This is a genomic window from Reichenbachiella sp. MALMAid0571 (assembly GCF_040151475.1).
In the GTDB taxonomy this organism is placed as follows: domain Bacteria; phylum Bacteroidota; class Bacteroidia; order Cytophagales; family Cyclobacteriaceae; genus CAXBNB01.
In genome coordinates this window covers 1-57,671 of record NZ_JBDKWG010000096.1, presented here as the reverse complement: position 1 = coordinate 57,671, position 57,671 = coordinate 1, and the positions used below count along the sequence as shown (strand labels likewise).

The window sequence follows — 57,671 nt, the reverse complement described above, 5'->3', positions numbered from 1 at the left end:
ACCTTATAGGTCTGAAAAAGGAAAATAAAAGGTTTAGAGAAATTTGAATCCGAAACCTACTACCACATCGTGAACCATGCGGTAGGAAGCGAAAATCTGTTTCGTGCCGAAGACAATTACCTGTATTTTTTAAAACGGTACGCTCATTACATGCCTTCAGTTTGCAGTACTCTGGCATACTGCCTTATGCCCAATCATATCCATTTTCTTATAAAAACGCATGAAGAAGCGATACTGAAGAATCACCCGAAATTCAAAACTGATTTTCATAAACTCGTAATGCAGCAACTCAGTAACCTACTCAATTCATACGCTAAGGCATACAACAAAAAATATGAGAGAAAGGGTGCTTTGTGGATCGACTACACCAAAAGGTTTCAGGTTAGCTCGGATAACCATTTAACTACTGCCATAAACTACATTCATCAAAACCCTGTAAATCATGGATTCGCATCCAGAACAGAAGATTGGAAATTCAGTTCTTACCATTCTATGTTATCTGCTAAACAAACTCTGCTTTCCAGAAACGAAGTAATTGATTGGTTTTGGGGTTATGAAGCCTATGTTTCTTTTCATTCAACTAATGTAGCCGAACTTTTAGAAGAGATTGAATATTAGAAATATTCTGAGATAGAAGCCTGCAAGTTTATATGTTGTGTTTCCCGAATTAGTATTGAAAGTCCGTATGACTCTCAATGCGGGGGGATTGTTATTGTGAAGGAACATGTGAAACAGCTTTTTCGCTAACGGTAGTCTATTATATGTCTTTCAAACGGAGGCTTGAACTGACGAGTGGTTCCTCTTAAATAAGTAAGCAACAGCTTTAATGATATTCAGCCACAATAGCTGTAAATTTGGGTATTTGTATCCCACATCAGTTTCTTGGCAATCAGAGATCAGTAAAGCCCGTGTCTGGATACTATTCTTTACGCACTTGTTTGGGAGATAATGTAATTAAAAATGAAATCAAATGTTTAGGCATCAGGGTAAAAGCAGAACTTTGCAGCATAATCTGCGCATTGCTATTATTTTGTCTTTCGTTGCAGGCATTGTCAACGTAACCGGATTTTTGTCTATAAAACAACTGACCACAAATGTAACAGGGCATTTTGCTCTTTTTATTAATGACGTTTCCAATTTAGAGTTTTGGAAAGGCACCATTTACTTCCTTTACATATTTTCATTTTTATTAGGCTCTTTTTCATCCGGCTTTCTTATTGAAAAAATCAGAGAAACAAAAAGGCTTAATGTATTTGTTTTGCCCATATTAATAGAGTCATTAATTTTAATGGCAATCGCCGTTTTAAGTAATTTCAACTATCTGTATCCCGATCTAATAGCGTGTATGTTGCTGTTTGCGATGGGACTGCAAAATTCGTATGTCACTAAAATTTCGAATGCCATAGTGAGGACTACTCATTTAACCGGACTATTCACCGATTTGGGAATTGAATTGTCACAATTATTTTTCCCAAAATCACACCCAAATAGGGAGAAGATTAAGGCAACAATAAGACTTAGGGTTTATATTATTTCTTTTTTCTTTCTGGGTGGTTTAATTGGTGGATTCCTCTATTTAAGAATGGGCTTGCAATTGAATACGTTGATTTTAGGAGCTTTAATACTGTTAATAAGCCTGTTTTACGACGATTTAAGATTCAGGGTAATTCTCGCCAGAAGAAAATACGACCAGCAAAAGCAAAAGCGAACAGCAGAGTAGTAATAGTTGTGCCAGAGTAAAAGAGGCTTCAAAAAAACATTTTGAGGTATTCGTTTTTGTGTCAAGAAATCGAAGTTCTAGCTGTTGTTGTTGAACTTCAACCCTGCAAATTTTCAATACGTGCCTTTCAAGAAATTTAGATAACGATTGATTACCTTTGATACTATCATATGATAGTATCAAAGGTAATAGTGACATGAAACCACCTTACGAAGTAACAGGACGGGTTCTGAAATTGATAGCCTCAATATCAGAACAGATAGGGGAAATTAAAGCTGCCAAACTCATAAAACCACCTACAGAATTGAGGAAAAGAAATCGGATTAAGACGATTCAATCGTCACTTGAAATCGAGGGTAATACAATGAACATACAGCAGATAACGGATTTAATTAATGATAAAAGAGTTTTAGCACCTAAGAAAGACATACTGGAGGTGAAAAATGCACTTCAGGTTTATTCAATTTTAAATACTTTCGAGGTTTTTAAAACAGACTCCTTATGTGAAGCACATAAAATATTAATGAAAGGATTAATGGATCGCCCTGGGCAATTAAGAAAAACTTCAGTAGGCATTGTAAAAGATGAAGACCTGACTCACATTGCACCTCCCGGTGATATGGTTTACCCTCTATTGCAGAATTTGTTTGATTATTTAAAGAATGATGATGATTTATTGTTAATCAAAAGCTGTGTATTTCATTACGAGTTTAAATTTATACATCCATTTCTTGACGGTAATGGAAGGATGGGCAGATTATGGCAAACTCTGATTTTGAGACGATATTCTCCCGTATTTGAGTTTTTGCCTATTGAGACTTTAGTGAAAGAACGACAAAAAGATTATTATGGAGCTCTCAGCAAATCTGACAGCCAAGGTAGTTCTACAAGTTTTGTTGAATTTATGTTGGAAATATTGCATTTAGCACTTGAGGATTTGTTGCTTACACAAAACCTGACAGTGAAAGATATGGACAGGATTGATTTATTTAGATCCATAATTGGGAACAAAGAGTTTTCCAGACAGGAGTATCTAAGACATAATAAAGGAATATCACCACCTACGGCAAGCCGAGATTTGAAGAATGCTGTTGGTAGTGGAATTCTTTCAAAATTTGGTGACAAGAGGTTAACCAGATATAGGTTTAACCTACCGAAAAGCTGATTTCCTGTTACCAAAAAGCAGGTTTTATCAATTTTTATTTGCTCATAATAGAAAGGAAGGTATCTTCATGGCTTTCAAAATAAAACTTGTACCCAATGCTTCTCAAAATTAAATTTACCAGTGCATTACTACTCTTTACTCTATTTGTGTCAGGTGTACATGCACAGCAACGAATCATAAAAAAGCAGGGTAAACACCAATTCGAAATCGAGATTGACCGATCATCTGGCGCACCAATCACCATATTGCAGGTTACAGATTTGCATCTGGGAAGTCCGCATGAGGACAAGTGGAGGAGAGACCTTATCACCTGCCGGAGAATTAAAAAACTGGTGGAAACTCATGATCCGGATATGCTGGTGATTACCGGAGATTTGTTTGATGGCAATAAGCCTTTTGGTAATTTACTGGCAGCTTATGCGGTTAATTTATTTGATGGTTTTGAGCGTCCGTGGTTGTATGTGTTTGGAAATCATGATCCTGAGGGAGGTTTTGGAAGAGCAGACATTGAAGCTGTATTTGTACAGTCGGAGTGGGGCATTCTGGGTAAGCACGATGTAGATAGCCAGTGGAAGGAAAAATACGACTATGTGGTTGATGTTGCTTATAAGGGAGAGAAAGAGCCAAAGTGGCAATTGTTTGGGTTTGATTCCGGATCGGAAAAGGGGAATAAATCGATCAAGCAAGAGCAATTGGAATGGTACAAATCAGTTTCTGACAAATCATTGAAAAAGCACAAGGACACAATCAGAGCCATTTCATTCTTTCATATTCCATTGATAGAATTTCAGTATTTGCAGGACGACAAGTCTATAAAAAAAGAAGGCAAAAGCAAAGAAAAGGTCTATTATGAAGAAGACGATGGATCGGTATATAAAGCCTTTTTAGAGCAAGGCAATATGGAAGCAGTTTTATGTGGGCACGATCACTACAACAATTATTGGGGCACATACAAGGGAGGCATTATTCTGAGCTATGGGTATATCAGTGGTGAGGCAACCAACTATGCATGGCCTCCTGGTGGCAAATTAATAACCTTGCCTGTTGATGGCGGTGAAATCACAATGGAGAACGTGGTTCCAGATATGAAGTAATATCTTAAAGCGCAGGTTCCTGCTTATTGTATTTGTTTCTATACTCTATGGGTGTTAGTCCTGTTATTTTTTTAAATACCGTTCTGAATGCTTTGGTGTCCGTATAGCCTACATCAAACATTACGGAACTTATGTTCTTTTGGCTGCTTTCGAAACTACGCTTGGCAGCTTCTATTTTCACCCGTTGGACGTATTCTACTACAGTGTTATTGGTAGCGTTTTTGAACCTTCGTTCAAAACTTCTTCTGCCAATGGCAACTTTGTCTGCCAATTCTGCTATCGTAATTTTATCATGAAAGTTGGCTTCAATGAATAGCTGTGTTTTCAGGATTTCCGCATCCTCATGGTTTTTTTGTCCCTCAAACATCATAAATGCAGCCTGACTGTCTCTGTCGATATCTACAGCAAAATATTTTGAAGCAAGAATTGCGGTATCTCTGTCAGTATATTTCTCTACCAGATACAAAAGCAAGCTCCAGTAAGAATTGGCTCCACCACTTGAATAAATCCCGGATTCTTCAGTGATGATGCTCCCATCTACCAATTCCACTTCAGGAAACATATTTCTAAACTCGTTGGCTGAGTTCCAATGGGTAGAACATTTTTTGCCATTTAGCAGTCCGGTAGATGCGAGTAAAAAAGCACCAATGCAAAGTGAAGCTACTTCTGCACCATTTTTATATTGCTGCACGATCCAGGGAATAAAGTGCTTGTTCAATTCCAATGCTGTGTGCATATCGCCACTTAATGCAGGAATAAATATCAGATCGGTTTTCTCTACTTCTGTCACTAGCTTTTCTGCATGAACACTGTAAAGGCTGTTCTCAAGCTTCACCTCTTTGGTTAATCCCACCAGTTGCACATTGAATAACGGGCTTCTGTTTGACGCCACCAAAAACTGATTGACAGCTTTCAATATGTAATGGGGATCGGCTACTGCCTCTATCACTGCTGTTTCGGGAATAATAATAGATACATTTTTCATGAGGTAAATCTATGAAATAGAATTGTCATAATCAGCCCCTTATAATGTCGTTTTTACACTTTGAAGCTTGCTGAAATAATAGAATCTTTGTCATGCAAAATTATTATTAGAAACTAAATCAATTACAAATGGAAAATGCAAGCAAAGAAAAAGTAACAATCAGAGCTACTATCAAAACACCTGTAGAGAAGGTTTGGGAGTTTTGGAACAATCCTACCCATGTTACAAAATGGAATAGCCCGTCAGATGATTGGCATACGACTAAAGCAGAGAATGATATAGTGAAAGGAGGGAAGTTTCTTTTCAGGATGGAGGCTAAAGATGGCAGCTTTGGGTTTGATTTTAATGGCGTATATGATGAGGTGTTGGTTAACGAAAAAATTTCTTATACTCTGGGAGATGACCGGAAAGTAGAAATCACTTTTACAGAAACTGATAAAATCACGGAAATAGTCGAAATATTTGAAGCCGAAACAGAGAATCCTGTTGAAATGCAACGTGGGGGGTGGCAGGCTATTCTCAATAATTTTAAACAGTACGCCGAATCCAATTAAGTCTAAATTATTAGAAAGCCTGCGATTATGAAAAATGAAATTTATCCCTGCTTGTGGTTTGATGGCAAAGCCAAATCTGCGGCAGATTTTTATTGTTCTGTTTTCAAAAACTCAAAAATCACTACGGATAGTTCGGGCGTTGTAATCTTTGAGCTCAATGGGAAAAAGTTTATGGGTTTGAATGGAGGGCCTAAGTATCAATTTTCACCAGCTACCTCATTTGTTATTGAGTGTGAAACTCAGGAGGAAATAGATTTTTATTGGGAAAAGTTGGGTGAAGGAGGAGTTCACAATCAATGTGGATGGCTTGATGATAAATTTGGTGTGTCGTGGCAAATCGTCCCTGCAATTTTAGGTGAGCTTATGAGTGATCCGGATAAAGCTCCCAGAGTGATGCAGGCATTTATGCAGATGGGAAAATTTGATATTGAAAAATTACTGAACGCTTAAAATCAGGAGCATGCCTCAGATTAATTCATACCTGACATTCAGTGGCAATTGTAGGGAAGCCATGACTTTTTATCAGAAGTGTTTAGGTGGTGTACTTTATTTTCAGACCATAGGTGAGTCTCCCATTTCACAAAAAATGCCTCAACGCATGAAAGACTGCATTCTACATGCTACACTGACAAGAGACAACCTTGTTTTAATGGCCAGTGACATGGTTTCGGAGGATGGCTTAAAAAAAGGCAATGCAGTTTCTCTCATGCTGGCTTGCGATAGTGAAGAGGAAGTCAGAGCTTGTTTTGAAAAACTCTCCGTAGGAGGTTTAGCGACTCATCCCGTAGAACTGACTTTTTTTGATTCACTGCTGGGTAATCTTACTGACAAGTTTGGAAACAACTGGCTGCTGAACTACAGCAAAAAGTAATAAAGAGGAGTTTGACTTTGGTTGTGCAATGGCTACTTATGCCCTGTTCCCTGTTGAAGTAAAAGAAAGTTGAAGAATGAGCTCCTGTTGGTAACATTGTATCAATGTAATACGTTTTGCTTCGAATAATCGTTTCATTTCTTAAAAACACTGGATGAAGAAAGCATAAAGACACATAAGGCCAACCAATGGGAAAGAGATTAGATAAAATAAGTGAGGAATTAAAAGAGTTCATTACCAATCAAAAAATATTTTTTGTGGGAACTGCAGCCGCAGAGGGCAGGGTCAATGTTTCTCCCAAAGGAATAGATACTTTCAGAGTATTGGGTGAAAATAAAATTGTTTGGCTTAACCTGACAGGCAGTGGAAACGAAACTGCAGCTCATCTTCTCCGAAACAACAGAATGACAATTATGTTTTGCTCTTTTGAAGAAAAACCAATTATCCTAAGGTTATATGGAACCGCCAAAATTTTTCATGCCAGAGACACTGAATTTGATGAATATTTAAAACTCTTCCCTAAAGTAACCGGTTCCAGACAGATCATAGAAATGAATGTGGATTTAGTGCAAACCTCCTGTGGGTTTGCTGTGCCATTTATGGATTTTAAGGCAGAAAGAACGACATTGAACTCCTGGTCGGAAAAACAGGATGAGGATAGATTGACTGACTACAGGAAAGAAAAGAACTCACAAAGTATTGATGGTTTTGAAACAGGAATATTAGGATAATAACCAGATAAGTTTGCAATTTCAAATGTTGACGATTTATAAATATTTATTTTATTGGCATCAATTTTCATATTTTTTCAATGCTTTCATTGCCATTTTTGCAATAAAAAGAGTAATCAATGAACGTAGTGCTGTTTATTTGTATATTTAATGAAATGTTAACATTATTTAACATCCATAGCTTGTCAGTCTTCACAGCTTTGTTTAATCTTGCCGCAAGATGATTAAGGCATTAGCAAAATATCTTCTACTTCTTTGTGTTATCCTGCTGAGTGGCTATGGTCAGTTGTTTGCCCGTACCTCTAAGGAAAGTGTTATTCATGCCCAAACAAAATACGATAAGGAGTCAGAAAATGTCACTTCTGATAATGTACAAAAGGATAATGCCTGTATTATCACGTCTTCTACAAGATCAGATACCAAAAAAGAAAGACAGGAAATATGTGTTGCGAAAAATGAAGTTGAGGAAGATGAAGTAGATTCTTCCAAAAAGCATGTAGAACGCAATTATGTTTCCCTTTCTAATTTTTATGCTCTTTCTCAGGAGTGTTTTTTACTTTACATTAAAAACAGCTTAACTTTTTGTAAGCGTTTTTCTTATTTCACCTCTTATATGAGGTATATTATATTTCAGGTCATCAGAATATAGTATAACATTCAAGTCGGCAATTTGGAATTGCCAAACCACCCTTTCCATTTATTTACTGCCCGGGATCTAACAGCATTGAAATAAACAAGGAGAGGAAGCGTGTGGTACTGCATATGCCGCATTTCAAAAAAAAACATCAATAAACTTTACCAAAATTAAAATGAAGAGAATTCTCATGCTCATGAGCTTGTGTGCCATGTTATGCTACACAAGCTGTGAATCACACAAAGAACATCACGAAGAAGAAACCAAGTTTTTGGTTACTAGTCCATTAAGAAAAGACACTACGATTACTCAGGAATACGTGTGTCAAATTCGTTCAATTCAACATATCGAACTAAGAGCTCTGGAAAAAGGCTACTTAGAAAAGATTTTTGTGGACGAAGGACAGTTCGTGAAAAAAGGACAACTAATGTTTCAGGTTATGCCCAGGCTATATGAAGCTGAACTCCAAAAAGCCCAGGCGGAAGCCCATTTTGTGGAAATTGAATACCAGAACACGAAAAAACTTGCGGACAGCAATGTAGTAGCTCCTAATGAACTGGCTCTGGCCAGTGCCAAACTTGAAAAGGCAAGAGCAGAAGTGGCTTTAGCCCAGGTTCACCTGGGGTTCACGCAGATCAGAGCCCCTTTCGATGGTATTATGGACCGCTTTCATGTGAGGTTGGGAAGCCTCGTTGATGAAGGCGAATTGCTAACCGAAATTTCTGACAATAGTGAAATGTGGGTTTACTTCAATGTTCCGGAAGCGGAGTATCTGGATTATGAATCCAATGTAAAAGCAAAAGATAAAACGATAGTTAGCCTAAAGATGGCAAATAATAAATTGTTTGGTCATCAGGGAGTAGTAGAAACGATAGAAGCTGAGTTTAACCATGAAACGGGAAATATTGCATTTAGAGCGACATTTCCTAACCCTAAAGGTCTGCTAAGACATGGAGAGACAGGTAATATCTTAATGACTACTCCACTCAAAAATGCGTTGCTAATTCCTCAGAAGGCTACTTTCGAAATTTTGGATAAAAGGTATGTTTTTGTTATCGATGAAGAAAATAGAATCAGATCAAGAGCCATAAATATTACGGCAGAAATACCACACATTTATGTAGTGCAGGATGGTTTGGAAGAAAATGATAAAATTCTTCTTGAAGGTTTACGCTTGGTGAGAGAAAATGATGAAATAAAATATGATTTCAAAGATCCATATTCCGTCCTAACGCACCTGGATTTATATGCGGAATAATTGTGTATCCTAAAAAACAGAAAAAATGTTTAGTAAAATAATACATAGACCGGTCTTTGCTATTGTAATTTCGGTTATTATCGTTTTTGTAGGGTCGTTGGCGATAAAGCAATTGCCCATCTCTCAATTTCCTCAGATCGCTCCTACCACAGTAAGTATTTTTATAGCTTATCCCGGATCCAGTGCTGATGTATTGGTTAAATCTACCTTAATTACCTTGGAAAACTCCATTAATGGTGTCCAGGGCATGAGGTATATGGCCACTGATGCTACCAGTGCCGGAGAAGCCACCATTAACATAATTTTTGAACCGGGTACGGATCCCAATCAGGCGGTGATTCGGGTCAAGACAAGGGTAGATCAGGTGATGCCACTCTTACCTGAGCTGGTTCAACGTGAAGGAGTCATTATCACACCCATCCAACCCAGTATGTTGATGTATGTCAACCTCTATAGTAAGGGTGAAAATATGGATGAAAAATTCCTTTACAATTATGCCAATGTCAAAATGATCCCTGAAATCAATAGAATTCATGGTGTGGCAAGAACAAGGATTTTAGGTAGCCGCACCTATGCGATGCGCATCTGGTTAAATCCGGATCGTATGCGGGCTTACCACATCTCTATTGATGAAGTAATGGAGGCTCTGGCTGAGCAAAGTATTATTGGCCGGCCTGGTCGGATAGGACAGAGTTCGGGTATTGCAGCTCAGTCACTCGAATACGTGTTGACTTATAAGGGAAGATTTAACAAACCCGAAGAGTATGAAAATATTATAATCCGGGCCAATGCAGAAGGGGAAAGCATACACTTAAAAGATATAGGTAGAGCGGAATTGGGTAGTGAGTTTTTTGACATCTATTCCAATCTGGATGGCCACCCTTCTGCAGCTATCGTGTTGAAACAGAATTATGGTAGTAATGCCAGTGAGGTAATTGCAGACGTAAAAATGAAACTCGAAGAAATGAAAGCCGATTTCCCTCCGGGAATGGATTATAGAATAAGCTATGATGTATCAACATTTTTGGATGCATCGATAGAGCAGGTGACTCACACATTACGAGATGCATTTATACTCGTGGCTCTGGTGGTTTTTATATTTCTGGGAGATTGGCGCTCTACACTCATACCTATTCTGGCTGTGCCTGTGTCTCTTATAGGAGCATTTTTTGTCATTCAGATGTTCGGACTTTCCATCAATCTTGTTACGCTATTTGCTCTGGTACTGGCGATTGGTATTGTGGTAGATGATGCCATTGTGGTGGTTGAGGCAGTGCATGCAAAAATGGAAGAAGAAGACTTGTCTCCATACAATGCAGTAAAAAAGGTAATGGGAGAAATCAGTGGAGCAATTATCGCCATTACAATGGTGATGGTATCGGTATTCCTACCCATTTCATTTATGACTGGCCCGGTAGGTACTTTTTACCGACAATTCTCCATTACCATGGCCAGTTCTATTGTGATTTCCGCTTTGGTGGCACTTACACTCACTCCTGTACTCTGTGCTATGCTATTAAAGAATAATCACGGGAAACCAAAAAAGAGAAATATCTTGACCAGATTTCTGGATAGTTTCAATCGTGGGTTTGATAAAATTACCGGAAGATATACAGGTCTGTTAAAATTAATCGTAAACAAAAGAGTACTTACATTTGGAATCTTGTTGGTATTTGGCCTTGGAATTCTTTTTGAAAATCAAATCCTGCCTGCCGGATTTATCCCTAGTGAAGATCAGGGTACCATTTATGCGATTATACAAACTCCTCCCGGAGCTACTTTGGAAAGAACCAATCAGGTCTCCCAAAAGCTTCAAAAGATTTGTGAGGAAATAGATGGAGTGGAATCGGTATCTTCTTTGGCTGGTTACGAGATCATGACTGAAGGAAGGGGATCCAATGCGGGTACTTGTCTCATCAACCTGAAAAACTGGTCGGATCGTGAACATTCTGTTAAAGAAATAATGGAAGAGTTGGAGGAGAAGTCTAAAGGACTTGGAGCAATTGTAGAGTTTTTCGAACCACCCGCTATTCCCGGGTTCGGGTCTTCCGGAGGTTTTTCCATGCGTTTATTGGATAAAACCACTGATACGGATTACCATGAGTTTGATAAAATCAACAAGAAATTTATGGATGATTTGGGTAAGCGTAAAGAGTTGACAGGCTTGTTTACCTTTTTTGCAGCGAACTATCCTCAATACGAATTGGTGATAGACAATGAGCTTGCCATGCAAAAAGGAGTTTCTATCGGAGAAGCGATGGAAAACCTCAACATTCTGATAGGAAGTACTTATGAGCAAGGGTTCATTCGATTTGGGCGTTTTTTCAAAGTATATGTTCAATCTGCTCCCGAATTCAGAAGGCTGCCATCAGATGTATTGAATCTTTTTGTAAAGAATGATCATGGAGAAATGGTGCCTTATTCAGCTTTCATGAAGATTGAGAAAAGACAGGGCCCCAATGAAGTTACCCGTTACAATATGTACAATTCAGCGGCCATCAGAGGTTTGCCTGCTAAGGGATTTACAACTGCGGAGGCTATTCAGGCCATCAGAGAAGTGGCTAGTGAAACCTTGCCTAGGGGTTATGATATTGCCTGGGAAGGCCTTTCTTATGACGAATCAAGAAGGGGGAATGAATCACTTTATGTATTCATAATAGTATTGGCATTTGTTTATCTGGTACTTGCAGCGCAGTATGAAAGTTTCCTTTTGCCATTGGCGGTGATTTTTTCACTACCAGTAGGGGTTTTTGGTTCTTTTTTAGTGCTAAAGCTCATGGGGCTGGACAATGACATTTATGCCCAGATAGGACTCATCATGCTGGTGGGCTTATTGGGTAAAAATGCTGTACTTATTGTAGAATTTGCGGTACAGAAGCGCAGGCATGGTGCTACCATTTTTGATGCAGCCATTGAAGGTGCCAGGGTACGTTTCAGGCCTATATTAATGACTTCATTCGCCTTTATTGCGGGATTGATTCCACTGGTAATAGCAACGGGTGCCGGAGCTATTGGTAACCGGACTATTGGATCATCAGCACTTGGTGGTATGTTACTGGGAACTGTTTTCGGAGTAATTATTATCCCGGGATTGTATTATATTTTTGGTAGTTTGGCAGATGGTCGTCAGATGATCCGGGATGAATACGACAGACCATTGTCGGAAAAACCTCAACACAAAAAATCGATAGAAGAAAATGATCACGATGCTGAATAAAATAATATATAGATACTTGGGAGTAGCTGTTATAGCGTTAAGCTTTTCAGCTTGTACTCTTCCTGCTCTAATTGATAAATCGGTGAATACAACAGTGCCTGTGAGTTATAACAACCACTCGCAGGATACTACCAATACAGCAAAGGTAAAGTGGCAGGATTACTTTACTGATTCTAACCTTACAGCATTAATTGATGTTGCACTGAACAACAATCAGGAATTGAATATCACAATGCAGGAGATTGAGATTGCCAGAAACGAGGTACAAGCACGTAAAGGAGAGTATTTGCCGTTTGTTGGTATAGGAGGAGGAGCTGCTGTGGATAAAGTTGGCAGATATACCAGAAATGGAGCACTGGAAGCCAATAATGAGATCAAGCCGGGTAAAGAGTTTCCCGAGCCTTTTACGGATTTGATGATAGGTGCTTATGCTACCTGGGAAGTGGATATATGGCATAAATTGCGTAATGCTAAAAAAGGAGCATATAACAGGTACTTGTCTTCTGTTGATGGTAAGAATTTTCTGGTAACGAATCTGATTGCTGAAATAGCCAATTCATACTATGAATTATTGGCACTCGACAATCAACTGGCGATCGTAAAGCAGAATATAGAAATTCAGACCAATGCATTGAATATAGTGAAATTACAAAAGCAATCGGCTCGGGTAACAGAACTGGCTGTGCGCAGGTTTGAAGCACAGGTACTGGATACCAGAAGTCTTCAGTATGGTATCCAGCAGCAGATCATAGAAACGGAAAATAAAATCAATTTTCTGGTGGGTAGATATCCTCAGCCGATTGCAAGAAATTCTAATAGTTTCGGTGAGTTGGCTAATGATACTATCCAGGCAGGTATTCCGTCTCAGTTATTGCAAAATCGTCCTGATATCAGGCAGGCAGAACTGGAACTGGCAGCAGCCCGGCTGGATATCAAAGTAGCTAAAGCGAGATTTTATCCTTCATTGGGTATCTCTGCGGGTTTGGGTTTTCAGGCTTTTAACCCTGCCTATTTGGTGAATACGCCAGAATCATTGTTGTATTCTTTGGCGGGAGATATCACTGCACCATTGATCAATAGGAATGCTATAAAAGCGACTTATGTCAATGCCAACGCTAAGCAAATTCAGGCAATTTACAATTACGAGCGAACTATCTTAAATGCATACATAGAGGTAGCCAATCAGTTATCAAATATTAGTAATCTAAAAAGTAGCTATGACCTGAAAGCACGGCAGGTGAAAGCATTGACTGAGTCAATCGATATTTCCAATAACCTGTTCAGATCTGCAAGAGCTGACTATATGGAGGTACTATTGACTCAACGTGATGCATTGGAAACGAGGTTTGAGTTGATAGAAACCAAAATGAAACAAATGAATGCAAGGGTTAATATTTACAGAGCCTTAGGTGGCGGATGGAATTAATCCGAGGTTAATAATTAAATAAGCAGCTCATAGAATGATGATTCTATCATCAACAAAAAACCATTTCTCAATATGTGAAATGGTTTTTTGTTTCTCTGTTGCCTATAGTTTTACATCGCATATTGGCAGAATTTGCCGATCGGTGAGGTAAACGTAATAGCTAAATTCACTATATTTATAAAATTGATCTAATCAATCCACCATCTACACGGATGGAAGCACCATTTGTAGCTGAAGCCAACGGACTGGAATAGTAAACGATGGTATCTGCTACTTCCTCAACCGAAGCAAAACGCTCAATGAGGGAAGTGGGGCGCATGTTTTTGAAAAAATCTTCCTCAACTTCATTCACCGTTTTGTTACCCGCCTTTGCAAGTTCCTCAATAAATTCGTTAACGCCCTTGGACTTTGTAGGGCCCGGTAAGATAGAGTTCACCGTTACATTCGATCCTTTTGTCAACTCAGCCAACCCCCTGCTGACCGCAATTTGAGCTGTTTTAGTCATTCCATAGTGGATCATTTCATCGGGAATAAAAACTGCGGATTCACTGGAGATAAAAATGATTCTTCCCCAGTTTTTGGCCAACATTTTTGGGAAATAATGCCTTGCCAGACGTACCCCGCTCATTACATTTACTTCGAAAAACCTAAACCAATCTTCATCCTGGATATCTTTAAACGCTTTGGGTTCAAAGATTCCAGTGTTGTTGATTAGAATATCCACCTGGGGCAATTCTTTCAATAATCTATTGACGTCATCAACTTTTGAAAAATCAGCCGCAATGCCTGATACTTTTGCATTTTCAACCGAAGATTTTAGTTCATTGACTGCTTTATCCACATTGGCTTTTGTCCTGCCATTGATCACCACCTGAGCTCCTTCTCTTAAAAACCTTTGTGCTGTTGCAAACCCGATACCTGCCGTAGAACCACTTACCAATACAATTTTGTCTTTTACTTTTAAATCCATTTTTTTCTGTTTTAAACTGTTTTTGTTATTGTATAGTGATTGTATGTAAGTTTATCGAATTTAAAAACAATACCTCTTTACCAGTTGTCTTAGTTGTCGGGCTATGCAAATAGTCACCTTGTCATTCCGACTTTGGAGGAATCTTTTTGCAATACCTATTAAAGCCACAATAAACCTAAGATAGGAGGCGGTAAGAATTTTTAAATGCGATAGCCCTATTGTACGTCCTCTTTCAAGGATGGTTGAAGGCTTGCTGATTTAATATTCAATTACCGTTTTACCAATGGTTTTTCCTGATTCCTGCATTTTATGAGCTTCTTTAAGATTTTCAACAGTAAATCCTTCTAAAGTAGTTGTTAGTGTTGTTTTTAACGTTCCGTCATCCAGTAAATCAGCTATTTTATTTAGGATTTGATGCTGCCTGTCCATGTCATCTGTGGTGAACATGGAGCGGGTGTACATCAATTCCCAGGAAAAGGACACACTCTTGCTTTTGAGTAAAACAAGATTCAATGGATCGCTGCTACCGATAATGGAAACGATATGCCCTTGTGGTTTGATGATTTCCGCTATGGTTTTCCAATAGCCATTGATATCCACAAAATCCAGGATATAGTCCACCTGACTGTGCCCTGTTTTTTCCAGTTCGGCTTTGAGGTCATGGTGGTTTACCACGTAATCAGCACCCAGTTCCCTGCACCAGCTTTCAGATTCCGGGCGTGATGCTGTAGCGATTACGGTAAGTCCTGCCACTTTTTTTGCGATTTGTATCGCTATAGACCCAACACCTCCGGCTCCTGCTAAGATCAAAACTGTTTTTCCCTTGTCAGTTTCAGGGTTTACCTTGATGCGGTCAAAAAGTGATTCCCAAGCGGTCAGTCCTGTAAGTGGAATGGCGGCAGCTTCAGCTATTGTCAGGTTTTTAGGCTTATGGCCTGCGATGCGCTCATCGATGAGTTGGTATTCGGTATTGCTTCCACTTTTGGTAATGTCTCCGGCATAATATACCTCGTCTCCGACCTTAAATCTCGAAGTTTTATCGCCAACTGACTCTACTGTACCTACTGCATCCCATCCAATGATTTTGGGAGTGCCGAGAACAGTGTCTTTAGCGGAGTTTTGTCTGATCTTAAAATCAACTGGGTTGACTGATATGGCTGATATTTTCACCAACAGATCGTATCCTGTTGGGTTTGGTTTTTCTGTTTCAAATTCTATAAAGCTGTCCTTTTCTGTAATGGGTAATGATTGTTTAAATCCTATTGCTTTCATTCCTTTTCCGTTATGCTTTCAATTTATAATACACATGTAACGGCATCTCTCATAAAAGGATTTGAATAAAAATTGATTGGTTCAATACGAGATTGTTTTTTTTTTAGAATAGGTGGTGTAGCCTGTCCGCCAATGACTGAAGAGACGTACCGTGGACGGCTGTACTTTATCCTGGATTTATATTTCTTTCATCCTGTTCTGGTAAGAAAGAAATTGATTTCAATGCGCAAGTACGTCCCATTCTCAACAAAACTGTCTTAGTTTGAAGAAACAAAGTGGCCTGAGTTTCTTTTTTATGGAGACAGACAAAAAAGCCCTGAAAAAGGCTCGTAAGAATAGATAGAAAAGCACGACTGCCCGAAAACAGTATCAACAAAATGAACTGATCATTTTGTTTCCTTCTTCAGTTGAAACGTTCGGCTAATGTTGAATCCAAAATGAATGTCACCGTTGAAAAAATTGTTCTCTGTTTCACCGATAAATCCCTTTTCGATCATCGCTGTGGCATTGGTCAGTTGCAGTTGAAAAACATGTCCGCCTGTTTCTATATCTACTCCTATAGCTATGGGGTTGTAAGTAGCCGGTCCAATGGCCTGTGCCTGGTAAAAGTATTCTACATTAACTGATATCCGGTTGGTGACTTTATACCTGCCGCCTACGCCCACAGCAATACAGTCATTTTTTGTGTATATAGGTTTAACCAAATTGTAGTGAATTAAACCTGGAGTGACCTGAAGGGAAAATCTGTTGTTGAATTTTCTTGCAATGAGTAGTTGAGCTGTAAAAGCTAATTTATCCTGAAAATCCAAATCCTGTGAAGGGTTTCTCAGGGTCTTCAATGCCATTGAGCCAAACACAGCTACCGAAACTGGCATTCCACCTTCCGACTTTTGTTTCAAAGCAAGGTATTTAGCAAACCCATCGTAAGTTTTTTCATAGGAATTGCGGGCAAGTCCGATGTACAGATTCTCTGTTGGGGCGTACTCCAGGCCCAGGCGGATATTTGACTGATCCAGGCCCCAGAGCTCATACCATCCACGGTTAAGCTCACCAAATCTATGGGAAATGATAAAATCTAATGTACCCTTATGTCTTGTTTCAATGGAATGCCCATTGATGATACGTGTTCCTTTAAAGGTAGCTGTGGCAAACTCCGGTACTTCTTCTTGCTCCTTTTCCAGCATATCAAGCAGATCATCCTGGGCGAAAAGGGTCTGTGTTGTGAAAAGGCTTAATATAATTAGGATGTATTTCGGTTGGATCATGGTCGGCTAAATTGAAAAGATACATTTATTTTTATTTCCTCAGCAATGTTATTAACCACTGCTAAAGGAATTTTTATATCAAAATCGGCTATTAGGAGCATGAATTTAGTTTCTGCACTGATCAGGTCAGCATCCACTCGAAAGGACACCTCAGTCTCCAGAGGCTGAGTAATACCATGAATGGTAATTTCGCCTTTTGCTGTTTTGGTAAATGCTCCTTTCTCCTGAAATTCCGTAGCATCAAAGTTTTCTATTGACCCTTTAAATGTTGATTTGGGAAACTTCCCTGATTCCACATAGTTTTCATTGAAATGCTCCTCCATGAGTGCCTTTTTAAACCTGAAACTCTTCATAAGCATAGAAGCTGCAATATTTCCATTGGATAAATCCATGGCGCAAAGAGCCTGTTTATTGACAGCCTCAATATTCTCTACCGGGGCTTCTGAAAAGAAAGTTACCTCGCCTGACCGATCTATCAGTCGTTGTGCAAAACTGGTCATGCTCATTAAGTAAATCACATGAAATAGTACCACTTTAGTCTTCATTTAAGTTTTGTTTTATCAACTCACAATCATTCAATACGACATCCATAAGGTAACCGGAGCACTTGCCCTTTACCAAAACCATCGTGCCTATCTTAATCTCAGGAATTTGCTCGCAGGCACAATAAACTGTCCCGGTGCTACTTTCAAGGAGAATACCTCTGGAACCCTCCTCCTCAATCAACTGAATCACTTTTCCATCTACCTCCAATATTTTACCGAGAAATTTTTCATTGGCTTGACTCTCATTCGCTAAAAAAGATGTAACCAATTCCTTTACGGAAATTCGAAAATCAGTTCTGGCCTTCCCCACATTTTCTCTTGGCTTGTTGAATTGATAATAGATGGTACCTACTATCACAACTCCACCAAGCAATGCCAGAGTCAGGATAATTTTTACTTTCATATTTTTAGTTATTCATTGCTCCATCATTCACCCAGCAGGCAATCATATCAATTTCAGCTTTGGACAATGAACCCTCTTTTGGCATGGCACCAGTTGCTGTTAAGGATTTTATGTTGGAGGCATTGGAAATAATAGCGGACGTACTGGTCAGGGTTGGTGACTGTGCCCCGTTGTGACAACCCGAAACTGCACAGTTGGAAGAAATGATTGGTGAGATATCGTCGGACAAACTGACACCTGTGGTGACAATGGCACTTCGGCTGGTTTCACAACCTTCAGCATCTCTTGCCACTATCTCATAACTATCCGCCGAAAGGCCGGAAAAACTGTCTTCTGACGAAAAAGGACTACCATCAAGGCTAAATTCGTAGGGCTCAATACTTCCCGAGGCACTCACCGATATTGAACCTTCGGAAGTGCCGCATCCACTGCCAGTTACAGATACATTAGTAATATTGATACCATCCTTATTTTGAAGGTCAACATTTAGTTCGGCGGTACATCCGTTTATATCAGTCACGGTCACTACAAATGATCTGGAAGACAGACCCTCAAAGGTTCCTGATTCCTGCTCTTGCCCACCATTGAGTATGTACGAATAGGCTCCCTCACCTCCTGAAGCTTCAACTGTAATGTTCCCATTTGATTGTCCACAGCCTGGCTCGACAGTAGAAACTAAATCCAGTGATGGGCCTTTTGTTTCACAATCATTCTTGGGTGTAGCAGACTCGTCGTGGCAGTTGGACAGCCACATAAGTGATACAATGGCTCCTGTCAATAATATACTCGACTTCTTCATATTTATGTTTTTTTTATTTTTACATTTTTCTATTGTATCTCCGTACAGGGAAACTCTGCTTCAATATAATTTGAAACCCTGAGCTGTAGAGTGCTACTCTACCCCACCCAATATTCTTCAATGGAGCCTTTAGATAAGGTTCAAAAAGGAGTTTTGTGTGCCTGCCTAATTGTACACTTGCCTGCACGGACAAATTGCCAACACCACTGATTACCCCGGAATTTTTATCCGTATACCAGCCTTTATCTGCCTCGGGGTTTTCCTCAGAGAACTCAAAATCATAATATTCATCCAAAAGTATGTAGTTGCTGATACCCACACTTGCGGCAAAGTTGATCTTCGGGTTATTCGTCCACTGGTAGATCAGGTTGACAGGAATGTCAATAACCGCACATGAGCCATCTATGTTGGCAGGGAGCTTTCCGTTCGTTCTGGCATTCCAGTAGCCAGTAGGGGGGTGATACCCTCCAACCTCGGTTTCATATTTTTTTCTGTTGTAATACAGTCCTGTGGAAATGGACAAATGATTGAATATTTCATAGTACAGATTGACCCCAGGTCGAAGCGATAGAATCATGTCCTTTCCCATACCCACACTATTGAAGTCCGGAGCAACGGACATACCCACAGAAAATCTTGAATTTTTCCTTTCGATAGTACTGACAGGCTGAGGTACTGTTGCAGTGTTCTGATTATTCAGGAGGAAAAGGATGTCACTTGATATCTTCGGTTTTTTGTAATGAGGAGCCTGAAAGCCTACCATTCCCTTAGATGATATGCTGTGGTTGATAAAAAGAGGGACTTTGATTGTTTCCCTACTTTGTGCCAAAGCCTGAGTAGCTTGGTCATGAGCCGAAGGCACGGCTTGTGCTACCGGGAATCCTTCTACCATATTTTCTCTTTTCTTTTTAGCCAGAGATTGAGATGTGACCCTGTCAGGAAGATTTGATTGAGTTGAACTGTGGCCTTTACTGGTGTTTTGCGGATTTTCTCCGGAAAGAGTATTCTGATCAGGGTTTTCTAAAGAAGATGGTGATACCGCCGATTCGTTTTTCACAACTTCCCTTCCACTATCAGGCAGACTGTCATGCATAAACCAGCCAGCAAAAAATGCCAGAAATCCTATTACCACACCTGCTATGATTAACTTAACAGGGGAAATTGAAAAAGAACCCTCACCTGAAACCATACCTGCAGCATCCAATCGTTGGTTGAGGTTTTGCCAATCGGCTTCCTGATAGGAGAACTCTTTCAATACCAGTCTCTTTTTAAAGAAATTCTCAATATTTTTATTTTCCTTTTCTTTCATTTTTCTACTTCAAAAAAAACCTGCAGGTACTCCTGCAATTTCTTTTTTGCTTTAAAGTAATTGGATTTTGATGTGCCGGTTGTAATGTTCAGCATTTTAGCTATTTCCTCATGCTTATATCCTTCGATGGCCCTCAGATTAAACACTGCCCGGTAAGCCGATGGCAATTCCCTGACCAAAGCGAGTATTTCTTCATAGCTGATATTGTCCAGTTGTGATTCGGCTATTCCTTTTTCCATGATAGTATCAATATCAACCTGTCCGGCGTGTTTGTTTTCCCTCTTAAAATGATCAATCGCACAATTGACAATTATTTGTCTGAACCAGGGTTGAAATGGCTTGTTCAGATCAAATTGTTTCAAATAAGTAAAAACCTTCATAAAGGCATCATTCATAACTTCTACTGCCTCTTCTCTGGAGTTGACGTATCTTATGCAGATGCTCAAAGAATAACTGTAAAACCTCATGTAAAGCTTTTTTTGAGCTGAACGATTGTTTTTCAGACATGCTTTGAGTAATTTCTTTAGTTCAAGATGATCAGTATTTGACAAGGGAGAATCATTTTATTAGTCAATACCACCTGCGGCCACAATTGGTTGCCTGAGGTTAATAAATTAATGCATAATAATCCGAATTACGCTGATCTTCAGGAAATAAACATCCGAATTAAATCTTGCTTGTGAAAATGGATTTATACGGCAAACCAGATGGTATTAAATTTTTGCTATTCAACCTGACTCAAATAGCAGGAAATCTGTTTGATTTAGAGAAAAGAAAACCATCACACTATCAGATACTTATGACACTAAACTGATGGCAGTCAGGAGTGCGGTAAGGAGGGTTTGTTTTTAAATGCATATGCCCTATTGGGTTAATACTCAAATTGGATTAGTTGAATATGCGTAAATTGCAATTTAATATCAATCAAAAAATCATGAATAAAAGAGTCATACTAAGTGTCTTAATTATATTATCTGTGTTTGCAGTCAATGCACAAGTAAAAGAGTTTGCAGTGAATGAGGAGTGGGTGCAAAAAATAAGAGATGCCGCTCCGGAGAAAACCGAAGTTACCTCTTCAAAAGATTATAACGTCTTGGTTTTTGATCTTATCACCGGGTACAAGCATTGGGATACTCCACATATAGATGAGGTGATGAAGGTTTTGGGAAAAAAGACAGGAGCCTTCAATGTCGAAGTATCAAGTGATATTTTCAAGTTCGAAGCAAAGAGTTTGAAAAAATATGATGCCATAGTTTTGAACAACAATTGCTCGGTAGGTCCCAGAAGAAATATGTTCTTAGATATTTTGGATAAGGATGAAAGCTTATCTGAATCTCAGAAGACTAAGATTGCTGCCCGGTTGGAAGCCAATATTTTGAAATATGTAAAAAAAGGTGGTGGCCTTATGGCGATTCATGGTTCGATTACCATGCAGAACAACTCAATGCCGTTTAGTGAAATGATTGGTGGAAGTTTCGATTACCACCCTGCTCAGCAGAATCTTTCTTTAGAGTTAGTAGATCCGGATCATCCTTTGGTAAGTGCTTTTGACGGCAAAGCCTTTGTTCATAGAGACGAGCCATATCTATTCAAAAATGCTTACTCAGAAAAGAACTTTCGTCCATTGTTGTACATTGATACTTCTAAACTTAATAAAGGAAAGAAAGAAATTGATGAGCAGATCAAATATGTTTCCTGGATAAAAAGGCATGGAAAAGGTCGGGTGTTTTATTCATCACCATCTCATAATGCGCAGACCTTTGAAGACCCCAGAATGTTAAAGTTTTTCCTAGATGGGATGCAGTATGTTCTTGGTGACTTCAAGTGCGATGATTCTGCTGGAGGGTTTAAATAAACTACAAAAGGTGCTTTAATGCAATGACATATCCTGCATGTAGCCCTTCGTGGAACATTAAAAAGTCCGTTGCATCCTCAATATTTGAAACCTTTATCCCATAGGGCTTTGCCAGCCATGGAGTATAATTGGCGAATAAATCTTCTTTATGGTCTTTCTCGAAAGTTTCAATTGAGGTAATAAACAGTTCTTTGATATTTTCAATCTCTGAACTGTCAATAAAATCTTCAGGTTTCGTGGATGGTTGGTAGGAGGAAAAATATTTATCCTCAACAACATAAGGTAAATTGGCTCGAACGTAACAAACACTTTGTTGTGCAGAAATAATGTGAGACAAGTTCCAAATAACATTATTGTTGAATCCCTCCGGAATTTTGTTTAATTGCTTTGGCGACAAATCCTTGATTTGATCCAATATAAAGAGTCTTACATTTTTTATTTGCTCGATTTTCTTACTCATTCAGCTTCCATTGTTTATTGAAACGCCCAACTATCACCCGTATGCTGGACTTTTTTCAAATATGTATAAAAGTATCTTATCTCACCAGCCTTTGCAAGTAGCTCAGTTAGTTTATGGAAGTATTTGTTAGATGCGTTAAATGTTGTTTACCTGATCAATTTTGGTTTTAATTCCGTTGAAATATTCAGCATACGTTGATAAGTCTGAGTCAACCCAAGCTAACATTTCAAATATTTCGTCTCGGATATTTTCGACTTTACCAAAGTCAATATTGGAGCCATTAAAACAAATCGGCTCATTGTGATAAACTCGGTTTCTAAATTCTCTAATCCTATTCAATTTTTGAGATATTATGCTTCTATTTACTCCATTAGGTTTGTTTGGAAAACAACGAATAGTTACACCTCCAATTAATCGGTAATGATGGGGTTCAAATAATGAAGTCCAAAATCCGAAAGACTGTTCAGCTATTACTTTGCCTGAAGATATTACCCCTCCTTTTCTTCGAATAGTTCTTTCTGCCTTATTAACTGAATTTCTTAGGTAATATCTTGATGGTGTAAGAGAAGAGTCATCCATAAATCCATGTTTCTCGTTAATTATCCAGTTCGGGTTGGCGAAGTGTGCAGTAATCTGATAGTTCACAGAGTTTCGAAGAAAAATTTCGAATAAGTTGAGAATCGGATAAAACGCTTGACTTACTCACAGGTTAATTCTATAAAGCTGTTGTGCTTTGGTTTTAGAATCACCAGCGGCAATTAAAAATCGCTGTAAGCGTGGTTGTGAAAGAAAGTATTCAAGTTTTTCGTATTCCAATTTTTCGACAATTCAGTAACAAAATGTAAAAATACGACGTATATTTACATTGTAATGCTTGATCAAGCCTCTTCCTTTGGAACGTAATCAAGTTTAAGAAATCAGCCTCTGAGAAATCAGGGGCTTTTTTATTTACCTGCCCCAATTGTGTCTAATGACCAGCTATCCGGCGTGTGTCCGAACTAGCTAGAAAGCACTAAGATAGCGGAACTACCCAACCCCCACAAGAGTAGCGGTCGAGTTCCTGCGCAGTTTCAAAAAGCACCATGATGCCGGATCAGTGTTTGTTAGGAGCTTTCTAGTTCAGTCCTTTTTCTGCAATTCTGTCAAAAATCCAGTTGAATGCGTCGTTAACAATTTCTTCGGTTCTCAATTTGGATGTATCAATTCTCCAGAAAAAGTTGAAATCTTCATCAATGTCAATAGTAAAAGTTTGAATCTTTTTTTCTTGAGGTTCATTCCCCGGATGGAATATTGTTCGAGGATTGGAAGTAAAATGCCTCTTCCAGTACTTAACCCATAATTTGGCATCTGAGGTTGAGTCACTATAAGCTATCACCCAATAAAAGCTGCAACTAAAACCGTTCGTTAAATACAAGTGAAGGTTGGTTAGTGTCTTCTTCTAATCCAAAATTCACCCCCTTTTCTTTAAGTTGTTGAAGTCGCTCCTTGATAAGTTCAAACATTCTTAAAACCTCTTCTTCAGATTTTTCAACAGCTTCAGTCGAACTTAAAAAGTTTTTACGTTTTCTCTCAAAATCTCTCTTCGATTTGAACCTTTCAACTCTTTCGAGAGTTTCTTCAAAAGGGTTTTTCGTTCTTCTATTACGGAGCTTCCCTTAATTTCTGATTCAAGGTCAGAAATTAAATCCCTAAAGGTTTTTAGAAAGTTGGTGTTCTCAATTTCGTTTTCATTTTGGGGTTCATAGCTATAAGGAAGGTCAACTTGCTTATGGATGAATCCTTTAAGAGTATTGATAATTTGTCTTTCAACAATAGGCTTGACATTTTTCTTTAATGCCATAGAATAGCCAATTTCTTGGTTGATCTATTGAGTTGATATTGACTTTGCAGTTAAAATAGGGATGATTACGAAGCTACCTTCAATTCCATCAGTTACTTTCTTCACTAAAGGTTTTAGAGCTTCTCGATTCGAAGCGATCACCAAAGGTTCAAAAAACGGATGATCATCAAGTTCAGATTTAATGAGTTCAACCTTCTCCTTGTCAAAATCAGAATAGCTTATGAAGAGTTTCTTTTTCACGGGTAATAATTGCTCCTAACATCTATTATCATTAATATACAAAAAATACCACTTTAACCAACTGATATGGGGTGTTATTCACAGGTTTTATATTGGTATGTAAATGCCAATTGTTGATTTTAGAGAGATATTGGAGGTTAACCTCTATAGTTTGTATTGTAAGAAAGCGGACAATCCTATTTGTTTAGTTTTTTGTCGCAAGTTCAAACATCACAGTTATACCAGCCTTATTTCAGGAAGTGTCCTTATGAGATTTATGCAGACGTAGAAATAACAGCACCTAATTTATGTGTGAAGAAAAGCAGGGATGGAAGGTTAAAGATGCAGCTCCAATCCCCTGATACTTTTACCTCCGTATAATGTCAAACATTTTCACGTAGTGCTCAGAAGGAGTGAAGATACCAGCACTCTTGTCATAAAATTCTTTGCCGATAGGATAGATGCCATCTTTGGTACGTGTCCATGCTGCTTCTTTCATGGGATGATAGCTCATCATCTTGTCCCAGTTGCGGTAATACTGGTGTCCGTTGGTTTCCTGCAAGCCTATATCCATTTCAGGGAATGGCTGCATCCTGGCTGCCACAGACTTGTTCCAGTCCACCAGGATTGGGTTCACAGTCAGGTCAGCACAAAAGCAGTGAATGTTTTTCTCATACGCCACCTGCGTGATTTTCATGGTCATGCTTAGCGTTTTGGCAATGGCTTTTACGGCAATCGATTTATAGCCTTGCTCGATACGTTTGATGGCATCTTCGTCTGTATGGGCACTTTCATCTGCGGCTATTCTTACACCCAGATCACCCACATACGCATCGTTAAATTCATCAAAGGGTTCTTCCAATACAGAGATTTGATCCAATGCCTTGATCTTATCTGCATGGTCAAGAAAGTGCTTCAGTGTATCGATATGTTCATACCTGCCGTTGGCGTCAAAATAGTAGGGGATTTTTCCGTTTTTGGTATAAGGAGTTTCATAGCTACCAACGGTCTTATGCAATTCAGTCAGAAATTCAATGTCTTTTTTGATCATTTCTTTCTGAGTTCCCGAAGATCCTGTTTTCAGTTTCATGATAAAATAACCCTGATCAGCAGCAGCTTTGATTTCCGAAACGGGCGTGCCCACACTAAACGAAGGAATACTTGCTACTTTGGTGTGTCGGTGAGACAAACCCGGTCTGTAAGCATCGGGAATCATTTCGTCAAAGTTTTTAAACTTGTTGTGGTCAAAATAGAGTTTCCAAAGGGCATTGTCAACGCATACCAATGAATTTAGCGCAAAAGTTTTTCGCATATTGGGATTTCCTGAAATCTTTTTGCCGTAAGCCAAAATTTCAGGAAGCAGGTCATCAAGTACTTCTATAGGATTTGTAAATGAGACACCTTTCAACATTTGTATGGCTCTTTCGCTCATGGCATACATGATGGCATTTCCACCATTCTCCGAATGATCAAAAAATACCTTGGAATCCGACCAAAGGACACCTTGTGTACCCAAACCTATTCCTACCAGCCCTGTGTCTGTTTCCAGATAACATACAGATTGCCAGATTTCGGAAACGCCACTTCCCTTGAATCGGTAGGGTTTGATAAGTGGTTCTCTTTCAAAATTAGAATCTACTTTCGTGATCGTAATTTTAGACGTTTTTTCATTTGAAAAAATAGAATTCGGTGTTATCGAACCCATAGCCGACAACCCTAAAGCGACAGTGGTACTGTTGCTTACAAATTTTCTTCTTGACATATTTCCGTTACTCATTAGTTAATCTGATTTAGCTCTTGAGGAATATTGTTTAGCGTGTACCAAGCTTCTGATGACCATAGGTTCTGTCCACTGGCACTTTGTAAGTTATGATTTAAATCGAATTTTACCACGTGTTCTTTTTTCAAATTTGGGATAACAAGTAGCACTTTGGTTCGATCCGACGATATCCTTACTTCTTTTACAGCCATTTGTTCCAAATCCATTTTAGGGCCTCCATAAGCTGGAGTAGGCAGATACCACCACTGCTTTATCTGATAGTCCGAAGGTTGATTACCCTGGTTAGTTGCCAGAGGCTCGGTGAATTCAATCTCGAAACCCTCTGGTGTTGATTTGATGGCAAGCATTTCAAACGTGACTTTATTGTTGTATTTCAATCGTTGCAGCCCTTGTTTGGTGTTTTTCCAGCCCCAGCCACCTGCCATTCCAACTCCACCGACGTAGTAAGCACCATCAGGTCCACGACGAATTCTGTTGATTCCGGCTTTCAATCCTTGTGTAAATCTAAAAGCCACTCCCTGATAAGTGCCATTGATTTTTTCCAGAAATACCCTTTTGATGCCTCCGTGACTCACATCTCCAAAAATCATTTGATTGACATAAGGACCGTCCTGCATAAGTGAGGGTTCAGATGGAGAATTGGCAATTTCATCTTCCGGTAACCAGACAGTTGGTGGAACCATTTTTAAATCCGCCAATGAATCCGGCAATCCCCATCTCATTCCGTGGAAATCTCCCTGTCTTACATGGATAAATTTATTGGCTGGCAGCCATTGTCCCTGATTGTCTGTAATGAAGAGTTCATCATCAATTCCGACACCTATTCCGTTGGGTTCTCTCAAGCCGTGATTGATCCATTCGAAGCTTCCATCTCTGGCAATTTTGATGGTTTTCCCCCGATCCGGGCCAGGTTTTTCATTTGTCATCAGGCGCAATGGCAGGGAGAGGTTGGCATAAAAATGACCGTCTTTATAGATCAGTCCAAAGGCAAATTCATGAAAATCGGCAGACACTCCAAAGCCATTGCAGATGGCTTTGTATTCATCGGTTATTTCATCTCCGTTGTGGTCTATGAGTTGGGTGAGTTCCTGTTTTTGCAATACAAAAATATCTTCTTCTACCACTGTCAGCCCCAGCGGTTCTGCCAGTCCCTGAGCGATGAGTTTAATTTTCATTTTACTGCTGTCACCACTTTCCAGTCCTTCTAAAATATACACAGATCCGTGTGGTGTCCAAGTGGCGACTACCAGCCTGCCATCCGGCAAAAAAGCCAGGCCACCTACTTTGAATTCTATACCCGGAAATTGTATGGTAGTGAGGTCGAAGCTGGGGTGCACATCTTCCAAAGGAGCTCCAAATCCTGGTTTTATGGGAGAAGCCTGAATGGGCGTATTCTCTTTTTTGTTGTTGACTGACTTAGCCTTTTTTTCTTTGTCGGGTCTTTTGTCCAAAGATAAAATGTAGTCGATCATTTCTTCAATGTCTTCTATGCCCAACTGTGGGTGTGGATTCATGGCAGCTTGTCCCCAAACTCCAGACCCTCCTTGTTGCACTTTGACTGCCAGTTGGGTTACAACTTCGTCTTCTTTGGAATATTTCTCTGCTATTTGTTGGAAAGCTGGGCCTACGGTTTTTTCTGTCCAGTCGTGGCAGGTAAAGCAATCTGATTTTTCGATCCAGTACCTTCCTTTGTGTCCGGATTTATCAGGGATGATGGTTTGTATTTGCTCAGGTATTGGTTCAAAAAACTCCTGATGGACGGTTCGGCCAGCATTATCCAATTTAATGGTTTTACCCGTTGTTTTCAGGATTACAGAAATATTTTGTGCAGTGGTGGAAGAAGCGAAAATCCTTTCCAGACCCGGATTCCCTTTTTTATCTTTGACAAATTCAGGTCGCTCTTCTATTTCTACCGTATCTACTTTGGTGGACAATTGATATTTCAAAAATATTTGTTCTTTGTCCAACCTGTACCCCAGAAACCGAACATTAGGAGTTTCTTTTCTTCCGGATTTTTCAATCACCCAAACATCGGATGACTTGTCCAGAATATAGTCTTTGCCCCAGGCAGAAGGTTGCATTGCTTTGGTCTCGTTGAAAACAATGCCATCCCAGTTGACACCACCTTTCCATGCCCTGTATAGGCCGCAGTTGTTTAAGTCATACGCAACAAAACACTCAGCATCGAGTGCCAGAGTGAGCATTCTTGGTTTGTAGTCCAGTACCGACCGAAATACCCAGGGATGCATTGGTCTGCTGTGGGTTTCTTCTGATGGCGGGGTACTGCATCCGACAAGTGCAAATAGCAAAATCACATACCAATAGTTTGGTAAAATGAACTTCCTCATATTTATTTTTACATACATTCTATTCAGCTGTAATGGTTTTCTGTGTTTTTTGCAAATGGGGTAGTCATAAATTGGAGAATTCTCCTGATTAGGATTTTTCACAACTTACAATTTACTTTTAAAATATCAAAACACCTTATGAGTCTTTATTTGTGCATCAAATGAATTCAAAAGTGCTAGGTTTTGAATGTGCTTTATTGGTAAATGTGGATGATGGAGTTGTCGAGAATGTTTTCATTGCATGACATGATGGTAACAGCTCCATTTTTGTCTAAATATACTCCTGAACCCCAACGAAAAGTTGTTTGGTCGTTAGAAGGAAATATTCTGGAATAGATTTTTTTCAATTCAAAAGAAGAAAAATCCTTCGTTTTCAGTTCAAACAAGTCCAACACATTTTCTCTCAACATATTGGAAGTCATACCAATCAGGTAAAGTGCTTCCGTACCATCTTGTACAATATTTACATTCTGATAACTCAAATAGTTTTTATCTATCCATTCAGATTTGTCCACGTCTTTGGAGTCGAGAGAGTATTTAAGTGTGGTATTGTTTGGCTTTTCTTTATCTATGGTATAGAAGTCCAGATGTTCACTGCCCCAGTCACCTACTACGACCAATATAGTGTTGTTTGTTTCGCAAATACCAACACTTCCGGCTGTGGTCCGTTTTGGGTTACCGGACCGCTCAATAATGGAAAGAGGTACTGTGGGTGGATTTTCCGGGTCGTCTATTCGGAAAACATACACTTTCGATTTGTCCTTGGCTTCATTGTCTTCTATGCCTATGGCCATCAGGTTGTCGTTGATCTGGAAACCTCCGGCGTGTTTGAATGGCTTGTCAAGCAGCTTGTTGACAGAAATGACAGTATTTTGATCTGCTATTTTCACGATGGAATAGTAAGAATAAGAACTGGAGCTCCCGGATACCACATAGTATTCGTTTTGGTTGTGATTGAGGTACTGAATGCCCTGCAAGTGTCCACCGCTGTTGTCAATTTCCAGTGAGTTTTGGAAAGTGATCTGCTCCGGTGTTGGGTAGATTTTTTCCAATGCCTTGATAATGGGCAGGTCGGATTGCTTTTGCCCCTGAGAGCACGATAGGAGCACACTAAAAATAAAAGCAGTAAGTGCTGATTGGGTGATTTGTTTCATGAATTGAAGAGTTTGCTTCTAAAATAACCTGAGTTCGATGTAAGATTAGGCATTACAAGGGTAAAATCAGTTGTTTTGTGTCTTCGAAATTCATTTTGAGAGACGGTTTTTTCTCGGAAAAGTTATAGGCGATCAAAGCAGAGAAAATGTTGTTGAAGAAGTTTGACTGGCTTCTGTGCCGAGAGTGTTCAACCTGAAAAATGTTCTTGAGTTGGTCGATGATGGTCTCACAGATCGCCCGCTTACGAAGCAAGATAGCGTCCATGACCGGGGTGATGGCTTTAGACTTCATGTTTCGTTTGAGTTTGGTCACCAGGTGGACACCTCTGAAGAAAAGTTGTGAGAACAATTCCCTGCTGATGTAGCCTTTGTCGCCGAATAACTTGCCAAAAAGCTTTTTGATAAAGCCTTCCATCCTTAAGGGCCTTCGATCGTCCACATTGGCTGGGGTAAGCATAAAATCGACGATTTCACCCGTTTCAGAGGTGATAATATGTAGTTTGAACCCGTAGAACCAACCAATAGAACAATGCCCCCTTGTTGCTAAACCACCAAATACTTTGTGATTATGGATACGCTTGTTATGACAGACCCGCAGTGGTGTACTGTCAATGAAACTGATCCCTGTGCAATCCCCGGTCGCCCTGCCCTTCAGGTAGATGGCCAAAGGCATAAGGCTGTCCCTCTTTAATTTCGACCATTCGGTTATAGCTCACAATATTGGGAAAATAGGATCGAAGGTGATGGGCTACATATCCATTATAAAAAGTCTTGAAATTCCGATATCCAGAAAAATGAAACAAAACCTGAATGGTCATAACCTCAGATAAATGCAATTTTGAAGGCCTTATACGTTTCTTACTACCCAGCAACCCTTTTTGATAGACAGGTAAGAAATCTTGGCAGAAATCATCGATGGAACAGAAAATCTCAGTAATTTTATGTGAGGATAACATGGGCGATTGTTTAAATAATATATTGAAAATCAACACTTTAATATACTAAATATCGCTCTCTTATCCTCCTTATTAAACCACATTCTTATATCGAACTCAGGTTAAAATAAGCAAATAACTGATGTATTTAAAAATGCACTCCAGTGTTGTTAATATTTTTATTAAATATATGTAATAAAAAAGTTAAAAATAATTTTAATATTTTAAAATAAATAACTACGTTTGATTGAGGTGTTTTACTCTATGTATTTAAAATAAAGAGAGTGTAAAGCATGGTATTGGGAATAATATCCCTAAATATCTTCTTCCAGCTATAGTACTATAATTTCAATCTATTTGATTTGCTTTACTGCTAATCGTTAAGTTCTACCGCTCATGAAAAGAATTTACCTTTTTATTATTTTACTTATTCCATTCTCATTTTTTAGCAATGCTCAAAATGTTAACTTAGGATCAGGATCGGGAAATGGAGGATCCTGGAATACTTCAATTGGACATTATGCTGGTGATTATGTCACAGGAAGTTACAATACTTTTCTAGGAGGATATAGTGGAAAAAATACTAGTACAGGAGGTTCCAATATTTTTATAGGGCTTTATTCCGGATATAGCAATACAACAGGGCATAGTAATTCCTACGTTGGTGTGAGGACAGGGTATAATATTACAACAGGATATGGTAACGTGATGATCGGGTATGAGTCGGGGCAAAAAGCTTTAAGTAGTTCTTATAACAACGTTTTTATTGGACATAGTGCGGGTAGGGAAAACGAAGGCTCTAATAATGTATTTATTGGAAATAATGCAGGAGAAACAGAATTCAATGGCTCTAATTTACTTTATATCGATAATACCAATACCTCTTCTCCATTGATCTGGGGAGATTTTAGTGCAAATACTCTTGTGTTTAATGGATCTACCACTACTACAGGAACTATTTCTACTTCTACCGATGGCACTTCGGCAAATTGGAAAACAGCTTATGATGCTGTCAACGCTAATGTGAATAATTGGAATCTTGCTGTGACTAAGGTTATTACTAATAACTTGGCTGGAACTGGATTAACTTGGGATGGAAATAAACTAAATATTTCTTCAGGAGCAGGTAGTTATTGGTCTTTAAATGGAGATGTTATTCATTATCCTGGACATTTAAGGGTGAAAGAAGGTGCATTTTTCGATGATGATAGTAGTATGGGAGGTGATAGTGATGATTGGATTCGATTAAATGGGTACATCGAATTGAAATCCAATACAGATTCATATGGTATTGTACTTAGAGATAAGGACAATTCCGAGTACTTTGGCATTACACAGGTCAATGGGTCATCATATTTGACTGACTCAAATGTTTCGGGAAGCTATTTTTTAAGGGGTAGTGGTAGAAACACATATTTTGGTGATGAAGCAGTTGCTACAAGAAAGGGGTTCTTTGGAACTTATAATTCTGCTCAAGTTCAGGGAATTTGGTCTATTGGGGAGGCTTATAATGTGGATGTTACTAATAATACTTTTGGTAATCAATATGGTATGGTGTATGCGCATCCTAATGCAGGAACATCAGGCTCTAAAAAACCGATACCTGATTGGGAACATCAAATTCTATTTACTCAGGATGGTAATAGAACTGCAGCAATATCCTTATCCCATGGTCATGGTTATTTTGCTGGTAATGTCGGAATAGGTACCACTTCTCCTTCTCAGAAACTTGATATATCTGGTGATGTTCGCATTAGGAAAACAGGAACAGTGAGCAAAATATTATTTGACGCTCAAACTAATGACCCGGGAGAGATCAGGCATATTGAAAACAATAATGCTGCAGAATTTTGGATAGATCCCTCAGATGATTTTGACTCAGGGGCTACTTCAGATTTTTTTATTGTAGGAGAACCTGATTCCAATACAAAAAGATTTTGGGTTAGAGGGGATGGTGCTACTTATGTTAATGGAAATTTAGGAATAGGTGTAGGCCCTACAAGTAATAGGTTGGAAGTTAATGGTTCAGTCAATATAACTGGAACCATATCAGCATCTGGTTACAATCCTAGTGCTTGGGATGCTGCCGTCTCAGCTACTGCTTCGACAAATATAAATGATTGGAATGATGCATTTGCTGAAAGAGGTTCTGTAATTGCAGGAACTGGCTTGTCTTGGTCTTCAGGAAAATTGAACTATGAAACCAACACTGTGATTTCAGGTACAAGTCAATGGAATCCTGATGGCGATGGTTCAATATTTGTGTATGATGATAGTAATCCAACATACAATGGAAAAGGTGTTGGTGCTGTTATAGATATACGAGGTGATGGTGTTCAGGACGGGGCTTTGGTTCGATCTGGTATTTTTAATGCACATCATTTTCAAGCATCTAACGGATTTTATATTGGAAGTTCTGAAGCAAATGGTTCTCAAATTATTGATGCAAGCGGCAACATTACATCTTCTGGAATCATATCAGCATCTGGAGGAACATCTGTTGATTGGAATTCTGCATATACTAAAGTAACAACGAATGCCTTAGCAGGAACGGGCTTGTCATGGAGTAATTCTAAACTTTCGGTAAATGAAGGAGCAGGTAGCTATTGGACTAAAGTGGGTGGAGATCTTAGCTATGCAGGAGGGAATGTAATTATTGGTGAAAGTTTGATTATTGATAAGGCTAACATTGTTTCTGGAGATTATAAAGATGAGAGAATCTTAGTGCAAGACACAACATCAGGACTCATTAAGTATAGAAAGATAGAGTCAATTACTCCTTGGGTGATAAGAGAAATTAATGGTCAGCACATAGTAACATGTGACCCTGAAATGGGAGAAATATGCACATGCCCTGAAGAAGTTGTAATTGATTTGGATACCTATGATGCGAATGGAAATTTAAGAATAGGTGACAATGCGTATTTCGATGATGATCTGTTTCCCGGAGATAGCGCATCAGTAGCAGATGATTGGTTTAGATTTGCAGACAGGTTAGAGTTCAATTCCCAATCCAATGCCTATGGTATAGTCCTTTTTGATAATGCTGATCATTTAAAATATTTGAATTTATTCCAAAAAGGAAATGAAAGTTTTTTATCCAATAGTTATTCGAAAGATCAATATTTTTTGAAGGCTACAAATAAGGATATTACAACTGGTGGAAAGCTAACGGTTACAGATACCTTTACAGCTCCTGATTACAACCCAGTTGCTTGGGATGCAGCGGTAGTAGCTACTAATTCGACTAATCTTTCAAATTGGACATATGCCTACAATGCCATCGACAATAAAGAAGTAAATTGGGACAGTGCCTATGCTCAAAGAGGCTCACAAATTGCAGGAAATGTTTTAAGCTGGGATGGATCTGGTATTAATCTAAATTATGATAGTGCTGAATTTACTACAAACGGTAGCAATCAGCTAAAATTAGTGGAAGGGGCAGGTAGCTATTTTACCAAAGATTTGGATACTTTGGTTTATGGCCTGGGAAGCATCCGTACTGCTGACGGCACATCGGCAGACTGGCAAGCCACTACGGAACTAGTTGGGCTGAATTCTGAAAACTGGATTTTGGCCTACAATGAAAGTCTTTCCAATATTACCTTGTCAGGCTTGGACTGGAATGCCGGTACATTATCGGTGCAAGAAGGAGCCGGCAGCTATTTTACCAAAACAGGTGATGAATTGAAGTATGCCAATGGTAAGTTACTAATCAATACTGAGGTAATACCTTCAGGCTACACTATGGCCGTAGGAGGTGATATGGTTGTCAATAAAATATGGGTTAAAAAAGTAGGTCAATGGTTTGATAACGTTTTCGAAGAAGATTATGAACTACAATCTTTGGAGGAAGTTGAGGATTTTGTGCAAGAAAATAAACACCTGCCGGATATACCATCGGCTCAAGAGGTAAAAGCTGAGGGGATTGACCTAGCTCAAATGAATGCTTTACTCTTGAAAAAAGTAGAAGAGCTAACACTTTACATGATTGAGATTAAAAAAGAATCAGACGAACAAAGAGAGCTGATCTCCAAGTTGATAGAAAAAGCAGAAAGTAAATAAATTAGCCTTGAAGATTCTATCAACCCTATATCGCAAGTCGTTTCAAAAGGTCGACAGTATGTCTCTACACTGTTTACCTTGTTATTCCGACGAAGGAGGAATCTTCTTCTTTCACAAGATGGGCAAGGGACTCGTGTCTGTCGGTAAACATGTTTTCCTTCGTCAGATTGACAAACTAGACCTTGATATATTTAGAATTAACCACGTCAAAAAGCGAGACTGCAGAAACTTCTCAATGAAGCTTGCTTGTTTGGCTATATGCCTTATAATGTCCCAAGCATCTTTTGCTCAAATCAAAAGCGATATAGATATCAATGTAAATCGGGAAAATCCGCAAGATTCCTTAAGTCATAATTTAAAAGGGTTGAACACTCTTAAGAATAATCAAGCTTTCCGAATTACTGAAAATGGAAGCTTGAGTGAAGAGGAACTCAAAAATAAAGGATTCCAATATTTGTCTTCTAATGATTCTTTGAAAAATATAGGAATGTATAAGAAGATAGACTCTTTAAAGGAGAATGAGCTTTATCAATCGGCAGATTCACTTTATGACAGGACGTCAAAATTTTATCGTTCGCTACAGGGGGTAGAGCTATCAGATGAAGAATTGAAAAAACGAACCAATGATTTTTTGAGTGACAATGATTCTTTGATCAACCTTGTAGAAAAACTAACAACTACCGGAGAGCAAGGAGAAGTTATCGGTAAAAAACGTGAAAAGTATAACCGTATGTCTGCCAGTCTGAATACCATAAAATCTTTTGATAAAGAACAGGCTTTCGACACTCTCAATAAAATCAAAGACAGTAGGAAGTTTAGAGAGACCCTGCGACGTGAAGGTATAGACATGGGCATAGTGGACAACAGGACACGTTCCATAGGTAAAGCAAAGCGTAAGTTTGATGAACTTACCTTTACGAGTGTATCCAACAAAAACATCAGTAACAATAATATCTCTAATTGGCCATTGACTCCTGATTATTATAAAAGCAGACTGTTTGGTTACTATAATTACTACAGCGATTCAGTGCAAAATTTATTGGATTCAGTACAATTCCAATTGCAGCCACCAAGTTTGGATACTTCTGTTATGGAAAGGGGATCAAAAGGAAAGTTAGACAGTTTGAAAGCTTTGGCAATAAGTAAAGCATGGTTGAAAATGGATAAAACTAAAATAGATGATGGATTAGATGAAGTAAAGCTTGGTCAGAAGGAAGCATTTTTGAAAAAACCTGATTATGCAGAGCTTATTATTGGGATTTCCAACAATGATTCTGATCACTTGACGCTTACACCAAGTTTGGCTTATGAAGTCGCAAAGGATGTCGATTTTGGATTTGGAGTAGAGGCAACTTTGAATATAAAAACATTCAGCAATACCATTTTGGGTTACAAAGGTTTGTTGAGGTATAAACCTGAAAAAAGTTTTGTCTATTTTCAGGCAGAAAGCATATCCTATATTCCATCTATTTCTTTTACGTCAGAAAGCCAAAGAAAACAATCTCAGGGTTACGAACATTCTTTGAATGTAGGACTTGGAGTTCTTTATGGATTAGGAGCGGGTATTAATATTAATTCGATGATTTTATACAGAGTAGAAAAGGCCCGGTATTCATTTAATGATTCACCTATTGTTTTTCGTTTGGGGATAAATTTTAATTAAAGACATGTCAGGTTTATTACAAAATATTTTTTACCAACATTCGGTTTTCAGTAAGTGGTTAATATCGATAGCCATTGTTGCTGTTCTGGTCATAGCGTTGAAAAATATTGCCTTTGCTCAAAAGATAAGCGTAAGTGAAGACATTTCAATTGTTGATTCAAAAAACCAGGCTGAATTGAGATGGCAGGGAACGGTTGATTGGAACGTATCAGGAATTGAGTATAGGATTTTTGGAAAATCGGATTGGAAAAAAGTCATTGTCAATGATAATAAGTCTTCCGTTATTGTTGGTGATTTAGCTGAAGATATGGCTTATGAATGGCGATTGGTATTTGAAGATGGGATTGACCAAAATTATGGACCTTCCTACATCTTTCGTACTTATGCCATATTGCTCAATGTAGGTAGCAAGGGTAGATTAAAAATGATAAAGGCTGCACCGCGTAGCAAATCTACGATACATAAACTCTACAGTGACAGATTACGCTTTTCTTATTTGGATGATTATCATTTGTCAGAATACCTATATGGAGAAATATTTGACCCTAAGGGAGTTGTGGTTTCCACAGTAGCCATTTCAATCAACAAAGAAGATGAGTATATTTTGGATTTGACTTCCTTCAAAGTAGATTGGAAGTTGGACGATGTGTACCATTTAAATCTCCACGATGGATATAATCAAAAAAGATCTGTTTTTTTTCAAATTAGCGAACCAATTGAAGAACCAATTGAAGTAGGCATTATTGTAAATCCAATATATGTTGATTGCGTAGAACAAGCTTCAAGCCTGATAGAATATTATGGGGAATTCAGTGGTGGTCATGCACCTTATTTGGTTACCTGGTCTGTAGCTAGCGCAGCAAATTTTACTACTCCATTGGTTGAACCTAAGGAAACTGAAGTGATGAATTCCAGTAGTATTCCTATGCTTAGACTGGATTACCCTTTGGCCTATTTGGTGGTTATTACTATAGAGGATGGTTGCGGTAATTTTGGAGAATATGCTTTATTGGTAAGGTGCCAGGAAAATGAAGATGGAGAGAGTAGCCTTTTGTTTGAAAGAGTTGAATACGACAGAAAAAACAATAGGTATTGGCCGGAATAAATATTTAGATATGATAGCTAAAATCATAATATCAGCAGTAATAATAATTGGAGCTTTTTTAGCCGGAGGCTATGTTAACACATCTCAAAAAACAGCATATGTAAATAATCAGTTGTTGTTTGATGGATTTCATGGTAAAGTAGAACTAGAGAATGAATTGTTACTTCTTAAGAATAAAAATAAGGAAATATTAGATTCACTAAAGAGACTTAGTTTTGAAGGACATTTACCTGAGAAAGAAGAGCTTATAAGGGCATTTTACAAGCAACAAGAATCTTTTGCAAGGCAGGAAATAGAATTGTCTGAATTATATACATCCAGAATATGGAAGAGGTTAAATGAGTATGTAGGTGAATATGGTGTGATGAATGATTATGATTTTATTCTGGGTACTTATGGAGAAGGCAATCTAATGTATGCCACAGAAAAAAAAGACATCACGAATGTGGTTTTGGAATATGTAAATGACAAGTATGAAGACAATTAATCACGGGTTGATATTAATTATGGTTTGCTTTTCAGCATGTTATACAAAGTCAGACATGACCGCAGTAGTGGAAGAAATAGGTGGTGATTTCAGGATGATGAAAAATGTAAATGAATACACATTTGATTTGCAATTACAACCTGCAAATTATCTAATTGAAAAGAGAATTGGTACAAAAAATAATTCATTACCGATAGATAGTATTAAAATGGAGTATGAGGGATTGCTTCGATTTACCTTAAACCTTTCTCGAACTGATCAAACAGATTTAATTAACGACCAAAAGGACGTAGTAGAGCAACAGAAATCCATTTATTACTTTTCATATCGTTTTAATAAGGACATTTATTTAGAAACGGCTCAAGATAAGATACCAGTGGCACTTTATCATTTTGAACGATCTTATGACCTTAAGAATAACAGGTCTTTTGTATTTGCTTTTGATAGTGAGGCAATAGTTGGGGATAAGGTCAGGTTGGTTATCGATTCTGATGAATTGAACACCGGACCGGTGAAGTTTAGGTTTGATTTAAATGAATTAAATAAAATTTAATATGATTTTAAGGCTATTTCGAAAATATAAAAAGTTTATAGCAAGCCTGTTTACACTGAGCCTGCTCATAAACCTGGCTCCAATAAGTGCGGTGTATGCCCTTACATCAGGACCGTCACAACCAGAAATACAAGAATTTGAACCAGCAGCTACTACTCAAATGGTTGACTTATTTACTGGAGATTTTACTTACAATATTCCATTGTTTGAATTACCCGGCCCAAATGGCGGATACCCTTTTAATCTGGCATATCATGCTGGTATATCTACTGAGCAGGAAGCATCATGGGTTGGTCTTGGATGGTCATTGAATCCTGGTGCAATTACACGTCAGGTAAGGGGGTTACCTGACGATTTTAAGGGAGATAAAGTAATTAGTAAAAAAACTATGAAGGCCAATCAAACTATTGGTCTTGGTGGTGGAGTAGGTGCTGAAATTCTTGGAGGGGATAAAGCCAGTGGATCCATTGGCATTTCAATGTTTTACAACAACTACCGTGGTATAGGTGCAAGTATTGATGGAGACGTAGGTTTGCTGAGGGCAAATGCAGGTCCGCTTACTGCCAACCTTGGTTTGGGTTTTAGCCTAAACAGTCAGGAAGGCACCTCATTAAGACCATCTTTAAATTTATCCTCTTATGATAAGGATAATGAAGGAAAAATTAATGGCGGAATTAGTCTAGGCTTAAGTACTGGTTATCATTCTCGCTTTGGTATGACTGATGCTTCCTATGGCATTTCTATATTGAGTAAACCACACAAAATATACTTTCCGGGCTCAAAAGGAGATGATTATATTGGAGGAAATAGGAGTTTTTCTTCTAGTCTCAGTCTATTTCATCCCGGTTACACACCCTATATAAGCATGCCAATGAAAAGTTTTAACAAGTCTTTGAAAGTGAGTGCAGGAGCAAGTTGGTTTGGTGCTTACGGCAAAGGTTATGTGAAAGGATTTCATAACATACAGAAGTTAAAATACGATGGAAAATCTAGAGAGATAGATGCTTATGGATATATGAACTATGAGTATGCCACAGATATTGATTTGATGGACTTTAATCGGGAAAAAGAAGGTATGATAAGGGAAGTAACACCAAATCTTGCGATTCCTAATGCTACCTACGATGTATATTCTGCTACAGGGCAGGGAATGGGTGCTATGTATCGTCCTATTAGAAACGATGTAGGTAATCTTCATGATCCGAGTGCAGAATCTGTGTCTGAAAGTGTTGGCTTAGGTGTGGATGCAGCTCCGGCTCTTGCACACGTTGGAGTGAATTTAGGATTAATGCATTCTACTTCAACTTCGGACAAGTGGGATGTGAATGGTACTAACCTTGGGTTTAATGAAAAACAAGAAAACACAATAGCTGAATCATGGTATTTTAAGGTTCATGGGGAGCATTCTTCTCAGGATTTTTCTGATTATGTAGATATTGGTGGAGATGATCCGGTAGTTATGGATCTTTCAAATGACAGTGAGCCTTATAAAAAAGCAAGTATTGAAAATGGAAACAATGATAACCGTAAATTACGGGCTCAATCTATTCAATCTTACACCAATGAAGATATTCTGGATGAAAACAACGAGTCAGCTATTAATCTTCTTAAAGTATCATTTTTTGATAATACGGTTGTTACAAGCAATACTACCACTACTTCATTCTCAAGAAATCAAAGTCACTTAAAAGCTCATCACGTTGCAGGGTTAGTAGCGACCAAGGATGATGGTACACGTTATGTCTATGGACTACCGGCATATAACCTAGTAAAAAAGGAAAGGTCTTTTAGTCTGGATAAAGGTGTAAAATATGATAATGATGATGTAGTGCCTATGACTAGTACGATCAACCCAGATCCTGAAGATTTTGAAAGTATTACTACAACCCCTGGTTATGCACATAGCTACTTACTGACTGGTGTGGTAGGATCTGATTATGTAGATATCGGAGGGGATGGTATAGATGAAAAAGATTTGGGTTATTGGGTAAAGTTTACCTATGGAAAATTTTCAGATGATTATAAATGGAGAACACCGTTTTCAGGTGCGAATTACGATCCGGGATATTTATCTAATGGAGATGACAACAGGGCAAGTTTTTTGTATGGAGAGAAGGAAATTTGGTATTTGAAAAGGGCAGAAACAAAAACACATTTGGTTGATTTTGCGCTTTCTGAAAGGTTGGATAACTATGGAACTAATGAAGAAGTCCAAGATAGTAATGATCTGGGAAGTCCGACTAAAAAAATAGATGCGATTACGCTTTACACAAAAAAATATGATAGTCAAGGCAATCTGGAATTACAAAACCCTCTGGTAAAAGTGGCTTTGGAGTATAGTTATGACTTATGTCAAGGAACTCCAAATTCTATTGCTGAAGGTAATGGAAAGCTTACGTTAAAACAAGTTCATTTCAACTATGGCAATAGCAATAAGACTTTGGGGAAGTATGAATTTGAATATGACAATAATTACAATTTTAATTATAACCACAATGCAAATGACCGATGGGGTAATTATACAAACCCTATTGCAAATTCTAGTCAAAACAGAGATTTTCCATATGTTGATCAAAAATTAGATAAAACCACTCTTGACAGCTATGCGGCAGCATGGAGCTTAAGCAAGATATCCCTTCCTTCAGGTGGAGAAATTAATGTTGAATACGAAGCAGATGATTATGCATACGTACAGCACAAACGGGCGATGCAAATGATGCCTTTGGTAGATGGGGAGCTCAATGTAGTGAACGAAATGGCAAAGGTTCGTTTTTACTTGGGAAGTACAAATAGCTTAAGTGAATTACCTGATGTTGCTCAAGACGATATCATAAGAGAATACTTAGACTTTGATCTTGATCAGTTGTATTTTAAGACACTTGTAAATTTAAAAGATGGCAACTGGGATTTTGTGTCAGGATACCTTGACATTGATGACTCTGCTGATAAAATAGGAATCGAAAATGTCGGTGGACAAGATGTAGGTTACTTCCATGTAAAAACGCAGGCGGGTAATAATTATCACCCTATATCCTTGCTGGCCTGGCAGCATTTACGCATAAACCAACCTGATTTGTTAAATTTTTTAGGAGATAAAGATGATCAGATGGCTAACCCAATTGTACTTGCCAGAGCATTGGTTGGTGCATTAAAACAATTGGAAGAATTGTTTGGTGAATTTAATACCCGTGCTGATAGCCATGGATGGGCTTCTACCATTGATCCTACACGCTCATGGATAAGGCTTACCAACCCTGCCAAACGAAAGTATGGAGGTGGACTTAGGGTTAAGAAAATTGAGATATCCGAGGAGCTGAGTGGAAAACAGGAAGTTTATGGTCAAGTGTATTTATACGACAAACAAGAAGATGGTGAAACCATAAGTAGTGGAGTAGCCGCTTATGAGCCAATCATCGGAGGTGAAGAAAATCCCTTGCGAAAAGCAAAAAAATACAGGCAAGACATCAAACTTCAGTCTGACAACAACTTATTCTTTGAGTTACCAGTCAATGAAAGCCATTATCCTGGACCACAGGTAGGGTACAGTAAAGTAACAGTAATGAGCCTTGCTTCAGCCGCAAAGATCAAGGATGAAAATGGTAATTACCCCTACGATCTGGATGACAATTTTCCAGATGATGTGGATTATGGCTCGACTGGTAAGACGGTGCATGAATTTTATACTGCCAGAGAGTTTCCTGTAATAGCTAAAGAAACTGATATTCAAAAGAAAAAAACATCTGGTATATCGATCAATCCTTTACTAGGGGTTAACTCTTCGACTTATTTCACTGCGGCTCAAGGTTATAATGTGATTACAAATGACATGCATGGTAAGGTTAAAAAAGTGAGTCACTTCAGCCAGTTACTCGACGGTACTTTTCCTAATGAGCCATTTGCATTTACACTCAATGAATATAAGAGTAAGCCGTTGGTTTATGAAAACGAGAGTGTAAATCAATTGGATAATGTTTTTGAAAATGATCCTGATAATGAATTTATGGTCAAGCTTTTTGATGACATTAATAATCCACCATTAGAAAGTAATAGGTCAATAATGGCTACAGAATATGAAATGGTTTTGGACAGTAGAAAACATAGAGATGAATCAATGGAAACCGGGATCAATGCTAATCTCGATGTGCTATTTTTCTTCTTTTTTTCTGTACCTATTCCTACGTTTTGGCCCAACATATCAAAGAATTCTAATGAGTTCAAAAGTGCAGTCAACAATAAAGTAATCTTTAAAAGTGGTATTCTGACCAAAACAACAGCTCTTCAAGATGGGGCAACAGTACAAACGGTGTACAAAAAATGGGATAAACTCACAGGACGTCCTTTGCTCACTGAAGTAATAGAAAAACACGACAGTAAGCCTATTTATACTTACCAGATTCCTGCTTATACAGAATATGCTAGAATGGGAGCTGCTTATCAAAATCAGGGGTTCACTTTTGAAGTAGGACACTTTACCCCTATAGCAGGTAAATCAGGGGAATACGAAATGTCGGTAATGCCAAAAGCGGTACCATACCTTGTAGAAGGAGATGAGATAATTTTTAGCTCTAAAAATGAAAATGGTACAACAACCGTGGAGGGTAAAGGAATTTACCTTGGTGCTAATAGTGGTCAGCATCGGGTATTTTCAAATGATAATTTAAGTGAAACATTATTGATTGGAAAAATATACCGCTCTGGTTATAGAAATCAGTTGTTGGTCAATGCCGGAGAAATTACGGCACTCTTGGATCCTACTGAGGCGACCAATACAAAAGACTTTTCAGAAATTATTGTGAAACCCAGAAGTAATTGATATGCTATGAGAAATTCTTTTAAAAAGTACACATGGTCTCTGAAGCTAATCTTGGTACTGGTTTTTTCTATCATTAATATAAAATTGGGTTATTCACAAGATACCAATGATGATGGAGTAGTTCAAATTGACAGTGAGTTTGATGATTGGATAGAAGGGTCATCGGAAGTATGTGTGGGCAATATTACTTATGCTTATCGTACTACATGGGACAATGGCAGTTTAAGCAATCTCGGTGTAAATCAACATTATACTGGGTCGATCTGGGTTAGATGGGTTTTAGATAAACTTAACCCTATTACACTGGAATTTGAAAACGTAACTACTTTTACTGTACCTGGTGATGCTACTCAGGAAAATGAAATCACACACGCAGTAAATTTTCCAAGTGAGGGTATATATAATTTAACTATACAAATATCAATGTACAATAATGACTCGGACGATGACGATGTAGATGATGATGATGATGGGAGTTCTTCAAATTATGAAGCTGAATTACTGAATATAAGAGCTTATGGGGCACCAGATGAAGATGATTTTATTGTAGATGTAAATGGTGCAAGTTGTATCAAGGAGGTTACACCCAAAGGACAATTAACCGGAGATGAATCAAACCATAATATAGCGTGGGGAACAATATTTACAGAACAAAAATACATAACCAAAGAGGTTTTAGAGGAGGATCAGACGTTTTTGGCCACCAGAACAATCACAGATGGTGCATTTACATGTAGTGTACTTGGAAACGTTGAATTCGATCCTTATGAGAAACCAGTTTTAGGGGAAATAGTTAAGTTGGATAGTAGTGCGTGTGAAGCAGTTTTTGGATTTCAAAATGCAGATCCTGGAAGCTGTAGAGCATCTCACATTGTATGGAACTTTGGAGACGGTTTATCTGAAACCGTATATTTCAGTGGTCAATATATTACATCAAGCCAGATTTTTGAGCAATCAATAATCACCCACAACTATGATAAAACCAGTGAGGGCTATGGAGGGGGTGCCTATGATGTAAGTGCACAGGTATATTATAATTGCAACATCAATGGGTTGAATCAATGTCAGGCTGAGGTCTATTATTACCTTTCTGATCAGGAAATCTTAGGGCCTCAGGTTATACTTACTCCAAGTTATCACAATACTTATTGCTCTTCTATATTTGATTATGATGTCCAATTTAAGGATCCTTATACCAATGATGTTTTAGACTATGTGCAGATTGTTGATCAAACATGGAGCTTTACACACAGAGGAAACGCCATCAGCAGCAAGCAAAAAGTGTTCGTATATCATTTTGATACAGAGGATCTAAACAATGTTGACGTAAATCTCGAAGTGTCCTATCTGTGTAGGCCTTGTGGTATCATTGACGAGCCGGCAAGCATGAGCGTTACTTTTTTGGTGCCTGATATGTTAGATTCTCAATCTATCCAAGAGTCGGCACCAGAATATGGTGAAGTATTAAACACTGCTGCATCAGAATTCAATTCGGCTTGGCCATTAGCACCTAACGATCAGGAAACTTACGACTTACACCCCTATGACAAGGGATCAGCAGGTGTATGGCGCACAGAGGCTCAATATGTATTCAATACAGGCAGTGATTTGCGATCTCAGGGTAGTTGGACAAATATGGAGGAGACTGGGACATTTGTTCAGAATTCTTTTGTTTGGAATTCCCTGATAGCCGATCAAAACCCTAATTGGCTCATAGCCAATCAGATAACCCAATACAATTCATCAAGCAACGAAATAGAAAATAAAGATGTACAAAATGTATATTTATCTGCTATTTATACCTATGATCAAAAATTTCCCCTGGCAGTAGGTCAAAATATGGCACATTCAGAAATGGCATTCACTGGCTTTGAAGAAATTGAGGATGGTTATGCGGGTAATTTTTTCTTTAGTGATGACTTGTCAGATGTTCCCTTTAAAATAAAAAAATATAGGATTAAAGCTGGATTGAATAATATAGCGATTATTGATGCTCCATTGGCTACTGTAGCAGCTATTGGTACCACACAGTTTGTAGAGGTGATAACACCCGATCATGCTACTAAGGTGAAAATATATTGTAGTGCTGATGAGCTGGAAAATGGAGAAATGCATGTATTTGCAGACTTTAATGAAATTATTTCTGAGGAGATCTTTAGGGGTTATATGGTCGTTCACCAGGAGGCAAGTGGTATTGGAGATGTATCCCTTTCCAATACTGGCCATACAGGTACTCAGAGTTTGTCCATTACGGGATCGAAAAATTTCAGGCAGCATCTACTCGATTTGGAAAATGAAAAATATTACTTCGTAAGTGCCTGGGTGGCAGTTAGCCCGGGGAATGCTTATTACAATGAACCGTTGCTGGCAAATGGCTTAGGAATTGATGTCATTTTTACTGTTAGCGATGTGGCACAATCGCCTATTCCTTTGGCCACAGTTGGTCCAATAGTCGAAGGTTGGCAGCAAATTGAAGGTACTTTTCAGGTTCCAGTGGATTATGACTATTTTGAGTTGCAATTCAAAAGCGGTGAAGCTACGACCGCTTACTTTGATGACTTGCGATTGTTTCCCCTCACTGGCAACATGCAATCCTATGTATATGATGATAAATTTCGGGTAAGTGCCACATTGGATGAAAATAATTTTGCAACATTATATTCCTATGATGCAGAAGGCAAAGTTTATCAGGTTAGAAAAGAAACTACCCGGGGTATCCGTACCATTCAGGAATCTACCAATCATACCGTTACCTCTGTAGTAGTACCAGAATGACGAGGTTCAGCACGATATTGTCCAAATCAACTGTTTCTGTCAGGATTCGCCCTTCATCTGGTGATGTTTATATTGTTTTAGCATGCTGCTTTATGCTTTTGCTATCAAATAATGTGCTCATGTCACAAGCTCCTGATGATACGATTTCGAAAATAAGGGAAGTTCATAAGAATATCAAAAAGGCAAGAATAGTAACCATTAGCAAAACATTTGTTGATGAATATGCCAAAACTGCTCTTCAAAGTGATACTAGCTTCATGTGGATAGATGGGCAAAAATCAAAAGTAGTTGCGGGGGATATCGAAATGATAGTAAACGAAAAGTGTATGGTTGTTGTAAATCACAATATCAAATTAATACAATACCAAAAACGATTAGATGACTTTGATGCTACAAATTCAAACCCTTCTAAAAATATAGATTCATTATTGAGTCAAAGCAACTTGCCTGTTTTACAAGGAAAAAAGAACGGATTAATACATTATAGATTGAAACAGAAAGAAGCCTTGTACGAATTCGTTGATATTTATTTTGATTCTAATACATACTTAATCCGACAATTGGATGTGCAATACAATGCTGAAAGGTTGGGAAGTAGTGTAATATCTAAAGTGAGCTATCCTGTTTTTGAAATAAATCCATTGCATGAAAAGGAAATGTTTGATGAACGTAGATATCTACGAATCGAAGAAGGTGAACTAAAGCCTGAAAAGGACTTTTCTGAATATAGAGTAAGTAAATCTGAAGTGTTTGTATTGAACTAAAAAATGATCGTCAAGAATTGAAAAATTATCATATATGAAAAATTTCCCAAATAGATTCAAAGCGGATATTCTTTCAATTGGTGAAGGTTTTAGTAGCAGGGGAGTGTCTTTCTTTTTACTTGCTTTGATATTAACGATCACATTGGCTCAGGCTCAGGTGAAAATACCACCTCAGGGTATTGTTCCCGGACGAAATGGCAAGCAAATACATAAAGTCAGAGATTTGGATAAAAAATTTGATCTGAGTAATTTATCTATTGATCAGGAAGAAAACATATTTCCATTATGTTGCTTTGAAGGAGATTATTATGTTGGGTTTAAGATGTATATGGATGATCCTGATTTTGAAGTGCCTACTACAGGCTGGACATCAGATTTCACCTTTGGCTTGTATGAGGGCATCACCAAGATGTGGGAATACGAACTTACCTTGAATATGGGTGAACAAATAGTATTGGATCAGGTATTTCATGGTCAAATTATTCCTTTTGCAGTAGAATCTGATTGGCACATCAAAGTGTTGAATATATCAGGCACTGGCACAGTACCAACAGAAAATATTACCCTTGGAGTTGAATTTTATAGAGTAAGGGAGAATGATTTTGATGAAGGCTATGACCTGAACTTATCAGTTTCTTTGTTGAGTGATAATACTATACATGATATTACCTGGCAAAAACCACCTGCAGGTGGTATTATGATAGACCGATATGAACTGGAATGGGTATTCATAGATGCAGATGCTACAGATCAACCCAATAACAATGCAAGTGCTTTTACTCAAAAGGATCCTATAAGAATAACCACACAGATGGATCAATACATACTAAATGTACCACACACTAAAGGTAAAATATGGTATAGGGTACGTTATGTAGGAATGAATCCCGACTTCTCTTCACATGAGTTGCTTGGAGACTGGGAAGAAGGAAATGACTTGGGGTACAGTATTGAAAATATTGAGGAAGGAAACAATTGGCAAAGAGTAACATCCTTTGCGGAAGGTGGCAAAAGCAAGAGTGTGGTGAGCTACTACGATGGTCTTTTGAAACCAAAACAGGTATTGACAAATCTCTCTGAACAGGGAGTGACAATGGTTGCTGAATCTAAATATGATTTTGAAGGCCGGAAAGTGATGGATTTCTTACCTGTACCCATGGTTGGGAATGGCTTTGATTTTTCAGAGCAAAACCAGTTTATTCAGCCTGGGTATGTCGAGCACTACAAAGAAGCCTATGACAATGGAGGCACTGCAAATGGCCTGTTGAGTACCAGTGTGGCTGATAACTATTACAACAACGCTACCGATCTTGGTATTCCATCCAGCAATGGTTATCCCTATACCCAGATTAGTTATACTCATGACAATTTGGGGAGGGTGAACAAACAATCAGGTGTTGGACAGAAGTTTAATATTGATGGTGAAAAAACGGTCAATTACTTCTACGGAACTGCTTCCAAAGAAGAACTTGATTGGCTATTTGGCACTGGTAATTATGGACAAGCAGATCACTATCAGAAAAACCTTGTACAGGATGCAAACGGCCAGGTATCGGTTACCTATACCGACGCAGCGGGGAGGACAATAGCTACCGCTCTTGCAGGTGATCCAACTGAAAATATGGATGGACTTAACTTATCAGATTATAATTTGAATGTGAGTTCCCCTTTTGTAGTTGATTTGAGCGATCGCTATGAGTTGACAGATGGATCCAGGGTTACTATTTACAAAATACTGAATGCTGTTACCACAAATTATACTTTTACTTCAGTGTTCCGGGCACTGGCAGCTACTATGGACGATATTCCCTGCCAAGCATGTAAATATGATATAGATATTAGAGTAATAGATCCTGATGGAGTGGAGGCACTTTCAGCTTCTGCTGTTGATGTAACTGCCACTGATTGCAATGTTCAGTTAGTTCAAAACGTCTCTTTGACCGGGAATAGCACGTTCTCCAAAATCGGAGATTATACCATATCTAAAATAGTAAGGCCTCACAAACTCACCTATGAAGAAATAAAAGTGGAGGTATTGTCCTCTTCGGTTGTACAGGCACAATCCATTACCATCGCCAACAATGTTCCGGCTATTGATGTTTCTTTTTGTGATGTAAATACTTCGACCATTGATCCGGGAGAGACCATTATTCCAGAAATGGCTTTGAAAGATTGTGAAAACATCAAACAAACCATCATATCAGAAATTTTAGAAGGTGCAAATCCATCAGGGTTACTTTACGATGATTTGATTGCGTATTTCAACGATTATGAAAATTTATCATCAGGCAATGACGTTTTTGACCATTCGCTTTTTTGCCAATACACCTCCTGTATGGACAATATGGAGAGTGAAATATTTGATGACAAGCTATATCTGATAGAAAACTGGACAGATGCCATTGCTGCATATAAAGCAACAGCTGATCCTGCCAATACCTTTACGGTAGTAGATTTGGTCGATTCAGATCCTTATTTCTCTTCATCATTGGAAGGAACATCTGAGAAGCAGACGATACTTGACAGACTGAATAGCCTGGAAATCGAACGAAATGATCCGGATACCGGAGACTCTGAAACGTCAATTTTTGGACCTCTGGATGAAATGGTTGATCCCACAAATACCACTTATCTCATTGATATTGAGACAGGGAAAATGGAGGCAGATCTGGGTGCTCCACCAGCCAACGGCATACACTTTTTGTATCTGAATATTATCACAAATAATCCGGGTGGGGACAACAGTGCCGAAATCGATGAAGCCAGATGGCAGTTGTACCGCTCTTTTTACCTCGATGAAAAAAGAAGAATCCAAAAGGAAATAGCTGTTGCTAACAGTTGTCAGGCATTGGTGGATGAATATGACAGAACAAATGCAGCGAACCCCCTAAAAGGATACCCTAACCTTATATCCGATGACATACAGCAATGGGGCGAAGATCAGGGAGCATCGGGGGAAATTACCAGTGAAGAATTGGATGTGCTGGTGTCTGTAATGGCATTTCATTGCGATATTACTTTCAGTGAGTCGGATACTGTATCCATTAGAAGCCACCTGAGAAATTATTTTGCCGGTAGAGGGATGCCAACTTTACGCTACATTATCAAAGACGATATTACGGCAGGCAATACTAGCCTTGCATCTATTCAGGGATATCTGGGTTCATGCTCATTGGAAGAATCTCCATTGGTGATTGATTTACAATGTAATAAATTCATGACTGACATTACATATATCAACAACAATGAGGGACCCTATGACCTAAGGCTTGCTGACCCAGATACCAATCAGTGTTTAACTTTCGATGGTAGTGATTACACTTCAGCTACTGGACCATTGACCATAAGTAATACCGATGACCGAAATCTCTTAATTGACATGTACGATGATATGGATGGTACAAATTGGGAATTTGCTGATAATACTAAGAACTGGTATGCTTCAGCTGCATTGAAGAATGATTACTGTGATATGGAGGGAGTGTATTCCACAGCTTCAAATGGTAGATTGCGATGGATTGATATTAGGAAAAAAGGGATAAGTGGAAATTTACCAGTATTTCAAAATTTCAATACGGACTTAAGAGCCTTGAGTATTGACTTTAATAATATAGGAGGTGATTTGGCGAATCTTGATGGCATAGTTGACAACCTTATTTACTTGAATGTTAGTGGCAACCATTTTCAGGATATATCCAATGCTGCTGCAGAAGTAATATCCAGAGTACCTACACTTTATTTATCTGATAATTATTTCACTTTTGAGGATTTAATCCCTGTAGGATTGATTAGGTATGATGAGAGCATTTCAAGTTCATCATTGGGTACGCAAAATAAAGTAGGTAAGGCTACTACTATAGATGTTGAGCAGGGGCAAAATATAACATTGACAGTAAATATTGACCGTGGGTTGGCTACCCAATTTGGAGATGGTGTTGTGGATAGTGAATATGAATGGTGGTTTGATCCTGCTGGTGACGGTTTGATGAACCCTTCTTTGGTTAGTACATCATTTGATGAAGATAACTATACTTTTGTAGTGGAAAATGTTTCGCCATCAGATGAAGGAGTTTATTTTTATAAAATAAGAAACCTGACCAGAGGAGTAGATGATGTTATTCTTATCGGTAATGACATTACACTAAATGTAGAATCTTGCACAGCTCCATTTTCCGGAGGAGGGTGCAATGATGTGGGTTTAGCAGGTTGCCTCCAATACTCACAAGACTTATTTGCCTTGGATCTCAATATCGAAATAGCCAAATACAAAAACCAATGTGAAGCCAATCTGGAAGCCGACCGTCAGGCCATTGTCAAACAACAACAGGAAGATTACCTCCAGACAGTAATCAATGATTACGTTGTTGATTACGCTGCGCAGTGCCTGGACAATATTGACGAAACTTTTACATTCTCTTACGAGCCTAAGGAATATCACCATACGCTCTACTACTACAACCGTGCGGGCAACCTCGTGCAGACTGTTCCCCCCAAAGGGGTGAAATATGGCATGAATGGAGCACATGCTTACCGAACACAGTACAGATACAACTCTCTAAACCAACTCGTGGAGCAGGAAACCCCCGACCATGGAGGTACCGATCCAAACGACCCGGAAATAAGCATTCCCGGCATCACCAGATTCCGATACAACAGCAAAGGCCAGCTGCGGTTGTCCCAAAATCCACAGCAAAAATTCGACGAAGAATACTCCTATACCAAATATGACAGACAGGGTCGGATTACAGAAGTGGGTAAACTGTCTTATGAGGTGGATTTGCTCTCAGCAGCAAATTCCGGTACGTTAGCCACATTGCTCAACGACGAAGACTTCCCTGACGAAATCACTTACGACCTCTCAGAATTGACACGTACTTATTACGACCTTAAAGTGGCGGGTGCTTCGCCTACTTTTACACAAAGCTACCTCCGTGGCAGGGTAGCCCAGGTGGAAGTATTACCCGATGTGTCTTCCAATACCAATACCACCAGGACCTATTACAGCTACGATCCGCATGGCAATGTAAAAAGCCTGATGCAGGAGATTCCCGGTCTTGAACCCAAGCGCATCGACTATGTGTACGATCTGGTCAGTGGCAATGTCAACTATGTGTTTTACCAATACGGTGAAGACGACAGCTTCATGCACAAATACAGCTATGATGCCGACAACCGCATCACCACAGTAGCTACTTCCACCGATGGACTGATATGGAACCAGGATGCCGTCTATGAATACTATCCGCATGGCCCACTGAAAAACGTGCAGCTTGGGGAGAAAAACATCCAACAACTCGACTACTACTATACCCTCCAGGGCTGGCTCAAGGGCGTGAATGTCCCTTTTGATGGCAGTCCGTTTATCCAGAGTCCCAATTTCGCTAAAGACGAATTTGCCATGACACTGGGTTACTTCGATGGAGACTTTGAGCCCAAAGCTGGCATGACCGATATAGCCGACAGGGATGACAACCTATGGGCGATGTATCAGCACGCAGATACCTATAATGTAGGTGAAGACGGCACAGGACTCTACAATGGCAACATCTCCTGGATGAATACCTGGCTCGACCATGTGGGTGAGTACAATGATGAACCTGAAAAAGGTATGAACGCCATGGCCTACCGATACGACCAGCTCAACCGCATCATTGCCTCCAAAGGACTAGGGGCTTACGATCCCGGAGCAGGAGGCTACCAGGCACGTGGCAGTGCCGAGACCTACGATACCGACTACAGTTATGATCCAAACGGCAACCTCGGTACCCTTATCAGAAAAGACCAGAATGGTCTGGTAATGGATAATTTTGAATACCAATATGCCTCCGGACGAAACCGCCTCACCGGCCTGGAGGCCAATGAAGTAGAAGTAAAACACATCAGCAGCGGTTCTGTATCTACGGGAGACAAAATCTATCCCACACTCAATATAGGGGGTAGTGCCCGGGTAGGAGCAGGGGAGACAGTGGTAGTGCAGGCCACAGAGTCTGTTTACCTCGAAGATGGCTTTGTGGCTGAAGACGGAGGAGAATTTACCGCCTATATATCCGATGCATCGGCTGTGACAGCAGGTTCTTTTACCTTCAAGTATGACTACATAGGCAACATCATAGAAAACCACCAGGACGGCACGGAGATAGACTGGACAGTATATGGCAAAGTAAATAAGGTAACCCTCGATGCAGGTGGGCAGGTGGCGTACACCTACGATGCAGCCGGCAACCGTACCCTGAAAAAAACAACCGACGTAGAAGGCAACAGCAGTACCACGCACTATGTGCGGGATGCCTCCGGCAATGTGATGGCGGTATATAAAGACGGGGCACTGGCAGAGCAGCCCATCTATGGCAGCAGCCGACTGGGGCAGTACACCGGAGGGGGCAATGTCTCTGCCCTTAGCCACCAGCTGGGCATGCGCCACTACGAGCTCACCAACCACCTGGGCAATGTAATGGCTGTAGTAAGTGACGAACTCTATGTAGATGCCGAAGGCACCCACCTGGCAAAGACCATCTCCACAGCAGACTATTACCCTTTTGGCCTGGATATGCCCGGCAGGAGCCTGAGTGCATCCAGTATGTATAGGTATGGTTTTAACGGTAAGGAAAAGGACATAGACTTAGGAGGTGGCACTACGGCTACTTATGACTATGGTTTTAGGATTTATAACCCGAGTATAGCACGCTTCTTATCGGTAGACCCTCTTACATCTTCTTACCCTTGGTATACACCTTATCAGTTCGCAGGGAACAAACCTATTATGGCGATTGATTTAGATGGATTAGAAGAATACATAGCAATTAAGGCGAAAAATAAAACTGGAAGCGTAGTGAGGGTTATCCATGACTCTGGGCTCAAAGAGGAGCTTGATATGAATAAAAAAGAGTTTCGAAGCATGCTAAAAGTTAATGAGATGGTTCAATGGAACAGCACCGCAGAGAAACGAGAGTATTTCAAAAACTATGGTGGACAAAACCGTAACCCATCTCCAACGGGAGCATTACTTTTATCATATTCGGTAGATGGGATAGAAGCTAGCTTTATGCAATTTACAAAGAGGCGTGTTACTAAGGATCCTAGGCTTATGAATGCGATTGGTAATTTATTCGTAGGGTCAACTGAAATTGCAGTTGGATTAGCTGGTGAAGGTATTTCAGTAGGAACTTCGACAGCATTGGTTCTTCATGGAGGAACTAAATTTGGAATAGGAACTGTGCAACTAGCAGATTATGTGGTAACAGATTTTGATGATTCAGTATTTCCTGCAGCCGGCGGGGTTGTAGGAATGTTTACAGGAATGGCTACAAATGATAAAGATGCTAATGCAGCAGCAGCGGTTGTAGATTTTTTCTTGGATGTTGGAATTGCAGTTAATGCATCAGGTTTATTGAAAGGTACACCTATTATTGGTTCGGCTAGTACAGTGGTCAATGAAGGAAGTAAAAATGCTGCGTTAATGTTCTATATTGATATAAACTCTGTAAACAGTCTTATGGAGTCAATAGATAATGGTCTTCATAATACCCGGGAAAAGAATAAACAAATAGATAAGCAGATAGATGAATCTATTGAGAATTTAAAAGAATAAATAAATGCTTTTGAAAGCAAACGAAAAAATGAATGGGGTAGTTAAAGGCCTTTTGAAAAAAAGGATACTATATGTTTTGCTTTATACTGTAATTGCGATTGTAATTACCTTAGTAGTTACAAGGGGCATTAATTACATCTATTATTGGAGTATAGTAAGTGTGTTCTGTGTAGTTATGATATCATTGTTAAGGTCAACGGTTATTGACATTCTTCGCACTATTGTTTTTTCAATTGAATTTGCTGAAAATGAGGTAGTAATATCATTTTATCCTCACTCCTTCTTTGGAATTAGCGCGCCAAATATTTTGACCTGTGATATGCAATACTTGTGGGATTATCAGGAAGGAGAAAAAAGTAATTATGGCTTTGATTCAAGTATTCTTTTTACAGCAAATTCATTTGTCAAGAGTGTTTGGGGCTTAAAGCAAAAAAAAAGGAGATTTCTAATCATAAAAGAATTTTATGATTCTGACTCACTAAAAGAGATAAAATCAAGGATACCAGTCGTTCGTCCAAGGTTGTAAGATGCCAGATCGAACCCCTAATGGTGCAAGGTTGTAGATAGAAAGCCCCCCACTGGTCTTAGCGTCTCGCTGAGACCAAACAATTAGAGGTTAGAGCACATCAACTATGAACAAAGTGCAATGAGAAATATAGGGATTTTAATTTTTTCATTTTCCTTTTGGTTTGTTTTGACAGTACAAGCCACAGAGTCTGTTTACCTCGAAGATGGCTTTGTGGCTGAAGACGGAGGAGAATTTACCGCTTATATATCCGATGCATCGGCTGTGACGGCAGGTTCTTTCACCTTCAGGTATGACTACATAGGCAACATCATAGAAAACCATCAGGACGGCACGGAGATAGACTGGACCGTATATGGCAAAGTAAATAAGGTAACCCTTGATGCAGGTGGGCACGTGGCGTACACCTACGATGCAGCCGGCAACCGTGCCCTGAAAAAAACGACCGACGTAGAAGGCAACAGCAGTACCACGCACTATGTGCGGGATGCCTCCGGCAATGTGATGGCGGTATATAAAGACGGGGCACTGGCAGAGCAGCCCATCTATGGCAGTAGCCGACTGGGGCAGTACACCGGAGGGGGCAATGTCTCCGTCCTTAGCCACCAGCTGGGCAAGCGCCACTACGAGCTCACCAACCACCTGGGCAATGTGATGGCGGTAGTAAGTGACGAACTCTATGTAGATGCCGAAGGCACCCACCTGGCAAAGACCATCTCCACTGCAGACTACTATCCCTTTGGCCTGGAAATGCCGGGTAGAAGTCTAAGTGCTTCCAGTGATATAGATATGGGTTTAACGGTAAGGAGAAGGACTCAAACGGGGAGTGGGGGTCAAGTACCCATTATGATTATGGGTTTAGGATTTATAACCCGAGTATAGGTAAGTTCCTGAGTGTTGATCCGTTACGTGGTTCATATCCAATGCTAACACCTTATCAGTTTGCCTCAAATAGACCAATTGATGGTATAGATTTGGACGGGTTAGAATTTTTTAAAAGTACATTATACGACATAGACTTAACTCCTAGATTAAAACTTCAAAATTCTCATCAAGTTTCTGCAAAAATCTATATTAACGAATACACTCAAAGGTTAGATTTTATGCAATCGGCAGCTAAATTTGAAGCAAAAACAAAACCTAAAAAAACGTTTTCTGATGGGGTTAAATCTTTAGTGGGGCTAGGTTTAGAATTTAGAGATTTAGGAGTTGTGAACAGTTCTAACCTTGGAAGATCTCTTGGTGTAATTTCTCGAGGAAACGCCATATTGGGCATAGTTGATGAATTCAAGAAAGCTTATGATAGAGGAAAAAACCAAGGTGAAACACTAAACTATCAGATTGTAAAAAACATGCTCACAAGAGATAAAGTTAGAGCAGATTGGGTAATTGATGTAATTAATAAAGCACAATCTCAAGATGTTATTTCTAGAAATATCGAAGAATTAGAGGAGTTGCTCAACTTCTCTTTAGATGGAGATGTGCCCTTAATTAGTGCTGGGAATGGTTCATTGTTATCAGTAGCTGATCCCGATAAGATTTCAAAATTGAAAGCAGATTTTGATAAGTTAGTTGATTTTGTTGAAAATGATAGTAATAATATTGCTACTATGAAGGTTGGTAGAAAGGAGAAAAAAATACAGCTGTTCAAACGTATTCTAAAACCTAAACCCGAATAAATATGAAAATATTTTCTTCTTTTCTTCTATTAGTTACTATTTCATGTACGACCAAAAGTGAAGATATTAAATTCAATTTTGATGAGTTTATTATTTCAAAATTAAATGATTCTACAGCCTTATTTATCCAATATTCTATGCGTAAGGATTTTTCGAAATGTTCCGAAATCTCACAAGCTATTGTTAAAATAGATGTTGGTAATTTAAGTATTGACGATAATGGGGATAAATACTTGGCCTATTTGGGAAATTATATAACACCATTTTTAAATTCATCGAATGAGGTATTAAAACTGGGAATTTATCTGAAGTATAAATACAACCTAAAAAATTCGCTTTTTGATCAGATTCTTCGTGAAAGTATAAGAATTGAAAATGGAAATATTCTGGCACTCTACTTATTAGCTCAATTGAGGTTTTATGCTGGTTATGAAGAGGATTCTTTTTATATAATATCCATAATTAAGGATATTGAACCTGCAAATTCAGAAATAACTAGACTATATGAAGAATTTAGAAATAAGCTTGGTGAACAACCTGTTAAACCCGAGAGCTTTGAAGAATATCTCAAAAAAAATTATTATTATTTAAAAGAATGATTCCCCCACTGGTCTTAGCGTCTCGCCATATCCGTCAGTTTAAGGGGTTTAGCCCCCACTGGTCTTAGCGTCTCGCTGAGACCAAATATAATGTAAGAATACAGAGAAACCACGCTGAGGTCATCTACATAGCCATTTTTTCGTCAAGCATCGATTCCATGAAAAATTAAAACATTGTATATTTGGTGTTATGGGTCGTAAATATGCAATAAGAGACCAGAATCAATTTTATTTTGTCACATTCA

Annotated in this window: 42 protein-coding genes and 2 pseudogenes; 26 read left to right on the top strand and 18 right to left on the bottom strand. The window is 38.9% G+C overall.

Features of this window, described 5'->3' with window-relative positions; all coding sequences use genetic code 11:
- Positions 1-69: 69 nt before the first annotated feature.
- From AAOP42_RS04000 to AAOP42_RS03985, 4 genes are all read left to right on the top strand, one after another.
- Positions 70-618 (top strand): hypothetical protein, encoded by a 549-nt coding sequence (locus AAOP42_RS04000; protein ID WP_349527171.1) that lies wholly within the window; start codon positions 70-72, stop codon positions 616-618.
- A gap of 352 nt (positions 619-970) precedes the next feature.
- Positions 971-1,720 carry a YoaK family protein gene (locus AAOP42_RS03995; RefSeq protein WP_349527170.1) on the top strand — a complete coding sequence of 250 codons (750 nt, stop codon included), beginning with the start codon at positions 971-973 and terminating at the stop codon, positions 1,718-1,720.
- A 196-nt stretch (positions 1,721-1,916) separates the two neighbouring features.
- Positions 1,917-2,885 carry a Fic family protein gene (locus tag AAOP42_RS03990; RefSeq protein WP_349527169.1) on the top strand — a complete coding sequence of 323 codons (969 nt, stop codon included), beginning with the start codon at positions 1,917-1,919 and terminating at the stop codon, positions 2,883-2,885.
- Positions 2,886-2,980: 95 nt separating this feature from the next.
- Positions 2,981-3,979 (top strand): metallophosphoesterase, encoded by a 999-nt coding sequence (locus AAOP42_RS03985; RefSeq protein WP_349527168.1) that lies wholly within the window; start codon positions 2,981-2,983, stop codon positions 3,977-3,979.
- Positions 3,980-3,983: 4 nt separating this feature from the next.
- On the opposite strand, the gene AAOP42_RS03980 is transcribed toward AAOP42_RS03985, so the two are convergent.
- Positions 3,984-4,964 (bottom strand): GlxA family transcriptional regulator, encoded by a 981-nt coding sequence (locus AAOP42_RS03980; protein ID WP_349527167.1) that lies wholly within the window; start codon positions 4,962-4,964, stop codon positions 3,984-3,986.
- Positions 4,965-5,092: 128 nt separating this feature from the next.
- Here AAOP42_RS03980 and AAOP42_RS03975 point away from each other — a divergent pair, with 128 nt between their 5' ends.
- The 8 genes from AAOP42_RS03975 to AAOP42_RS03940 all read left to right on the top strand — a co-directional run bounded on the left by AAOP42_RS03975 (position 5,093) and on the right by AAOP42_RS03940 (position 13,655).
- Positions 5,093-5,518, top strand: a complete 426-nt coding sequence (locus AAOP42_RS03975) for an SRPBCC family protein (protein ID WP_349527166.1) — start codon at positions 5,093-5,095, stop codon at positions 5,516-5,518.
- Positions 5,519-5,545: 27 nt separating this feature from the next.
- On the top strand, positions 5,546-5,968 hold the full coding sequence (locus tag AAOP42_RS03970) for a VOC family protein (RefSeq protein WP_349527165.1): 423 nt from the start codon (positions 5,546-5,548) through the stop codon (positions 5,966-5,968).
- Between the two features lie 10 nt (positions 5,969-5,978).
- Positions 5,979-6,389 carry a VOC family protein gene (locus AAOP42_RS03965; RefSeq protein WP_349527164.1) on the top strand — a complete coding sequence of 137 codons (411 nt, stop codon included), beginning with the start codon at positions 5,979-5,981 and terminating at the stop codon, positions 6,387-6,389.
- A gap of 188 nt (positions 6,390-6,577) precedes the next feature.
- On the top strand, positions 6,578-7,120 hold the full coding sequence (locus tag AAOP42_RS03960) for a pyridoxamine 5'-phosphate oxidase family protein (protein ID WP_349527163.1): 543 nt from the start codon (positions 6,578-6,580) through the stop codon (positions 7,118-7,120).
- Between the two features lie 220 nt (positions 7,121-7,340).
- Entirely contained in the window at positions 7,341-7,769 is a 429-nt protein-coding gene (locus AAOP42_RS03955) for a hypothetical protein (RefSeq protein ID WP_349527162.1), read from the top strand.
- 160 nt (positions 7,770-7,929) lie between these two features.
- Positions 7,930-9,012, top strand: a complete 1,083-nt coding sequence (locus AAOP42_RS03950) for an efflux RND transporter periplasmic adaptor subunit (protein WP_349527161.1) — start codon at positions 7,930-7,932, stop codon at positions 9,010-9,012.
- A 25-nt stretch (positions 9,013-9,037) separates the two neighbouring features.
- Positions 9,038-12,229: an efflux RND transporter permease subunit gene (locus tag AAOP42_RS03945; protein ID WP_349527160.1), complete on the top strand. Its 3,192-nt coding sequence runs from the start codon at positions 9,038-9,040 to the stop codon at positions 12,227-12,229.
- Positions 12,219-13,655: a TolC family protein gene (locus tag AAOP42_RS03940; RefSeq protein ID WP_349527159.1), complete on the top strand. Its 1,437-nt coding sequence runs from the start codon at positions 12,219-12,221 to the stop codon at positions 13,653-13,655. Before AAOP42_RS03945 ends, AAOP42_RS03940 begins: the two co-directional genes overlap by 11 nt.
- A 175-nt stretch (positions 13,656-13,830) precedes the next feature.
- Here AAOP42_RS03940 and AAOP42_RS03935 read toward each other — a convergent pair whose 3' ends face one another.
- The 8 genes from AAOP42_RS03935 to AAOP42_RS03900 all read right to left on the bottom strand — a co-directional run bounded on the left by AAOP42_RS03935 (position 13,831) and on the right by AAOP42_RS03900 (position 20,769).
- A complete protein-coding gene (locus tag AAOP42_RS03935; protein ID WP_349527158.1) occupies positions 13,831-14,625 on the bottom strand; it encodes an SDR family NAD(P)-dependent oxidoreductase in 795 nt (264 codons plus the stop codon).
- 258 nt (positions 14,626-14,883) lie between these two features.
- Positions 14,884-15,897 (bottom strand): zinc-binding alcohol dehydrogenase family protein, encoded by a 1,014-nt coding sequence (locus AAOP42_RS03930; protein WP_349527157.1) that lies wholly within the window; start codon positions 15,895-15,897, stop codon positions 14,884-14,886.
- A 386-nt stretch (positions 15,898-16,283) separates the two neighbouring features.
- On the bottom strand, positions 16,284-17,162 hold the full coding sequence (locus AAOP42_RS03925) for a DUF5777 family beta-barrel protein (RefSeq protein WP_349527156.1): 879 nt from the start codon (positions 17,160-17,162) through the stop codon (positions 16,284-16,286).
- Positions 17,159-17,707 carry a YceI family protein gene (locus AAOP42_RS03920; protein ID WP_349527155.1) on the bottom strand — a complete coding sequence of 183 codons (549 nt, stop codon included), beginning with the start codon at positions 17,705-17,707 and terminating at the stop codon, positions 17,159-17,161. The genes AAOP42_RS03925 and AAOP42_RS03920 overlap by 4 nt, the downstream gene beginning before the upstream one ends.
- Entirely contained in the window at positions 17,697-18,110 is a 414-nt protein-coding gene (locus AAOP42_RS03915) for an OB-fold protein (RefSeq protein ID WP_349527154.1), read from the bottom strand. The genes AAOP42_RS03920 and AAOP42_RS03915 overlap by 11 nt, the downstream gene beginning before the upstream one ends.
- 4 nt (positions 18,111-18,114) lie before the next feature.
- Positions 18,115-18,909: a hypothetical protein gene (locus AAOP42_RS03910; RefSeq protein WP_349527153.1), complete on the bottom strand. Its 795-nt coding sequence runs from the start codon at positions 18,907-18,909 to the stop codon at positions 18,115-18,117.
- Between the two features lie 19 nt (positions 18,910-18,928).
- Positions 18,929-20,218: a porin family protein gene (locus AAOP42_RS03905; RefSeq protein WP_349527152.1), complete on the bottom strand. Its 1,290-nt coding sequence runs from the start codon at positions 20,216-20,218 to the stop codon at positions 18,929-18,931.
- Entirely contained in the window at positions 20,215-20,769 is a 555-nt protein-coding gene (locus tag AAOP42_RS03900) for an RNA polymerase sigma factor (protein ID WP_349527151.1), read from the bottom strand. Before AAOP42_RS03900 ends, AAOP42_RS03905 begins: the two co-directional genes overlap by 4 nt.
- Before the next feature lie 383 nt (positions 20,770-21,152).
- Between AAOP42_RS03900 and AAOP42_RS03895 the strand changes: the two genes are divergently transcribed.
- Complete coding sequence (locus AAOP42_RS03895) at positions 21,153-22,073, top strand: ThuA domain-containing protein (protein WP_349527150.1); 921 nt, start codon at positions 21,153-21,155, stop codon at positions 22,071-22,073.
- 1 nt (position 22,074) lies between these two features.
- Here the strand turns inward: AAOP42_RS03895 and AAOP42_RS03890 are convergent, their stop codons facing one another.
- The 9 genes and pseudogenes from AAOP42_RS03890 to AAOP42_RS03850 form a co-directional block, all read right to left on the bottom strand.
- Positions 22,075-22,533 (bottom strand): DinB family protein, encoded by a 459-nt coding sequence (locus AAOP42_RS03890; protein WP_349527149.1) that lies wholly within the window; start codon positions 22,531-22,533, stop codon positions 22,075-22,077.
- 135 nt (positions 22,534-22,668) lie between these two features.
- Positions 22,669-23,178: a hypothetical protein gene (locus AAOP42_RS03885; protein WP_349527148.1), complete on the bottom strand. Its 510-nt coding sequence runs from the start codon at positions 23,176-23,178 to the stop codon at positions 22,669-22,671.
- A 469-nt stretch (positions 23,179-23,647) separates the two neighbouring features.
- A complete protein-coding gene (locus AAOP42_RS03880) occupies positions 23,648-23,947 on the bottom strand; it encodes a hypothetical protein (RefSeq protein WP_349527147.1) in 300 nt (99 codons plus the stop codon).
- Between the two features lie 132 nt (positions 23,948-24,079).
- A complete protein-coding gene (locus tag AAOP42_RS03875) occupies positions 24,080-24,373 on the bottom strand; it encodes a hypothetical protein (RefSeq protein ID WP_349527146.1) in 294 nt (97 codons plus the stop codon).
- 24 nt (positions 24,374-24,397) lie between these two features.
- Positions 24,398-24,613, bottom strand: coding sequence for a toll/interleukin-1 receptor domain-containing protein (locus AAOP42_RS03870; RefSeq protein WP_349527145.1), 216 nt, complete (start codon positions 24,611-24,613; stop codon positions 24,398-24,400).
- A gap of 346 nt (positions 24,614-24,959) precedes the next feature.
- The gene (locus AAOP42_RS03865; protein WP_349527144.1) at positions 24,960-26,369 is read right to left on the bottom strand and encodes an enolase C-terminal domain-like protein; all 1,410 of its coding nucleotides are present in this window, start codon (positions 26,367-26,369) and stop codon (positions 24,960-24,962) included.
- Positions 26,369-28,720, bottom strand: coding sequence for a c-type cytochrome (locus AAOP42_RS03860; protein WP_349527143.1), 2,352 nt, complete (start codon positions 28,718-28,720; stop codon positions 26,369-26,371). Before AAOP42_RS03860 ends, AAOP42_RS03865 begins: the two co-directional genes overlap by 1 nt.
- A gap of 194 nt (positions 28,721-28,914) precedes the next feature.
- Positions 28,915-29,874, bottom strand: coding sequence for a hypothetical protein (locus tag AAOP42_RS03855; RefSeq protein WP_349527142.1), 960 nt, complete (start codon positions 29,872-29,874; stop codon positions 28,915-28,917).
- Positions 29,875-29,926: 52 nt separating this feature from the next.
- Positions 29,927-30,830: pseudogene (locus AAOP42_RS03850) on the bottom strand (IS982 family transposase).
- A 375-nt stretch (positions 30,831-31,205) separates the two neighbouring features.
- On the opposite strand from AAOP42_RS03850, the gene AAOP42_RS03845 reads away from it, so the two are divergent.
- The 13 genes and pseudogenes from AAOP42_RS03845 (at position 31,206) to AAOP42_RS03785 (ending at position 57,426) form a co-directional block, all read left to right on the top strand.
- Positions 31,206-34,874 carry a hypothetical protein gene (locus tag AAOP42_RS03845; protein WP_349527141.1) on the top strand — a complete coding sequence of 1,223 codons (3,669 nt, stop codon included), beginning with the start codon at positions 31,206-31,208 and terminating at the stop codon, positions 34,872-34,874.
- 268 nt (positions 34,875-35,142) lie between these two features.
- Positions 35,143-36,537, top strand: coding sequence for a hypothetical protein (locus AAOP42_RS03840; protein ID WP_349527140.1), 1,395 nt, complete (start codon positions 35,143-35,145; stop codon positions 36,535-36,537).
- A gap of 4 nt (positions 36,538-36,541) precedes the next feature.
- Positions 36,542-37,642 carry a fibronectin type III domain-containing protein gene (locus AAOP42_RS03835; RefSeq protein ID WP_349527139.1) on the top strand — a complete coding sequence of 367 codons (1,101 nt, stop codon included), beginning with the start codon at positions 36,542-36,544 and terminating at the stop codon, positions 37,640-37,642.
- A 10-nt stretch (positions 37,643-37,652) separates the two neighbouring features.
- Positions 37,653-38,129: an OmpH family outer membrane protein gene (locus tag AAOP42_RS03830; RefSeq protein ID WP_349527138.1), complete on the top strand. Its 477-nt coding sequence runs from the start codon at positions 37,653-37,655 to the stop codon at positions 38,127-38,129.
- Positions 38,116-38,682 carry a hypothetical protein gene (locus tag AAOP42_RS03825; RefSeq protein ID WP_349527137.1) on the top strand — a complete coding sequence of 189 codons (567 nt, stop codon included), beginning with the start codon at positions 38,116-38,118 and terminating at the stop codon, positions 38,680-38,682. The genes AAOP42_RS03830 and AAOP42_RS03825 overlap by 14 nt, the downstream gene beginning before the upstream one ends.
- Position 38,683: 1 nt before the next feature.
- The gene (locus tag AAOP42_RS03820; RefSeq protein WP_349527136.1) at positions 38,684-43,495 is read left to right on the top strand and encodes a hypothetical protein; all 4,812 of its coding nucleotides are present in this window, start codon (positions 38,684-38,686) and stop codon (positions 43,493-43,495) included.
- A 6-nt stretch (positions 43,496-43,501) separates the two neighbouring features.
- Positions 43,502-46,270, top strand: a complete 2,769-nt coding sequence (locus AAOP42_RS03815; protein ID WP_349527135.1) for a hypothetical protein — start codon at positions 43,502-43,504, stop codon at positions 46,268-46,270.
- 119 nt (positions 46,271-46,389) lie between these two features.
- On the top strand, positions 46,390-47,034 hold the full coding sequence (locus AAOP42_RS03810) for a hypothetical protein (protein WP_349527134.1): 645 nt from the start codon (positions 46,390-46,392) through the stop codon (positions 47,032-47,034).
- Positions 47,035-47,068: 34 nt separating this feature from the next.
- Positions 47,069-54,622: an RHS repeat-associated core domain-containing protein gene (locus AAOP42_RS03805; RefSeq protein ID WP_349527133.1), complete on the top strand. Its 7,554-nt coding sequence runs from the start codon at positions 47,069-47,071 to the stop codon at positions 54,620-54,622.
- A gap of 4 nt (positions 54,623-54,626) precedes the next feature.
- Positions 54,627-55,148: a hypothetical protein gene (locus AAOP42_RS03800; protein WP_349527132.1), complete on the top strand. Its 522-nt coding sequence runs from the start codon at positions 54,627-54,629 to the stop codon at positions 55,146-55,148.
- 120 nt (positions 55,149-55,268) lie between these two features.
- On the top strand, positions 55,269-56,030 hold the full coding sequence (locus AAOP42_RS03795; protein WP_349527131.1) for a 3-coathanger stack domain-containing protein: 762 nt from the start codon (positions 55,269-55,271) through the stop codon (positions 56,028-56,030).
- Positions 55,994-56,827, top strand: a pseudogene (locus tag AAOP42_RS03790) (RHS repeat domain-containing protein); the annotation flags it as partial. The gene AAOP42_RS03795 and the pseudogene AAOP42_RS03790, both read left to right, overlap by 37 nt.
- A 2-nt stretch (positions 56,828-56,829) precedes the next feature.
- Entirely contained in the window at positions 56,830-57,426 is a 597-nt protein-coding gene (locus AAOP42_RS03785; protein WP_349527130.1) for a hypothetical protein, read from the top strand.
- The last annotated feature ends 245 nt before the right edge of the window (positions 57,427-57,671 follow it).

Excerpts from the sequence above, each read along its gene's own strand:
- AAOP42_RS03805 (WP_349527133.1), top strand. The coding sequence starts at position 47,069 with ATGAAAAATTTCCCAAATAGATTCAAAGCGGATATTCTTTCAATTGGT.
- AAOP42_RS03950 (WP_349527161.1), top strand. The coding sequence starts at position 7,930 with ATGAAGAGAATTCTCATGCTCATGAGCTTGTGTGCCATGTTATGCTAC.
- AAOP42_RS03980 (WP_349527167.1), bottom strand. The coding sequence starts at position 4,964 with ATGAAAAATGTATCTATTATTATTCCCGAAACAGCAGTGATAGAGGCA.
- AAOP42_RS03925 (WP_349527156.1), bottom strand. The coding sequence starts at position 17,162 with ATGATCCAACCGAAATACATCCTAATTATATTAAGCCTTTTCACAACA.
- AAOP42_RS03940 (WP_349527159.1), top strand. The coding sequence starts at position 12,219 with ATGCTGAATAAAATAATATATAGATACTTGGGAGTAGCTGTTATAGCG.
- AAOP42_RS03905 (WP_349527152.1), bottom strand. The coding sequence starts at position 20,218 with ATGAAAGAAAAGGAAAATAAAAATATTGAGAATTTCTTTAAAAAGAGA.
- AAOP42_RS03970 (WP_349527165.1), top strand. The coding sequence starts at position 5,546 with ATGAAAAATGAAATTTATCCCTGCTTGTGGTTTGATGGCAAAGCCAAA.
- AAOP42_RS03955 (WP_349527162.1), top strand. The coding sequence starts at position 7,341 with ATGATTAAGGCATTAGCAAAATATCTTCTACTTCTTTGTGTTATCCTG.
- AAOP42_RS03960 (WP_349527163.1), top strand. The coding sequence starts at position 6,578 with ATGGGAAAGAGATTAGATAAAATAAGTGAGGAATTAAAAGAGTTCATT.
- AAOP42_RS03920 (WP_349527155.1), bottom strand. The coding sequence starts at position 17,707 with ATGAAGACTAAAGTGGTACTATTTCATGTGATTTACTTAATGAGCATG.
- AAOP42_RS03830 (WP_349527138.1), top strand. The coding sequence starts at position 37,653 with ATGATAGCTAAAATCATAATATCAGCAGTAATAATAATTGGAGCTTTT.
- AAOP42_RS03975 (WP_349527166.1), top strand. The coding sequence starts at position 5,093 with ATGGAAAATGCAAGCAAAGAAAAAGTAACAATCAGAGCTACTATCAAA.
- AAOP42_RS03865 (WP_349527144.1), bottom strand. The coding sequence starts at position 26,369 with ATGAGTAACGGAAATATGTCAAGAAGAAAATTTGTAAGCAACAGTACC.
- AAOP42_RS03990 (WP_349527169.1), top strand. The coding sequence starts at position 1,917 with ATGAAACCACCTTACGAAGTAACAGGACGGGTTCTGAAATTGATAGCC.
- AAOP42_RS03985 (WP_349527168.1), top strand. The coding sequence starts at position 2,981 with ATGCTTCTCAAAATTAAATTTACCAGTGCATTACTACTCTTTACTCTA.
- AAOP42_RS03945 (WP_349527160.1), top strand. The coding sequence starts at position 9,038 with ATGTTTAGTAAAATAATACATAGACCGGTCTTTGCTATTGTAATTTCG.
- AAOP42_RS03820 (WP_349527136.1), top strand. The coding sequence starts at position 38,684 with ATGATTTTAAGGCTATTTCGAAAATATAAAAAGTTTATAGCAAGCCTG.
- AAOP42_RS03995 (WP_349527170.1), top strand. The coding sequence starts at position 971 with ATGTTTAGGCATCAGGGTAAAAGCAGAACTTTGCAGCATAATCTGCGC.
- AAOP42_RS03785 (WP_349527130.1), top strand. The coding sequence starts at position 56,830 with ATGAAAATATTTTCTTCTTTTCTTCTATTAGTTACTATTTCATGTACG.
- AAOP42_RS03840 (WP_349527140.1), top strand. The coding sequence starts at position 35,143 with ATGTCCCAAGCATCTTTTGCTCAAATCAAAAGCGATATAGATATCAAT.
- AAOP42_RS03815 (WP_349527135.1), top strand. The coding sequence starts at position 43,502 with ATGAGAAATTCTTTTAAAAAGTACACATGGTCTCTGAAGCTAATCTTG.
- AAOP42_RS03935 (WP_349527158.1), bottom strand. The coding sequence starts at position 14,625 with ATGGATTTAAAAGTAAAAGACAAAATTGTATTGGTAAGTGGTTCTACG.
- AAOP42_RS03930 (WP_349527157.1), bottom strand. The coding sequence starts at position 15,897 with ATGAAAGCAATAGGATTTAAACAATCATTACCCATTACAGAAAAGGAC.
- AAOP42_RS03895 (WP_349527150.1), top strand. The coding sequence starts at position 21,153 with ATGAATAAAAGAGTCATACTAAGTGTCTTAATTATATTATCTGTGTTT.
- AAOP42_RS03810 (WP_349527134.1), top strand. The coding sequence starts at position 46,390 with ATGTCACAAGCTCCTGATGATACGATTTCGAAAATAAGGGAAGTTCAT.
- AAOP42_RS03855 (WP_349527142.1), bottom strand. The coding sequence starts at position 29,874 with ATGAAACAAATCACCCAATCAGCACTTACTGCTTTTATTTTTAGTGTG.
- AAOP42_RS03965 (WP_349527164.1), top strand. The coding sequence starts at position 5,979 with ATGCCTCAGATTAATTCATACCTGACATTCAGTGGCAATTGTAGGGAA.
- AAOP42_RS03875 (WP_349527146.1), bottom strand. The coding sequence starts at position 24,373 with ATGGCATTAAAGAAAAATGTCAAGCCTATTGTTGAAAGACAAATTATC.
- AAOP42_RS03800 (WP_349527132.1), top strand. The coding sequence starts at position 54,627 with ATGCTTTTGAAAGCAAACGAAAAAATGAATGGGGTAGTTAAAGGCCTT.
- AAOP42_RS03915 (WP_349527154.1), bottom strand. The coding sequence starts at position 18,110 with ATGAAAGTAAAAATTATCCTGACTCTGGCATTGCTTGGTGGAGTTGTG.
- AAOP42_RS03890 (WP_349527149.1), bottom strand. The coding sequence starts at position 22,533 with ATGAGTAAGAAAATCGAGCAAATAAAAAATGTAAGACTCTTTATATTG.
- AAOP42_RS03835 (WP_349527139.1), top strand. The coding sequence starts at position 36,542 with ATGTCAGGTTTATTACAAAATATTTTTTACCAACATTCGGTTTTCAGT.
- AAOP42_RS03860 (WP_349527143.1), bottom strand. The coding sequence starts at position 28,720 with ATGAGGAAGTTCATTTTACCAAACTATTGGTATGTGATTTTGCTATTT.
- AAOP42_RS03845 (WP_349527141.1), top strand. The coding sequence starts at position 31,206 with ATGAAAAGAATTTACCTTTTTATTATTTTACTTATTCCATTCTCATTT.
- AAOP42_RS03910 (WP_349527153.1), bottom strand. The coding sequence starts at position 18,909 with ATGAAGAAGTCGAGTATATTATTGACAGGAGCCATTGTATCACTTATG.
- AAOP42_RS03825 (WP_349527137.1), top strand. The coding sequence starts at position 38,116 with ATGAAGACAATTAATCACGGGTTGATATTAATTATGGTTTGCTTTTCA.
- AAOP42_RS03795 (WP_349527131.1), top strand. The coding sequence starts at position 55,269 with ATGAGAAATATAGGGATTTTAATTTTTTCATTTTCCTTTTGGTTTGTT.